Source organism: Blastococcus sp. SYSU DS0510, from assembly GCF_054050835.1.
Window position 1 is genome coordinate 1 of the sequence record NZ_JBJHAC010000004.1, and the last position, 57671, is coordinate 57671.

Genomic DNA, 57671 nt, shown 5'->3' on the forward strand with positions numbered 1-57671 from the left:
CAGCAACGATGAGCGCGCTGCCGCCCTTGCCCCGTGGATCGAGGACTACAACACTCGACGCCGTCACAGCGCACTCGGCGGCAAGCCCCCGATCAGCCGTCTGGCACCAACCTGATGGCCGGGTACATTCTAGGACGTCATCGCGGGTCAGCCGTGGCTCGTCGCCCATCAGCGGGCCGGGACGGTGCTGCCGCCAGGACGTCAGCGGGCGGGCCAGGACGAACCACGGGCCCTGCACACCGACCGCGAGCTGCGCCGGCTCGCCGCTGACGAACCACCGCACGCCATCCTGGCCGTCGACCGCGCTCTCGCGCCGCCACCCGGTACCCAGTGCCCGGACCAGGTCGGCATGCCCGACGTCCAGCAGCCCGGCCAGCTCGGCCTCATCGGCGGTGGGGTCGGACTCGCTCCCCCACGCCAGGTCGCAGCTGCGGCAGAGGAACGCCTCCATCTCCCCCGGCACGATGCAGCCGCCGAGCGCGACCTGCCCACGTTCCGCCTGCTCGAAGAGGTCACCTCCCGGCAGTCCGTAGACCACCGGGACCGAGTCCTCCCACCCACATCCAGGGCACACCCGCCCCGCCTGCACACCGACCGATCCGCCCATGCCGCTCCCTGGTCCGCGCCGTCCCCGCGACGGCAGGGCCGGACCATGACAGGCGGCACCGACAGCAACCGGCCCCCCGGCAGGCATCCGCCGCAGCGCCACCCGTTCGGGCGACGGCCGGGCGGCCTACGGCTGGGCGCCCCGCAGCGCGTCCCGCCACTCGATGCCGCGCGACTCGGCGGCGACGGCGTGCATCACGTCCATCACCGGCTCGACGGTGAAGGAGAAGGACGCGAAGGCGGTGGTCAGGTACTGCAGGTCGGCGGGTTGGTCGGTCTCGAGAACCGCATAGCCGCCGAACTCACCGACGCGGACGACGAACTGGTGGAACGTCAGGCTCGCCGGCATCTCCCACACGGAGAAGACCTCGAGGACCCGCTTCTGCGCTGCCTCGTACTCCGCGGCCGAGCCGGTCGGCCGCTCCCGCCAGGTGACCACGTACTTCGTCCGGACCTCCCCTCCGGCCCCGTGCGGAGAGCAGGGTGACGGCGGTGCACAGGCGGGACAAGGAGGACGACGACGCCGAGGGCACGGCGGGCGACTTCTCGACGGGTCGACACAGCGCGTCGCTGTTCCGGAACTCCTGGGCGGTGCAGACGAGACGGTTTTCAGCCCGTCACGGTGACCGCCTTGGCCTTCGGCCAGACTGCCGGTCATGGAGTTCGAGGCCTTCTACCTGCCGCTGGACGACAACCGCTTCGCGCCCACCCGGGCCACCGAGAGCCCGTGGGACTCCAGCGCCCAGCACGGCGGACCGCCGTCCGCTCTCCTGGCCCACCTGGCCACCGACGCCGCCCGGACGACTGGCATTGAGTCCCGCCCGGCGAGGATCAGCGTGGACTTCTTCGGCGCCATCCCCCGCCGCGAGCTGACCGTGGAGGTGTCCCCCGTCCGCCCGGGACGGCGGATCGACCTGACCGAGGCGGTGATGACCGTCGACGGCCGCACCGTCGCCGTCGCCCGCGTGTGGTCGCTCGCGGTCGGACCTACGCCGCCGGTGGTCACCGAGCTCAGCCCGCCTCCGGCCGTCCCCGACTCCTCGCCGCAGGAACTGTTCGGCCTGCCCGACTGGGGCTTCGGGCAGGCCATCGACTGGCGCTATACCGCCGGGTCACCGGAGGAGCCCGGGCCGGCCGACGTCTGGACCCGGGTGCGCGTCCCCCTGGTCGCCGGCCAGCCGCTCACCGGTTTCGACCGTGCGCTCATCGCCGCCGACGCCGCCAACGGCATTTCCGTGGAGCTACCCATCGACAGCTGGTGGTCCATCCCGCCCGGCATGACCACGCACCTGACCCGCGAACCGGATGGCGAGTGGGTGCACCTGGCCTGCCGCACGCGGATCGCCGCGGACGGCATCGGGCTGTGCCACGGCGAGCTGTCGGACGAGCGCGGCTCGATCGGCGAGGTCGCCCAGCCGCTGCTCGTCCAGGCCCGCTGACGAAGCACGGGCGTTGAGCCCGCGGCTCCGTGTCCGCCAGGCGCAGCGATCAGCGAGCGCCGGCGGCGCGCGCCAGTGCCCGCTCGAGCGCCTCCATCGCTGCCCGCCGCGCGACCGGATCGGCCAGGGCGGACGTCGGCATGTGCACGTGGTGCGTGGCCGCCGAGGTTTGCTCGAGCCGGCAGACCCGAAAGGCTGCGGCCACTTCGACCGCGTCGTCAGGGTCGAGGCCGATGGTCAGGGTCTGCGGTCTGGCGTAGGCAGCGACCCGTTCCTCCCCGAGCGGACGGACGGCCACGTAGTGCGGCATGACAGAGAGGCTGAGCGGCACCCGCCCGGCCACCTCGTCCACCAGCCTCTGGATGGGGGTGTCCACCTTGTGGCCGGTCAACGACCGAAAGGACCGCGCAGGCCCGGCGGCGTCCTCGCTCCGACCGGCCCGGTTGCGGTCCTTCCGCACCGGCCGGACGCCGAGCACCTCGGTCAGGTCGCCCCTGTCGGCGGAGCGTCGGTACAACTCCGCCGGCTTGCCCATGACCCCCGACCCCGGCTCCTTGCGAGCCGACTGCCCGGTCGGCTGGATGAGTCCTCTACCGACCATGTAGCGCCGGAAGGTGTCGATGGACGGCCGCGCCTCTCCCGGCCCGGGCTGCGGCGCCACGGCATCGTGCAGCGCCTGCAGGGCCCTGAGGGTGAACTGCTCCCCGAGCAGACCAGCCGGGTCCGGCTGCAACGCGTAGTCCTGGCGCACCCGGTCGACGGCGAGTCGCACGATCTCGTCGTGCCCGAAGGGCTGGCCCGCAGCGTCGTCCACCGGGACGACCCGGACGTCCGGGCGGCTCCTCAGCACCGGGTGGACGTCCTCCGAGAGCACGAGGACGACGTGTGCGACGGAGAGGACCCAGCCCCGGTCGTCACGATCCGGGTCGTCGAAGACGTGCAGTTGCTGCGGACGGGTTCCGCGGAGGCCGACCTTCTCCGCGAGCGAGCGGAGCACCGCGTCGGCCAGGGTCTCCCCCTCGTGCAGGAAGGTGCCCGGGAGCGCCCACTCCCCACCGTGCGCGCCGCCGTCGGAGCGCCGGTGCTGCAGGGCCCGGAGGGCGGACTCCGACACGTCGACCACCAGGACGGCGGTGTCGACCGCCACCGACGGTCGGGGGTAGTCCGTCAGCGTGCGACCTGAACTGTCCCGATGACGACGCTGCCTGTCCTGTTCGCTCACCCGGTTGACAGTAGCGGCATGTTTGCGGTTTAGTCACCTCGACCGCAAAAATGCCGCTATGTTGGAGGTGACGACATGCCCCATCCCGACACCCGGCTGCACGTCGGCCAGGGCACCACTCGCGGTCCGCTGACCGTCTTCCCGGTCTGGACGGATGCCCCGACGGCTCCCCGCCGGTACGTCACCGGAGCGGCCACGGCCGTCGACGTCGCCGAGCGCGCGGGGACCCCGGTGGTCGAAGAGCTGGTCGTCACCAACCGGAGCGATCGGCCGGTCCTGCTGCTCGCCGGTGAGCTGCTCGAGGGGGGCTGGCAGACCCGCGCCCTGGCCGCCACCACCCTGCTGGCGCCGGGGCAGCCGACCGTCCAGCCGGTGGTCTGCGTCGAGCAGGGCCGGTGGAGCGGCGGGACGACGCACGTGCGGCGAGCCCGACGGGCGCCGCTCGGTGTGCTGCGCGGCATGAGCTCCCAGCAGCAGGTGTGGAAGCGGGCGCGCGGCTACGCCGACGTGGCCGGCGAGTCGCCGACCGAGTCCCTCGCCGACCGGCTCGACTCCACCGCACCGAGGGTCCGGTCGTTGACCCGTGGCCTGCGCCCCCTGGCCGGCCAGCGCGGCCTCCTGATCGGCCTCGCGGGGCAGCCGGTGTGGCTGGAGGTGTTCGACAGCAGCCGCTCGCTGGCGGCACACTGGCCCGCCTTGCTGCACGCCGCGACCCTGGACTGCCTCGGCCGCCCGGAGGTCCGGACACCGGCCGCACGCGCGCGGTCCTTCGCCCAGCAGGCCGAGATCGCCCGGCTCTCACCGGCCGGGCCGGCGGGCCTCGGCACCCGGCTCCGCGGCGGCCGCTCCACGCACGTGGACGCTGTCCGCTGGAACGACCGCATCATCCACCTCTCCGCCATCGCCCAGGAGGCCTGAGTGACCCAGCGCATGCACCGCTCCCACCGCGTGGCCGGCGCGCTCGTCGGCTCCGCCGTCGGCGACGCCCTCGGCGCCCCGTTCGAGTTCGGACCGCCCGGGCAGTTCTCCACCCGCTTCCCGGTGCCGGCGCGCGGATCGAAGACGGAGATGTGCGGCGGGGGCTCGATCGGCTGGGCGCCGGGAGAGTTCACCGACGACACCCAGATGGCGCTGCTGGTGGGAGCCTCGCTGGTGGAGCGGGGCGGGCTCGACGAGGGGGACGCCTTCGACCGCTTCCGGGCCTGGGCGGCGGCCGGGCCCCCGGACATCGGCAACCAGACGCGCGCCGTCCTCGGCTCCGGCCGGGCCTGGGACGTCGCCGCAGCCGAGCACTTCGCCCGCTCCGGGCACGCGGCCGGCAACGGCTCGCTGATGCGGACGACGCCCGCCGCGATCCGGTTCTCCCGCGAGGGGCGCGAGGCGACTATGGACGCCGCCCGGCGGATCTCGGCGCTCACCCACGGCGACCCGTCGGCCGGCGAGGGTTGCGCGATCTTCCACGAGCTGATGCGCGTGGCGCTGGACGGGAGCGACCCGCTCGCGGCGATCCCCTCTGCGCTGGAGGCGGTGTTGCCCGAGCACCGTGAGCGGTGGACGACGGTGCTGGCGCCGGACTGGACGCCCGACCAGACCACCGAGTCGAACGGCGCGGTGTGGCCGACGCTCGGGCAGGCGGTGTGGGCGCTGCGGCACGGGCGGGACTTCGCCGAGGTGCTGCGGCTGGTCATCGACCTGGGTGGCGACACCGACACGGTGGCCTGCGTCGCCGGCGGGCTGGCCGGGGCGGTGTTCGGGATGGGCGCGATCCCGAGCCGGTGGGCGTCGGCGGTGCACGGCCGGGTGCCGGGCCACGGCGACAAGGTCTGGCGGCTTGCCGACCTGCAGCAGCTGGCGGCAGCCCTCGACGGCGGGGTGCAGCAGAACTACGACCCGGGCGTGATCCCGCGGTTCGGCCCGACCGAGGTGCTGCCCGGCATCTGGGCCGGCAACCTCGACGGCGCCCGGTACAGCGACGAGGACTTCGCCGTCATCTCGCTGTGCCGCCTCGGGGAGCCGTTCCCGCACCCGGTGCACCGGACGGCCTACATCGCCGACAACGAGCACAACGCCGACCTCGACGTCATGCTCGCCGACGTCCTCGACGACATGGCCGCGCTGCAGGAGGAGGGGCACCGGCTGCTGGTTCACTGCCACGGCGGCGCCTCCCGCACCGGGCTGGTGTTGCGTGGCTACCTGATCCGGGAGCAGGGCATGTCGGTCGAGGAGGCGACGGCGCACATCGCCGAGCGCTGGCCGTACCTCGGTCTCTGGAACGACAGCTTCACGACCGCGCTCGAGCGCCTCGCCGCGAAGACGAACTGAGGAGATTCCATGGCTCTGCCCACGTGCCCCGTCTGCGACAGCGGCGACCTCGACGGCGTCGAGAAGTTGCGCGACGGGCGACTCGTCGTCCGGTGCCTCGACTGTGACCACGAGTGGGTCCGCGGCGAGAAGCCGCTCAAGCCGACGCCTCCCGTCGCCGCTACCTACGAGAGCCTGAAGGCCAAGTTCCCCACCAAGGACGACGTCCCTGGAGAGGCGCAGCAGCGGGTGGATGCACTCGTCGCGCGGTTCCTTGCGGTGACCCCGAGTCCGGAATCGCACAATGCGCCGTACCGGGAGAAGTACCAGCAGATCTTCAGCGAGCAGGGCTTGAAGGAGGCCGCCCCGGAGGACCTCAAGGCCTTCGCGAACAACACCATCCTCGCGCACCCGGGCAACATGTCGGTCTTCAACGCCGCCTGGAACGAGATGGGCACGGCGAAGGCGGCCGACCGCGTGCGCGCGACGATCGAACACCTGCTCCGCGGCCCGGATGGAACCCGACTGGAAGACCGGTTCACCGACCTCGTCGAAGAGCGCAGAGGAGTCGGGATGACCGGCTTCAAGGAGTCGCTACTGACGCGCGTGCTGTGCATCGTCCACCCGGATCGATTTCTGCCGATCCTCAAGTACTCGACTCCCTCGGGTGGCAAGAAGGAGATCGCCGCTTCCGTCTTCGGCCTCGACCTGCCGGCGCGCGAGAAGGTGTCCTGGACCATCGGCCGGCTGATGACATGGAGCAACGACCTGCTGGTCAGCGTGCTCCCGCCCGGCCTCGTCGATCTCAGTCACGCCGCGGACTTCCTCTGGTGGGCGAAGGACCAGCCGGAGGTGGCAGCCCGATGACCGCCCTGGACATGGACGAGGTACGCCGCCAGGTCGCCGCCCGCGTCGCCGGATGGGAGAATGAGGACGTCGCCGTCCTCGTGGAGCAGACCGCCCGGCACCGCTGCACGCGATGATCAGCAGCGCGCACCCCTCGACCTACTACAACCAGTGGGTGAACCTGGACGACGACGGCACCGTTTACTTGCCGGCGCCGGACGACGGCTTCACCTCGGTGGGCGCGAAGGGCACCACGGCGGGTCAGGCGACCACGACCGAGGAGGCCGTGACGCTCGTCGTCCGCGAGGTGTCGGACGCGGTCCGCGTGCTCACGGAGCGCCAGGCTCAGCACCTGCAGTGGGCACGCCCCGCCGTCCAGCCGCCGGTGCCGGACGACGACCTGGCCGAGGCGTGCACGCTCTGGCAGGGCGGCCGGGACGTCGGCTCGTCCCCGGTACGCGCGGCGGCACGGGTGCTCAGCGGGGTCGACCACTACTTCCGCGCGGACTTCATCAGCGACTACAACCGCCAGGCCCGGACGACGCCGGAGGCGCTGGCCGCCGGCGTCGCGCTGCTGCGGGCGGTCAACGCGGCCCCGCACCGGGACGCCAACGGCTGGTCCGACGCCGTCGGGCTGCCCGCGGGTGGGTTCGCCGGTCGCGGCATCACGTCCAAGCCCGACGAGGACCCGCAGATCGAGTGGCGCCTGTCGACCGGCCGGATCGAGATGCCGCTGTGGGGCGTCTCCCTCTCCCCCGACGTCGCCGCCGGCTTCGGCACGCGGTTCCTGTTCGAGCTGGTGGGCGACTTCCCCGCCGTTCCGGCGTGGGTGCACTCGGGGGATCAAGGCTCACGAGCAGGAGCTGGTGACCGGCGGGCAGTTCCGGGTGCTGTCGCAGGAGGAGCGCGACGGGACCCCCACGTGCGACTGCAGTGGTTCGGCGCCAGTGGCGACCGGGTCGGCTCGGATCCGCTGCTGCTCGCCGTGCTGGGCGCCGTGCCCGGCGTGGTGCACCAGCGCCCTGACGCGAGCCGCCGACGCCGAGGAGCTCGAGCTGCGCCTGGGCCGCGATGCCTGGGCCACGGTCACCCGGGAACCGGGTTCGGACAGTGTGAAGGTCGTCCGCTACTGGGAGCTCGATCCCGGCTGGGACGACCGGGGCGACGACGAGTACAGCCGATGGGCCGCCATGCACGCGGCCTCACGGACGACGACGGTACCGGCGGAGATCGACGCGATCGTCGCCGCCGTCTTGAGAGGCAAGGAGAACGCATGACGACGCTGGAGGCTCGCGCTGAGATGGGTGCCGGGCCGCTGAGCGAGCGGTTCGACGAGGCGCTGATGTTCGCCGCGAGGCACCACCGGGAGCAGCTGCGGAAGGGCTCGCGGGTGCCGTACATGTCGCACCTGATGAGCGTCAGCGCGCTGGTGCTCGAGCACGGCGGCACCGAGGACCAGGCGATCGCGGCGCTGCTGCACGACGCGGTGGAGGACGCGCCGGCCGGTCAGGGCGGCGCGGTGCTCGCCGACATCCGGTCGCGCTTCGGCGGCGCCGTCGCCGACATGGTGGCCGCGTGCTCGGACGGGCTGGACGACTTGGGCGAGCGGCACGGGACCTGGCAGGAGCGCAAGCAGGCGTACGTCGACGGGCTGCCGCACAAGTCGCTCGATGCGCTGCTGGTGACGGCTGCGGACAAGACGCACAACGGCCTCTGCATCGCCGCCGACGTCCGCCGCTACGGGCAGCGGTTCTGGCCGACGTTCAACGCAAGCCCCGAGGAGCTGGTCTGGTACTACACGAGCGTCCGCGACGTGGTCGCGGAGCGACTGCCCGACACTTCCATCGCCCCCGCGCTCGACCGGGCGGTCGCCGAACTCGTAGCGGCCGCCGGAACCTAGAGACCGGCGTAACGGGCAACTCGTGGTCGTCAAGCTCTCGGCACCACAAGCCGTTCGACAGCGGCTTCGACTTGGACGCATTTGTTCCCGAGACGATGAGCGATGGCATTGCCGGGGCTTCGGTGAATTAAGCTCGAGTCGACTGCGGGCTGTATCGGTTTCGCACGCACCGACCTACCTCGGCCAGCGCGGTTCCATTTCGACGACTCACCAGTCGTCAGTCGAGCCGCCGGAAGGCGACCCGTTGTTGGCGAAAGCCGACCACCTCAACACGCCAGCCTGCGGCCTTCCACGCTTGCGCTTGGGCACTACTAGTTCCACTCCACCACTGCTTCTTCGTCAGGGCTGCCGGCGGCAACCCATCGACCAGGGCGTCGACCTCGGCGATAGGAAGGGCGATCATCTGCTCTCCTCCTGCAGCAGCGTCTCGCAGGTGCTCGAACAACCGCTGGTACTTGTCCTGTACTGCCACGTCGTCACTCCTGCCGTCTGCGCAACCAGTACATCCTCGCCCACGTCGACGGAAGCGCGTCATTTGCCAGGGCAACCTCGAAGGCGAACTACCTAGTGCCGCGGCTGCAACCATGGCCCCGCATCGGTGACTCAGCCGCGGTGGTTTGCGCCTGCGTGCCTGGATGGGACGGTTGGTCACGTCTGATTCTGCCTTCCCCGCAGGGGAGGCGAGATGTGTTCACGCCAGGCCCGAGTCATCGACAACGACGAGGGCAACGAACTGCCTAAGCACGTCCGCCGCTGCCACCCGCATACCCCTCGCCGGGGTGATTCGACGAGGCGCTGATCTTCGCGTCGCGGCACCACCGGAAGCAGTTGCGCAAGGGTTCGCGCGTGCCGTACATGTCGCACCTGATGGGCGTCAGCACGCTGGTGATGGAGCACGGCGGCACCGAAGACCAGGTGATCGCCGAGCCCGCTCCGGCCGGCCAGGGCGGGGCCGTGCTGGCGCAGATCCGGACCAAGTTCGGTGACGCGGTCGCCGACATCGGCGGGCGTGCTCGGATGGCCTGGACGCCGACGACAACCGGAGCGGCACGTGGGCCGAGCGGAAGCGCCCGTACGTGGCGGGTCTCGCCACCAAGCCTCTCGACGCGCTGATCGTGACGGCAGCGGACAAGACGCGCAACGGGCTCTGCATCGCCGCTGACGTCCGCCGGTCCGGGCAGGACTTCTGGTCAACGTTCAACGCGAGCCGCGACGAGTTGCTCTGGTACTACACAAGCGTCGAGCGGGGCCGTGGCGTCGCGGCTGCCGGGCAGCTCGACCGCCGACGCGCTACACCGAGCCGTCGACGAACTGGTCGCCGGGGCAGGCGTCCAACGAGAAGACATCCCTCTCGCGATGCCGATCTGATCGGAACGCACCAACCCGCTGGGTCGTGGCCCCCCTTCACGAGTCCGCCGAAGCCGAAGGAACTCCGAGGCGCGCCAGAGCATCCCGGGCCTCACGCCAGCCGCCGCTGCCCTCGCTCGAGAGCCTCTCCAGCTCCTCGGCAAGCGCGACGAAGCGCTCGGCTAGTTCCCTCTCGCGGGGCGTCGGCAACAGTTCGCGGTAGCGCGGGTCGAGAAGGTGCGTGGTCCGCGGCGTTGACAGCATGACCAGCCGGTCGAGGAAGATCTCGAGCCGGCGAGCCGCGTCGATCATGCGTCCGTCCTCGTCGCCGAGGTCGACGTAGCTGAATTCGGGGTCCCACAGCGCGGTTCGCAGTCCGTCCCCACCGAGGCTCAGGACAGTGCCGAGGTTCCGCGCCGGTCCGTCCCCTGCGGCGAGTTCGGAGACCTCGTGGATGAGTCGTATGACGTTGTCGTCGGTCATCGAGGCACCGACAACGAGCAGGTGACGCGTGAGCAGCGTCGTCTGGAGGACGCCACCCAGCGGTCGGCGCCAGGCGTCGTAACGGACGAAGGACCGCCGGTCGAGGACGATGGAATCCGGTTTCTCGACGTCCCCGTGCATCTTGAGCAGCCAGGACCTCCTCCCGCGCTGAGCGACGACCTCGGATGGATCCGTATCTGGGAGGACGACCAGCGGTTGCGACCCACGGATCTCGAGGACGGCGCGCTCGAAGAGCCGGTCGAAGTTGGTGGTGATGACCTGGTCCGCGTCCAGCGCAGCCAGAAGTGCGTGACTGAGCGCATAGCGCTCGTGGCCGGCGATCGCCTCGGCTACATACCGCCCGAGCACGTTTCCGCTGTCCGAGCCGTCTCCCCCTCGCTGCGCTCGCCTCCTGAGCAACTCTCCAGCGTCCAGAGGACCGAGATCCTTCAAGAGGGTCGGGTCCGGAAGCCCGACCCTCACGGCCAACCGCGCGAGGAGACCATCCCAGGACGGCAGGCCAGCGGCTATCCCGGTCCCTGCCCCCATGAAAACCGCCAGTTGCCCGTGGCGGGCCAACCGAGCGAGGCGCTGGACGTGCGCCTCTTGCGCCTCGTCGAATTCCCGGCCATGGCGCTCGGCCCGGAGCGCCTGGCATGCGGAGTAGTCCGACGGCCGCGCAGCGACCAGTACGACATCGATGCCCGATTCATCCGCCGCGCGTTGCGCCTCGTCGAGGAGCCCATGGATGACCTGGCCCCGCATACCGTCGAAACCGCCGCGCCCGACGCCCATGACCGGCATCGCCACCCGACGGGGTCGGCCGTCCACGACCGTGCCTCTGCCGTCATTAGCCACGGTGTCGAGAGCCTCGCGCACCCCGTCTAGCAGCCAGGACACCGGCACGCCGGAGTGGGCTCCCACGGCAACGACCCAGCGCCGCAGGCCGCCCGTCCCCGGTTGGTCCTGGGCGAGGAACACCCGGCGTCCGGGCGGGTAGTAGCCGACGTTGGAGTGCCGGACCCGCCCCTCCTCCTCGGTCCAGCCGAAGACCGGCCAGAAGTGCCGGCCGATGCCGGCGCCGCCATCGCTTGAGACGAGGATGTCGTCCGCGAGCAGCGCCTGGAGCGTTCCCGGGACGACGAAGACATGACCGGGCACGTCCGGCATCCTGGATCGCCACGACGCCCGGCGCCAACACGGCGTCACGTGTCTGCTCCGTCCACATCCGGCCAAGGCTCTACGGGCATCCCGCGAGCGCACGTCAGGGACGCTGCGCCTGCACGTACTCCAAGCAGCCGTCGACGCCTTCGGCGGGACCGTCAGCCACCAGGTCCTTCCACGACGTGCGCCACTCCCATGGCGGAGGGGGCAATAGAGACCACCAGGAGATGTCTGGGTCGAAGCGACGCCAGCGGCCCGTCCCCTCACCGCCGTGATAGGCGATTACCCCTCGGCCACTGAGGCGCCCCAACGTTCCAGCGATGTAACTGGACGCGGTGTACCGCGCGGGACCCAGGGCCGTGTGTCCCCACCGGCGAACCATGACGGCGAAGTCGTCCGGGCGACGCAGCGCGTACTCGCGCTCTACAAGTCCATACTCGAACCAGCCCTCACCGAGTTCCTTGAGTGCGAGGGGCAGTTCCGCGGCCAAATTCAACTCGTCCGCCAGCCCACCCAGTTCAGGCAGCCCCGGAGGCTCCGCCTGTTCGAGCCACTCCCACGGACCGTCCCCCGGATGCCCGCGTGACCGATCACAGCGGTAGGTGGTCGACCCGTTGGCCTGCCGGCTTCCGTGCACCCACTCGTCGGCGTGGAAGGGACAGATCTTCCCCATCGATCCTCCAGATTCGGCGGTGCCCGCGTCGGTCCCTTGCCGTCGTTTGTCGAGCAGCAGCGGAGCGGCGCGGCTGAGCTCATCGACGCGCCTGCTCCGCGTCGTGCCTCGCCCGCGGAGGGGCGCCCGACCCCAGCCCGGTCGCGCCCCCGCGTCAGAGCTCCCAGACGTGATCCGGGTCGTCGAGCGCCTTGCGCACCTGCGACAGATCACCGATGTCTGCAAGGGGCGAGGACTTCGCCAGGTCGACGATGCCCTGGAGGGCGGCCGTCGCCGCAGTTCCGTCGCCCTGCGTCATGGCCTCGTCGAGGTGTGCGAAGAGGCCGTCGATAGTCCGCGCACGCTCGGCGAAAACCTGGTCGAAGTACTGCTTGAGGAACGCGCCCGCTTCCTTGATGCGAGCAACCTCGACGGTGGCATACGCATCGATCCCGGCCCGCTTGGTGCGCTCCTCCTCCCGAGCACGCAAGACTTCGCGCGTTCCATCGACGAGCTTGTTGAAGGCCCCCAGCGCGTCCACGGCGCTCAGCGAGGACTTCGCTGCCCGCGGCAGGACCTCACCCTCCAATGCCTTCTTGTCTGCGGTCACTTCATCTCCTTGTACTTGAGGACCAGCCGGGTCGTGTCGGAATTAATCTGCCCGTGCTCGCCGATCAGCGGAACCGTGCACAGATCGCGCACCGCGAAGGTCAGTGCGAGTGCGCGCTGGAACTCGGTGGCGTGCTGTTCGGGGTTGAACTCGAGGCTCTCGAGAACGGTGAGCGCCTCCTGGGCTCGAGAGACGAGCCCGCCGAGCACTCCGCTCACCTCGTCGGTCCTCGTGTGGAGGACGTCCAGGGTGGCGCGGAAGGTCTTCTGCGCCTCCATCGCCACGGCGACCTGCGCCTCGCGCTTCTTGGCCCTGGTCATCGCCTTGTCGCCCTGCACGTTCAGGGTCAGGCCGCCGAGGAGCATGGTCGGACCGATCGTCACGACACCGAGCGCGGTGGTTCCCAGGGCGACGCCCCCGCCGCCTGCGGCCAGCGGTCCACCGCCCAGCCAGGCCATGGTGGCGCTCTGTGCCGCAGCGCCGGAGAGCGAACTGATCGCCGTTCCTGTCCCGGCCACCCCCATGACGCTCACGGCGGCGGGGATACCGGCGGATGCGCCCACGCCTGCCGCGGCGGCCATGCCGGCACCCTTGATCCAGCCGATGTCGGCGGTCAGGGCGCCGGCGAAGGCCTCGATGTCCTTCTGTTCCGCGCTGACACCGTCGAGCAACTGGGCAGCGCTCTCCTTGACCTGCCTGCGGTGGCGCTCGATGAAGGAGCCCATCCGCTTGACGACCAACTGACGCGCCTGCTCCTGCTCGCGCCCGTACGCCTGGATGCGCTCGTTCACCCTGTCAACGTGCTTCTGCGTCCTCGACGTCGACGCGTCGTAGCGCTTCTGAGATGCGGCCGCAAGGGACTGCGCTTCCTTGAGCTTCATGCCGCCCATCACGCCGGTGACCAAGCCACCGACACCGGTGGAGGTGCCGAGGCCGACAAGGACGAGGGGTATGAGGGGTAGAACCACCGCTGGGAACCTCCGAAATCAGGCTGATCGTCGCAGGACCGTAGCCGCGAGAAACTCATTCCTTGCGGTCCACCACGCCTCTCCGTGACAGATCGGGCGCAAGCGGTTGAAGCGAGATGCGTGCTTCTCGGCGGCGAGCATCGCCCCTGTTTCGTGCACCCGACTGTTGCGGTCCGACGCGGTCCACACCACGGGGGCGTCATGGCTCCGTACCAACGTGCTCACCGGTGTGGCGGTTCTGCTCGTGTCGTCGATAGCGGGCCGACATCGTCCCGTTACCGTCCGGGTCGTGGCGGACAGGCGTAGCGGTGTTTACGAGCACCTCCTCACGACCGAACTCGACGGCGACATCGCAGACCTGCCGCGCGAGCGGCTGCAGCTCGGCTCGCTGGAGCCGGCGGACGCGCAGGAAGCGCTCACTCGGCATCTCAGCCAGCTCGTCGGTCGGGCGCTGCGCCAAGTCGGCGGCAGCGATGCGGCGGGTATCGAGCGTCAGGTCCTGCTCGCGAACAAGTTGATCTCAACTCTGGGTGAGCTGGTGCCGGAGAGCATCGACCCGCGCACCGCCGTCGTCGCACCCGCTCAGCAACTCCTCGCCGTGGCAGAGCCGTCCGGCGTGCCGGACGCCGAGAGGTTCCCTGAGCGCCCAGCGGTTCCGCTCTCCACGAGCGCGCTGCTCGTCAACGGGCGCGGTCAGCCGCGCATCGGCTTCGAGGTCGTCCGTGAGCTCGCCTCGGCAGACCGCGCTGACCTGCTCTGCGCCTTCATCAAGTGGCACGGGCTGCGCGTGCTCGAGGACGCAATCACCCGCCTGCGAGAGCGCGGCGGGCGGCTGCGGGTCATCACCACCACCTACATGGGTGCGACGGACCAGCGGGCACTCGACCGCCTCGTCGAGCTCGGCGCTGACGTCAAGGTCTCTTACGAGACGCGGACGACGCGACTGCATGCGAAGGCATGGTTGTTCCACCGCGAGACCGGTCTGTCGACCGCGTACGTCGGGAGCTCCAACCTGTCCAAGTCTGCGCTCATCGATGGCCTGGAGTGGAACGTCCGGCTGTCCAACGTCGAGCAGTCCCACCTGCTGGAGACGTTCGCCGAGACCTTCGACAGCTACTGGGCTGACCCGTCCTTTGAGACCTACGAGCCCGACAGAGACGGCGACCGGCTCCGCCAGGCGCTGAACGCCGAGCGCGGCGGACCCAGCGACCTGCCCCTCGAGATCGCCGCGCTGGACGTCCGCCCCTTCCCGTACCAAATGGAGATCTTGGAGCGGCTCGACGCCGAGCGGACCGTGCACGACCGCTGGCGCAACCTCGTGGTCATGGCGACCGGTACCGGCAAGACTGTCGTGTCCGCGGTGGACTACCGGCGCCTGCAGTCAGCAGGCACCGTCGAGCGACTGCTGTTCGTGGCACACCGGGAGGAGTTGCTCAGCCAGAGCCTGTCGACTTTCCGTCAGGTGCTCCGCCATGGCGACTTCGGCGAGCTCTTCGTCGGGGGCCAGCGACCGCGGGAGTGGAAGCACGTCTTCGGCTCCGTGCAGTCGCTGAGCCAACTCGACCTGTCCGAGCTGGACCGGGACCACTTCGACATGGTCGTCGTCGACGAGTTTCACCACGCCGAGGCCGCCACCTACCGGCGCCTGCTCGAGCACCTCAAGCCCAAGGTGCTGCTTGGCCTCACCGCCACGCCGGAACGAACGGACGGCGCCGACGTCCGCTCCTGGTTCGACGGTCGCACGGCAGCTGAGCTCCGTCTTTGGGAAGCGCTCGAGCACGGGCTGCTCGCACCGTTCCAGTACTTCGGGATCCACGACGACGTGGCTCTCAGCCAGCTCCGCTGGCGCCGTGGTCGGGGTTACGACACCGCAGAGCTGACCAGCGTCTATACCGGCGACGACAAGCGCGTGCGGCTGATCTTGCAAGCAGTCACGGACAAGATCGCTGACCCAGGACGCATGCGCGCGCTGGGCTTTTGCGTGAGCGTTCAGCACGCCAAGTTCATGGCGGACAGGTTCGCGGCAGCAGGTATCCCAAGCCGGGCGGTGACGTCTACGTCCACCCGCGAGGAGCGCAAGGCTGCGCTTGACGCTCTCCGTGACCGGACGGTGAACGTGCTCTTTACCGTCGACCTGTTCAACGAGGGCCTGGATATCCCCACGGTGGACACAGTCCTGTTCCTCCGGCCCACGGAGAGCGCCACGGTGTTCCTCCAGCAATTGGGACGCGGTCTCCGACTGGCCGAGGACAAGCCTTGCCTGACGGTGCTCGACTTCATCGGCGGACAGCACCAAGACTTCCGTTTCGATCTGCGCTTCCGGGCCCTGACCGGAAGCTCCCGTCGCGGTGTGCAGCGCGATGTCGAGGCAGGTTTTCCCACTCTGCCGGCCGGGTGCCACATCGAACTGGACCGGGTGGCCCAGGAGATCGTGTTGACAAACATCAAGCAGTCCCTCGCCGTGTCGTGGAAAGGACTCGTCGCCGAGGCCACGCGAGAGCGGGCGCCGACTCTCCGCGAGTTCCTGGAGGACACTGGCGTCGAACTGGAGGACCTCTACCGCACGAGCGGTCGGAGCTGGCGAGACCTGCAGCGAGCAGCCGGTCACGTACAGGACACTCCCGGGTCCGACGACCGCCGACTCGCCGGTGCCTTCGCTCGCATGCTGCACATCGACGACCCCGAGCGCCTCCGCTTCATCCGCGACGTCGCCAAGTCTGGCGCCGGCGACGTGGCCGATGACGTCCGCACCCGTCGCCTCGCGGCAATGCTGCACTTCTCGCTGTTCGGTCAGCAGGAGCGGTTCGGCTCGATGGAGGCAAGCCTCGAGCGGTTTCTCGCCAATCCCGGCCGAGCCGACGAGTTGACTCAGCTGAGCGACGTGTTGGTGGACCGACTGCAGCGCGTGACCCCGAGCCTCGCTGAGGCCACCTCACGGCCCCTCCACCTTCACGCCCGCTACACCCAGGTGGAGGCGCTCGCGGCATTCGGCAGGGAGTCCCTCGCCAATGCCTTTGGCGCCGGCGTCTGGTGGATCCCCGAGGAGAACGCCGACCTCTTCTTCGTGACGCTCCAGAAGACGGAGTCCCACTATTCGCCGACAACGATGTACGCCGACCACGCCATCTCGCCGACGCTCTTCCAGTGGGAGTCGCAGAACACCACCCGACCCGGGACCGGCGTTGGCGGGCGCTACATCAACCACCGAGAACTTGGAAGTTCGGTTCACCTATTCCTGCGCGAGACGAAGGCCGCAGACGGCAACCTGGGTGCACCGCCGTACCTTTACGCCGGGCCGATGACTTATTTGTCGCACACCGGTGAGAGGCCAATGCGGATCCATTGGCGACTCGACCACGCCCTGCCGGCGGATGTCTTCCACGCGGCCAAGGTGGCGTGACCGACCAACGGTTCGATCTTCGGTGGTCGCACCGACAGGGTCGTGAGGACACCGTTACTCGCCCCTCCCGCCCTCTCAGATGACCGTCAGACAGTCGCGAACTGCTCGGGCGCCCGTGCACGGATTGTGCGCCCGACTCCCTCCATCACGAGAAGCACAGCCACGGTCAGGTAGACGGCCTTAACGAGAAACTGGCCACCGACGCTCGCCAACGTGACGGGAAAGCCCGCCAGCGGCAGGAAGACACAGGTGTCGACGAGCGCGCCCACTGCGTTGGAAGCGAAAAGAGCTCGACGCCAACCCGCCTTACGCAGGCGTCGCCAGACCAGCAGGTCCGCCAACTCCCCGAGGCCGAAGGCCACAGCAGAAGCAACGGCCAGGGCCGGCGAGGCGAGCACCGCCGAGAGCACGATGCCAGCGGCGATTGCGCCCAGGACCCAGCGGAGACCTCCGACGCGGTCCAAGGCGTCGCGCAGGCCGAGCGCGAGTCCAGCCGCGTAGGTGCCGGCGGGCACCAGGAGCCCGAAGCCTGCAGTGACTAGCCCGAACCTCGCCACCAACCAGTTGGCTACGACGACCGTGCTCAGGAGGGCGAAGGCCAAGGCGAAGGCCAGGAGGCGGCGGTTCATGTGGACCCCTTCCGAGGTGGCAGCTGGCGCAATGCACAGTGACAGGCGAGTACGACAGCTCGCCGTGACAGTCGGCGAGAGGTAGGTCAAACAGCCCCGCGGTAGATCACGCCGGAGTTCGGCGTCTCACTGACGCTCACGCTGTACAACTCGGGCAGCGTCGGGAGGAGTCGCTGCCACAACCACTGAGCGAGCAACTCACTGGTCGGGTTGTCGAGTCCAGGAACGTCGTTGAGAACCTTGTGATCGAGTTGCTGCTCGATCGGCCGAAAGGCTTCCTTGACGTCCCCGAAGTCTCGGACCCAGCCAGTCACTGGATCGACTTCACTGCGGAGGCGGACCTCAACGCTGTAGGTGTGCCCGTGCATGCCGCCGCACTTGTGCCCGGCTGGCACCTTCGGAAGATAGTGCGCAGCGTCGAAGGAGAACGTCCGCCAAATCTCGGTCATGGGATCCTCAGATATTTGTGAGTCTGCAAGCTGAGTGACCACTGCGGGTGCTCAAGGCAGTACTGAACGGCCCGCGCGGTGTTCTCTTCGCTCCGAGCGTCGTCCAGGGGTTGGATGCGGAAGGAAGCGAAGTCCAGGCCGGCGAAGGACTCGGGTGGCGCACCTGCCTGCGGGAAGACCAACTTGAGCTCGTCACCGCTGGTCAAGACCAGCGGTGCGCCAGCTTTCGGACTCACGCAGATCCAGTCCAGCCCCGCCGGGGCGGGCTGGGTTCCGTTGGTCTCGACGGCCACCTCGAACCCTCGACCGTGCAATGCATCGATCGCCGGTTCGTCGAGTTGAAGCAGTGGTTCTCCGCCCGTGCAGACCACGTACGGGCGGCCGCCCCCAGGCCAACGGGCCGCGACCGCGTCGGCAAGAGCGTCGGCCCCCCGGTACTTGCCACCACCCACGCCATCTACGCCGACGAAGTCCGTGTCGCAGAACTGACAGACGGCGCGCTGGCGATCCTTCTCCAGCCCGGTCCAGAGGTTGCACCGCGAGAAACGGCAGAAGACTGCGGGCCTGCCGGCGTGGGCACCCTCACCCTGGAGCGTGTAGAAGAGCTCCTTGACGAAGTACGTCCTCATCGGGAGCGATAAGGGGCGGGATCCGTCAGGCCCGCCTCGGCGAAGCCCTTGAGACGCAGCGAGCAAGAGTCGCACTCCCCGCAGGACCCGTGCTCATCGGCGCGATAGCAGCTGACCGTCGTGGAGTAGTCCACCGCCAGTCGTGTCCCCTCACGAACGATGTCCGCCTTCGTCATCTGCATGAGCGGCGCATGCACGGTGACGGTCTGACGTCCCTCGACGGCTGCGGCGGTCGCCAGGTTCGCCAGGCGCTCGAACGCCTCGATGAACTCGGGCCGACAGTCGGGGTAGCCGCTGTAGTCGAGCGCGTTGACGCCGATGAAGATGTCCTCGGCACCGATCACCTCGGCGAACGCCAGGGCGCAGGCCAGGAACACGGTGTTTCGGGCCGGGACGTAGGTCGAGGGGATGCCCTCGCCGATGTCGTCGTGGCTCCGTCCGACCGGCACGTCCATCGCGTCGTCGGTCAGCGAACTTCCGCCGAAGGCGTCCAGGCCAACATGAAGCACCTCGTGCCGCTTGACACCCATCGCAGTCGCAACCGCCCGGGCCGACGCTAGCTCGACTTCGTGCCGCTGCCCGTAGTCGAAGCTCAGCGCCGAAGGCTCGAAGCCCTGGTCCTTCGCCATCGCGAGAACTGTCGTCGAGTCGAGTCCTCCGCTGAGCAGGACCACCGCTGGCTTGCCCATGCACACCTCCTTGGTCGATCAGACCCTAGGCCGACAGCATGCCAAGACGTGCAGTTGACACGCCAGCTGAGGACGGATCGTCCACGATAACTGCAACTCCGGTAGGTTGACCTCCGTGCGACAACTGCAGCCTCATCGCGGCGGGAAGCGGCTGGCAGTTGTGGTCTCGTGCACGGCAACGAAGCGGCGACCGGCCACCAAGGACGCCATGGTGCGCCATCTGTCGCCTGGCCCCCTCAGAGTGCAGGAGTGGGCGAGCAAGCTCAACCGCCTGCCGGAAGAGCAGCGCCTCCCCTTGCGGACGTTGTACGGGGGGCCCATGTGGCAGTCCGCCCTGGAACTGGAGTCGCGAGCCGGCAGTCTCGGCTACACCGTCGATCTCTGGGTCGCCTCGGCGGGCCTTGGTTTGACACCGGCCGACCACCGAGCCCCTGCCTACGAGGCCAGCTTCTCGGCCGGTCCCGACCAGGTGGCCGAGGATCGGCTCGGACGACGGTCGTGGTGGAACGACTTGCGCGCGACCGACTTCCTCGGTCGCCCGACTGTCGATCTACGCGCCATCCGAGAGGAGGCCGACCAGGTCCTGCTGGCCCTGTCCCCCAACTACCTGGATCCGCTGCACGAGCAACTCGTGAGCCTGGCCGACGACGAGGGGGTCGAGGTCGTGTCGAGCCATCGGCCGACGAAGACGTCGCCCGTATCCAGCCAGGGTCTACGTCAACGTCTAGGTGGCACGCAGGTGACCTTGAATGCGCGCGCCGCCGCCAAGTACCTGGCGTTGGCCGGCGGCGCTCCCATCGGGAGCGCCTGCGCTCACGAGCGGTGGACGAACTGGGCGGAAGGCAACCGACTGCCCGAACCCGCTGCCCGGCCGGCGCTGACCGACGACGAGGTGCGGTCCTTCATCCGTCAGAGCCTGGCGATCCGCAAGGCATCCCGGACACCTTTGCTGACCGAACTGAGGCGGTCCGGATCGGCGTGTGAACAGTCCCGCTTCGCACGCCTCTATCGAGAAGTCGAGGAGGAGCAGTGACGGCTCCCGAGAATGTGCTCCAGCGCCGTGCCCTCTCTGTGCAACAGCCGTCCGGGACGCCCGTGTACCTGTTCACGGTGACCGCGGCGGAGTTACTCGAGGTTGCGGACATCAGTCGCATCTCGCGCGATGAGGAAGGTCAGTTGATCGGCTACCAGCGACCCGAGGTCCGTCGCCACGTCAACCAGATCGTTGACTACCTCGACGGCGATTCGGTGCTCTTCCCGCATGCTGTAATCCTCGCGCTCCCCTCGACCGTCAAGTTTCGGCAGAGCCGCGGGCCGGGGACGCACGACGGTCTGGCAGCTGCCGGGACTCTCGAGATCCCTCTGCCGAAGCGCGGCGAACCACGCCCTGGCTGGCTCGTCGATGGGCAGCAGCGGGCGCTCGCACTTGCTCGAACCAAGCGGCAGGACCTCCCGGTTCCGGTCACCGCGTTCATCGCCGACGACATCGAGGTGCAGCGAGACCAGTTCCTGCGCGTCAACAACGTGCAGCCACTCCCCCGCGGTCTCGTCACCGAACTACTGCCGGAGGTGTGGACGTCGCTGTCGCCCAAGATGAGCGCCAAGCGAATCCCCAGCGCCCTGGTAGACCTGCTCAACCGTCAGCCGGCTTCCCCGTTCCACGGGCTGATCAAGCGCGCGTCCACCCCGGAGAACGAGCGTCCGCAGGCCGTCGTCACGGACACCGTGCTCGTCAGCGCAATCGAGGAGAGCCTCAACTCCTCGGCCGGCGCGCTCTACCCCTACCGCAACATGGCAACGGCCGAGACCGACGTCGACGGCATCTACCGCCTCTTGCTCTGCTACTGGCGAGCTGTTCGCTCGGTGTTCCCAGAGGCCTGGGGCCTGCCACCGACCGAGTCACGGTTGATGCACGGCGCCGGCCTTCGGGCGATGGCGCGCCTCATGGATCGAGTCATGCTCACGGTCGACCCCGACCAGAAGGACGCCGAGGATCGCGTCCGGCGCGAACTCGCCAAGATCGCCCCGTTCTGTCGGTGGACCGCAGGAGAGTGGGATGAACTGGGCGTCGCGTGGGACGCCCTGCAGAACGTTCAGAAGGACATCCGCATGCTGAGCAACTATCTGGTGCGCCTCTACATCCAGCAGTCCCAGCGGACGGCATCAGCGTGAGGTTCTACTTCCCCGACAGCCAGGACCAGGTCAGCCCCTCCTACGACTTCGTGACCGAGGAGTACTCGCCGTACCGAGTTAGGCAGCGCGACGATCGGTATGCCCATGAAGTGCTGGACCCAGCACCGTACGACGGCATCCTGGTTAGCAAGGCCATGGTGGACGGAAGCACTCGCGGCGCGGGCAAGTATTCGGAACCGCAGCGCTCGCGCCTCTACCGCTACGGGGCAGACAACTTCTTCCGCCTACCGAAAGGGTCACACACCCTCGGTGATTGCGGCGCGTTCAACTACGTCAACGAACCGGTGCCGCCGTACAGCGTCGCCGAAGTCGCCGACTTCTACCAGGGGGTTGGCTTCGAGGCGGGAGTTTCCGTAGACCACGTGGTGCTGGCCTACGACAAGCGCCTGGATCTCAACAACGGACACGAAGACTGGCGCGAGCGCCGCCTCATCTCACTGCGCTACGCCGAGGACTTTCTGGACGAGTGCCTCCAGCGCGGAAAACCGTTCGAACCGGTCGGCGCCGCGCAAGGTTGGGACCCGACAAGCTATGCCGACAGCGTCGATCAGTTGCAGTCGATGGGCTATACCCGCATCGCCCTCGGCGGCATGGTCCCCCTCAAGACACCCGACATCCTGGCGTCCCTGGAAGCCGTCGCCGAGATTCGCAAGCCCAACGTCGAACTGCATCTGCTCGGCATCAGCCGCCTGGACGCGATGCCTGGTTTTTCGGATTACGGAGTCACGAGCTTCGACAGCACCGCGCCCTTCCGCCAAGCGTTCATGGATGACCGCGACAACTACCAGGTCCCGAACGGCGAACACTACGTCGCCATCAGGGTCCCCCAGGTCGACGCCAACCCATCCGTCAAGCGGCGAGTGTTGGCCGGCCAACTGGACCAGCGTGAGTGCCTCAAGGCCGAACGAGACTGCCTCGAAAGCCTTCGCGCTGCCGGTGAAGACCCTCGACACAACGACGAGGCCCTCGCAGCGCTCGCGGTGTACGAAGGCCTACTCGCGGTCAAGCGCAGCTATCTCGGCGAGTACCGGCGCACGCTGCTGGACCGCCCCTGGGAGAACTGCGAGTGCAGCCTCTGCCGGAAGCACGGCATCCAGATCGCGATCTTCCGCGGCACCGAACGAAACAAGAGCCGCGGCTTCCACAACCTCGCCGTCCTGGGCGACCGGGTCCGCGCGCTCTCCGAGACAACAAAGGAAACTGACTGATGGCCGATCGTTATGAGCTGCGCCTCCCTTGCCTCCGCGTCATGCAGGGCGAACGCGAGCTCTACTCCTTCGCCGTCGATGGCAAGCAGTTGGGCCGCTTCGCCGCGGTCGCGCGCGTAGGACGAGACGAGGACGCCAGCCTCCAGGGGTACCAGCGGCCCGAGGTCCTAAAGCATATCCGCGGAATCCAGAGGTACCTGGAGAAGCCGGGCGCTCTGCTCCCCAACGCCATCGTCGTGGCCTTCGACGATCGGGTGCGCTTCGAGCCCATAACCTGCGATGCGCCCGAGGTCGGCTACTCCGCCGCAGGCACGCTCGTGGTGCCTATCGACGAGGCGCAGGCAGACGGCGACAAGCCGGGTTGGATCGTGGACGGGCAGCAGCGCACCGCGGCAATCCGGGAGGCCAAGGTCGACGAGTTCCCGGTGTGCGTCGTGTCGTTCATCGCCAGCGAGGAGGAGCAACGGGCGCAGTTCATCCTCGTCAATAACAGCCGTCCGCTGCCCAAGGGCCTCATTCACGAACTCCTCCCGGCCACCCAGGACGAACTCCCCCTGCCCCTGATGCGTCGACGACTCGCGGCGCAGGTCATGTATCGACTCAATGTCGACCCCGACTCGCCCTTCGCCGGACTCATCGCCACTCCGACGCAACCGGACGGCGTTATCAAGGACAACGCAGTGCTGCGGATGGTCGAAAACAGCATCTATAACGGGGCGCTGTACGCGTACCGGCATGCCGATACGGGGGACGGCGACGTCGCCAAGATGCTCACGCACCTGATCACTTACTGGGCGACGGTCAAGGCGACCTTCCCGACGGCTTGGGGGCTTCCGCCGCGACGATCACGCCTCTCGCACGGCGCGGGCATTGCTGCGCTTGGCTATCTCATGGACCACCTGACGGAAGGTGTCCCCCTGAGAGATGTTGGCCAGGCATGCGCCCCCATCAACCGACTCAGCGATGCGCCGTGGTCCACTGGGGAGTGGGAGTTCCCTACGGGTCCCCGTCGGTGGAATCAGATCCAGAACACGCCGAATGACATCCGCCTGTTGACGAATCACCTCATCAACCTGGTCGGTTCGCCTGCTCAAGGCAGCTAGACAATCGTCATCACGGGACTGAGCCAACGAAGGAGTAAATGAGGTACTGAGCCATCGAACGGGTACACTCAGCGGCGACTTTTGCCTCAGCGCAGGACACAGGCAACCCTCGCATGCGCGAACATGGAAGCCTCGGAATGAGGCGATGGTTAGGGAGGCAGAGCGATGCCGGTGAGCAACAGGCCCCACCGTAAGATGCAGGAGATTCGCGCTACTTAGGGCCCGTTTACAGACCGCCCCATCTGATCGAAAGCCTCTTCGCGTAGCCCAACTCCTTCAGGGCCTCCAGGTCTTCAGCGTCGAGATCGGACAGTCTCAACTCCTGGCGACCGAGGACGCGAAGGAGATCGACCACGCGAGGGGGCAGGTCCGACACGTTGCTCTCCGTGACCAACTCGGCGAGCGCAACCAGGTCGTAGCGGAACGAGGAAACATCGACTGGCGTTTTCGGGACCTCGGACGCCGCGCGTCGCAGACTCTCGGCGATACGCCGCGCCCGATCTTGATCTCCAGGTTCCAGGAGGTCGATGGCCTCGATGCCCGCATCCTGGACCTGTGCCGGCGCCCATTCCGCCCACCATTCTTCCGCGGCGGCGCGGAGGGAGTCGCGAACAGCGTTGAGGGAGCCGGTAAGCGTCAAGGCGGCACGATCAATGTCGCCGCCACCCTGCTGCACCGAACGAAAGGCCTCCTTTGCTGCACCGAGGCGGCCCAGATCCGGGACGCGCAGCTCGCCCTTCCGATCGGCTTCGCGACAAGCTAGGAACAGCGCCTCTGCCCGCTCGAACTCTGCAGCAGTTGCACGAAGGCTAGCAAGACGTTGACGGACGCGAGCAGCATCCTGGCGTGCGGCCGTTGCCACGCGGACCGCCGCAACCCTCTCGAGCAGGACGGCCGCCTTTGCCTGCAACACCGGAGCCGTCACGACGCACCGCCAGCGAGACGCTGGATGTGCTCATCGAGTTCCTCGAGCAGGACTACCAAAGCCAGGCCCTCCTCCGGGACGTCGTCCCTCAGGCGTACCTCCGCGCGATCAAGGCTCCCGTCCAGCCAGATATCTGATCGGATAGCGAGATCGCGCATCGCGGCGTAGCTGCGCCCTCGGTCCACGGCCGCCTCCCGCAGCCTTCGCAGTTTGTCGTCCCCACACGCCTCCAACGCGGTCACGATGTCGTCAACTGTGGACCAGGCGTACTTGCGGGCAGCGGTGAGAAGATCCAGCATTTCGCTGGCGGGACCTGCGCGTCCACCCGCATAGAGCCCAGCTTGACTGGACTCCTCGAGGGCCCGATTGAGCCCTGCCAGTACGTCCGGCACATCCGAGGGGCCGCCGAATGCGGGTTGAACTACCCCGAGCCACTCCTCAAGCTGTTGCCACTGCGCATCGACAGCTCCCTCCAGTTTCTCGCCGAGTGGCTTCAGGGCCGCAACGAGCCAACCCGGAGCCTCTTGCGGCGCTTCGAGTACCGGCTCGATCGCGGCGGCCTTCACGTGCGGAAGCAGGCGGTCGGGGTCGATCAGCTGCATCTGGCCGTCCCCCTGGGCGGCGCCACCGACTGCTCGGAGCCCAGCTACCAATGCGGGCCGGACTGCGACGACCGCCGCCGCCATGTCGCGCCACTGACGGGCCCTCAACTCCGTGTCCGCCGGGCTGCCAATGCCTTCGCCCTCGTCAAACACAGCCCGAAGGAGGTCGGCGTGCTCGCGACTGCGTGCTCCGTCGACACCTAGGACGAGGGCACTCACAAGAGAGGCAGACACGGCGGCCCCTGCGACCTCCTCGTTATCGGCACCGCGAAGCTCTCGGACACCCGCGACGAGTTTTGAGGCCCATGCGTCGACAAGGCTGGAGAAGTGACGCGCCTGGTCCGGGCCACCGGGGAAGTTCCAGTGGCCCGCGTTGGACCGCATGAGGAGCGCCCGAAGCATTGCCGCATTGACATCGTTCCTAGCAATGCGGACGGTCGCGGGGCCTGGCTCTTGCTGGCCCGCTTCACCTGCTGCGTCTTCGATGCGTACACCGAACGCGTTCCTGTCCCGAAGCACCTGCTTCAATTCGTCCTTTGTGGCAGCCGCCATGAGTTCGTCGTTCCACGAGACTCGGCCCTGGACAGCCTGGGAGATGGCTTCCCGTAGCCGCCGCGCAACGTCCTGCGGCAGCACCTCGCCTCGGCCGTACCAGTTTTCCAAGGCGGTCATCCCGCGCTTGAGCCAAACTGGCGACTCGCGGTCGTTGCGTTCCTGATCAGGATCCTCGTCGCCGGAGCCATGGGCATCTGGTAAGGCGGTTTGGAAGGACGAAACCATCGGCAACTTGAATGCCTCGTGGATGCCCTCCTTCAGGTTTACGGCCGTGCCTGGGGCGCCGCCCCAGTACTCCAGTAGAACTGTTCGCCGCTCGACGTCGACTGGGTCGCTCCGCCGGAGAGTGGTCACCACCTCAGGGAGCAGTGGCCGGTCTCGCACGTTCAGGGGGAAGTCTCGCGAGAACGACTCCGGGGGGAACTTGCCTTCCGCGAGCTCCTCGTAGTGGTTCTCCAGCACAGGACGAAGCACACGCCCCAGGACGGCTCGGGGATTGAAGACCTCGGACGACGATCGGGACCGGACCGTCCGGCCGAGGACTGATGCGTTGAACGGGTACAGGCCGTGCCCGTCTGTGGACACGCCGAACGCGTCGTGGCACTTATCCTTGAAGGGGCAGTCCTCGCAAGCGTTCGGCACCCACGCCTCGGGGTCACGGCCTTTCGCGCTGCGGGCCTGTTCCAGAGCCTCGCGTCCCAGTCGCGCCGCGTTCAGGTAGCGGGCGGCGAAGTCGGCCAAGTGCGACGCCGTCACCTCGGACTTGCCCTCGCCGAAGGTGATGTCCAAGTCGTACAGGTATGGCACACCCGCCGCCACCCGCGTGGTGACGGTGTCTGCGAGCGTCTCGTAATAGCCCCGAGTGACGGCCATGAGCGTCCTGATGGGCGCGAGTTCATCCCGGCCCTCCCGAACGCTGACTTCGGTGATCGCGTCGAGCAGATCCCGTTGGACACCCTGGATCACGGCGAAGTCCTCGACGAGCAGGACGATCTCTTGCTTGCCGTGGAGTTCCCGACGGATGTCCAGCATCGCCTGCTGAAGTTGTCCGCCCGTAAGATTCGCCAAGCGCAGAACCGCCTGGTCGAGGTTCTCGTTGAGGAGTTGGACGGCCGTGGCAAGCAAGTCCTCGCTTGCGGCCAGTTGTCGCATGAGACCTTGGGCCGCGGCGCCGGCACTGGCGATGTCGTGCAGATCCGTCGGGAAATCGCTGACTTCGAAGCCGAACCGTCGGTCGGGATCGTCGGCGGAACGTCCCTGCTGGATCTCCTTCGCAAGGCGCGAGATGACCCCATCGGGCGCAAGCAAACGGGTGTAGACAATGTCGTCCCGCAGCAGGGCGCTCAAGCGTCCCGGGCCAACGAGTCCGCGGCGATACCGGACATCAGGCTTCGTCTCATCGACCGTGGCGAATTCGATGCTCAAGGCCAACTGCGTCAGAAGTTCGCCAGGCAACCGCCGAGCGTCATAGTCCGTGACGACCCTGTCGACTTCCTGCCTGATGACATCGAACTGCTCGCCTTCAAGGCCGGACAGGAGCGCTCTGACCACTCCACTGAGGTTCGTATTTGTCTTCTCGATGTAGACGACTCGGCGGTCCGCTCGCTCTTCCAGGTGCTCGCGGATCCATCGGACGAGGTGGGATTTACCGGTGCCACTCTGCCCGACCACCGGCATGATGAGGACGCCATTAACCGGCCTGCGCTGCACGAAGTCTTTGAGCACAGTCGCTTCATCAACGACGCGCACGGCGCTGCGGTCCTGCAGGTCCGTCGTCTGTACCGGTGTGCGCGCGATCTGAAGTGGTCGGTGCGTCGCGAGGAATACGGCAGGGCTCGACGTCACAGCCTCCGTGCTGATGGTCTCGTCGACCCAGTCCGGACGCCAGCAACGGTACCCGGCATAGATCCGGGCATCGGCGCTCACGCTGCCACTCCCGCTTTAACTTCGACGTGGCTGCAAGGCACGCCCACCGCGCCATCGCTCAGCAGAAGCTGGTCGGCGTCCGACGGGGCGGACAAGGTGATGACTCCGTCTTCATGACAGCGCAGCAGTGCGTGCGTCAGGTATGTGTCGACCGCCCTTCCGTCGACTTTGAGAGATGCATCATCATGTAGAAATTGTCGCTCCCCGCGAGAAAATCGTCCTCCGTCGATTACGGGCAGTCGGTCTCGCAGATCGGCAAGGAACGTCTCGATTGGCACGGAACCTCGGGGTCCTAGCGATGTGCTGACAGTCCGCACTGCGCGCGTTCCATCAGGCACGATCTTGTCAGAACTCCATTCGGCGAAGCCGAGAGCAACCGCCCACCTCGCAAAAGAGTTATACGGGTTGCTGTTAGTCACGGGCCGCCTCGCCGGATCCTGGTACTGACGGACCATCTGCCTCTCTGCAGTGGTCCAGTCGAAAGGCCTACCGTACGGATCCTGCGCGGCCCACCAAGTCAGGACCCTCAGCAGATCCTGCGATGGCCCTTCTGGGTCTAGGGCCGTTGCCATGACCGCCCTCAGGAGATCGACATAGAAGAGTGCTGGCGAGGTGGTCGTCACTCCCTCGGTCAACGTGACCTCGTCGTCCGACCGTTCGACCATTCGGAGGTCGACGAGAGCCCGGAGTGCGGCGTCATAAGAGTTAGTACCGCTCTGGCGCAACTTGAGCGAACTAGGCTGGAGTAACGCCCGCAGTCGTCGACGGTCGAATGGGCCTCGCGGCGCCAGAGCCTTGCAAATGAGGAACATCGCGTTCGGGAGGATGTTCGGCGGGTCCAACAGTGACACTCAGTTCTCCCCTAGGAGTCGCCGCACTGCAATGGACGGCGGGTTCATTTCGGTGTAGGTCGTATGCGGCCGCTCACGGTCCGCCATCTCCTCTGGGTGCAGAACCGCAACGGGAACGCCATCGTCGTTCCAAGCCGAAAGGTCCGGAGCGACCACTGCCGTCGGCGACAGCAGCAGCACGCGCGGACAGGGCGGTGCCAAGAGAGGCAGTTCTAACCCTGTGTCCCACAGAAGCGGTCGCGGTACGAACTGGCCCTGCAATCGGTCGATCACTCGTTGACGGACGACTGCACCCTGATCGAAGACATGCTGAAAGCCTGCCCGGAGCAACCGTAGTAACACGGCGTGCAGCACCGACTCGTCGTACCTTCCAAGAACGACGCTGAGGGGGACCGAGAAGCGACTGGGTGTGTCCGGGAGCCAGTCTTGGAGTTCGGCTTCATTCCAAGGTTGGACCGGCGGCAGCGGGGCCAGTGAACTGTAGGGCGGCGTCCCGTGGCGACGGCACCACGGGCACCCGCGGCAGGCGGCAGGAACGCGAGAGCGCCCCACGTCGCTGTTCCAACTGTAGTGCTCCGACAGCAGACGACCCGCGCACTCGTCGCCGGCAAGCAGTCGGCGCATTGCCCGCAGTGACCTCTGGCCCGAAGAGCTCGTGGCCTGACGGACCGGCTCCACGACGGTGCGCCAGTACTGCTCGTCGAGGTGCTCATCAACAAGTAGTCGCACCATGAGTTCAGCCTTCTCTTGGTCTGCGGGCTGGCTCAGGCCGTCCTGTTTGCACTCCGTCGCGTAGAGGACCACGAGACCCGCGCGCTGCATCAGCGTGAGGGTTCGGAGGTTCCAACGCCGATTCTCGTCACCCTGGTGGACAACGTTCGCCGGCCTGACATCGAGATCCACGACGAGGTGTGTCGCGTCCATACGGGTTGCTGTGGCGGCCATCCGCGCCCACCTGTCGAGTCCCTTCTCGACCGTGATGACTCGATCGCGATTCAGCCCTTCGGCGACATCGCGATCTTTCGGCGCACTTGCGAGGAACGCCAGCGACGGCCGTCCGTCGCGCCCACCGCGTCCCACCTCCTGGTAGTACCGGTCCACAGTCTCAGGCAGACAGGCGTGGATGACGGCCCGCACGTCGGGGATGTCGACGCCCAGGCCAAAGGCAGACGTGGCCAGGACGAGGTCGCAGGTACTGGGCACCGGCTGTCCTGCGGTGTCCCTTCCCCGCCAACCCGCCACCACCCGCGCACGGTCGGCAGCCCCGACCTTGCCGTGAACCGTGGCGACCCGTCGGTAGCCCCAGTCGGCCAGCAGAGCGCTCCACTCGACGATCTGCTCCAGTGTTGACACGTAGAGCACCGCCGGCCGTGGCAGCACAGCGAGGGCATCTTTGACGGCGGACCGGCGGGTACCTTCGCTCGGCAGGTCGCCGAGCAGGTACTCCGGCTCGAACCGCAGGACGGTGCTGGCCACGAAGTGCGTCGGACCCGGCCCGGACAGCAGCGTTGCCAGTGTTCGCGCCGCACCGGCGCTCACCGTCGCACTCATCAGCAGGGTGACGCATGCGCGTCCCTCGGGGGCGAGATCGACCAGTAGGCGCCGCAACGCCCCGATGGTCTGGAACTCCGGTCGGAACTCGGTCCCCCATTGGTCGACGATGTGCGCTTCATCGACGACGAAGTACGCCAGGTAGCCGGACCTGGCGGACTCCTGCAGAGCCGGCGACAGCCCCGTTACTAGAGCCTCGGGGCTGGTGAACAGAACGCGCTGGCGCCCCGACCGCACATCCTCGCGGATCTGCGCCTTGACATCGCCCGCCATCTCGGAGATGTAGGCGTAGCGGCCCGAGGTGGAGCCCGACTGCCTTGTCTCGGCCAGAAGTTCTCGAACTCGGCGTTCCTGGTCGAGCGCGAGGACCGTCGTCGGAACGACGACGACTGTGACCGCTGCACCTTCGCTGGCGAGCAATGCCGGCGCAACAGCGACGCTCGTCTTGCCGGCTCCCGTGGGGAGCGTGGCGATGACCGTGCCGCCGGGCGGGCACAGCAGGAGGCTGCGAGCTATCTGCTTCTGGCCGTGTGATTGGTAGGTGCCGTAACCCACGGCGCGACGCCAGAAGGGATCGCTGGGAACCTCGTCAGGAAGGCGGACCAGATCCTCCTCGTACACCTTGCGCAACGCCTCGGCCGGCACCGGGCCGGCGGCGGTCAACTCAGGCAGCGAGATCTCCCACCGGCCACCCTGCAACGGCAGAGCCTCGAGCCCCGACCGAGCAAGCGTCTCGGGGACAACCAGCGACTCCGGGATCAGCACTGGCAACTGGTTACCCCGCGCGGCTTCCCAGCCGAGGACGTGGCGGATGAGCACTGCGAGATCGGCATGACCCGCTGAGTCGCCCCCCGAGACGGCGTCTACGAGTCGACGGTGCGGCCCTGGAAGGTGTAGGCGCACGCTGTCCGGGATGGGCGTGCCGTCCAGCCCCTGACGAAGGACAAGAAGTGGATCCTGCTCGACGCCTTCACTCGTCACCGGGCGTCCATCCGTGAGAGGCAAGGACGACCAGAGCGACGGACGTCAATCCCACGCTGGGCCGGGCGATGCCCCTCACCAGCGCGTCCCTCAACTGAGGCGTCATTGCACCCCGCTCACCGTCGGACAGCAACAGCGGGGAATTGCGGCGGGCCGCCAGGTGGCCCAGCTCGCGATCGAGCGAAGCGCGAGCGGCGTCGGCCGCTGCGTGTGCGCGCTCCTCCAGATCTGCCCGCCGCACTGCGGCGGCCAGTCCGGCCGTTCGCGCAACTTCGCACGACTCCACGAAGCCCTGCGGGCCGTTCAGGAGCGCGAACAGAGGCGCACGCCTCTGGAACGAGAGGTTTGTGTCACCGCCTCTGCCCGGGCTGTACCGAGCCTCCAGGGAACTGAGGACCCACGGGTCTTGTACCGGTGAGGATCCGAAGGCGGGCAGCCACAGCCGCATGAGGAACGGAGGAAGAAGCTGGTCCGCCCGGCGCCGCAGCGCTCGCATCGCGTCAGGCGATTCCTCGGCGACGCGCCCCGCTTCGGCGATGTCGGCCTCGACCAAGTAATCGAGGCCGAAGAAGACGCCCGGCTCCCCCTTCCACTCCTTCCGAAAGCGCCAGACAGCTGCCGCCTGCCCGCGGTCGTCGAATTGAACGAGTTGCTGCAAGGCGTCGACCAGGACGCTGCCGGATCGCGCGACACGCACTCCTGTCCGGCGCAGGGCAGCCGTGCGGTTGTACATGACTGGCGCCATAAAAGACCCGTTGCGGGTTGTTCGAGCCAGGAGATCTACTGGCACGAGCGTCTCTCTGCCCGGCGAGTAGGCCACGGAGCCGGGCTTCTCCGCCGGTGTGTGCTTGGCGAACTGGAGGCTGCCGGGCGTGCTGGCGAGCAGCGTGTCGGTGGCGCGTTCGACGACGCGCCAGTTCGCCTCTAACTCGTCAAGTCGCTGGAACCCCTGACCGCCCTGCTCTCCCGACACGAAAGACGCTTCGAGCATGTCTTCTGCCGCGATATCGCGGCGTCGCAACTCCAGCGTGGAGTTCAGTTCTGCACGCCACGACTCGAGCCCCCCCGCTCCCTCCTCAAGAAGAACGCGGCCCTGGGCCTGCTGCAGATCCGCCAGGGCGTACTGAAGCGTGCTCAGCGAACGATCGAAGACGCTGTAGCCGTCGACGGCCGTCCGCGCCCACGTGGCGGCGTAGGACTCGGGGTCGTCCGGCAGCACCAGGAATTGCCGCGCCGGGTCAGGCGCGCCGTGCCTGTCGACGCGACCCAGTCGCTGTTCGAGCCGATTGACCGACAGCGGCAGGCTGAGGTGGACGACCGCGTCCGCTGACTGCAGGTTCCTACCCTCCTCAGCCGTGGCGTCGGCCACGAGGACGCGCGCGTCGCCGTTCAACCACTTCTGGATGTCCTCTTCGTTGTCCCCGGCGTCCCGCCCGTGGTGATGGGTGGCGACGTGGATCCTCCGTTCGCGCAAAGCAGTGGCGAGTCGCGCGGCTCCGACCGGTCCCGCTGCGAAGACGACGGTCCGGCCGTGGTGCTTCAGGATCGGCAGAAGCCGTTGCGCCACAAGTCCGGCCGGCACGACCATGTCCGTGTCGACCGAGCGCAGTACGCGTGCCTCGTGCGGGCCGACGTGGAGCGCTGCAGGAGATTCGACTCCTTCCCCGGACTGTTCGCCACTGAGACGCGACCGCAGGACGTCGCCGAACGGCGAAAGGGGGTCGTTGCCCGCATCCAACAGATCGCTGAAGACCCGGCCGAGTGTGCGAAGGGCCTCGGGGTCGTTGCCTCCATCTTCGATGTCCTGCAGCACGGCGTTGCGCCAGGTCTCCAGGAACTTGTCGCGCTCCGCCCAAGCGTCGTGCTCCAACAGGAGGGGCGAGGGGCGTTGCCGGCCGGTCACCTCGAACGGGGGGCTGTCGGGTCCGCAGGAGTCGCGACCAACGACCGCTTCACGCCGTTGCCGGATGATCCTCCTGTGCAACCGGTAGGCCTCGTTGACGTGCGCCCGAAGGTGCTCAATCCCGCGACGTAGCTCCTCCTGAGCGTCGGCGTCAGCCGCCGCGTCGACCCGATCGCATAGATTCGCCAACAACGGGTCCCCGGGGAAGGCTCGTCTGATCGTGGCGATGTGATCGGGCACCGTGAAGGAGAGTTCGGGATCCAGGGCGAAGAACGCCATCGCGACCTCATGCCGACTACGCACCCGCGCCGTAAACCCCTCAACGTCGTCGAGGTCGTACATCTGCGGGTCGAGGAGGTGGAGCAGGCGAAGCATCTGCTGTTCGCGGTGCAGGACGGGCGTGGCGGAGAGCAGCAGCAGTCGCTCTGACCTGAGGCAGAGGGTCCTCAGCGCGGCGTACACCTCATCCGAGTCGACGAGACGATGCGCCTCGTCGACCACGACCAACCCCACGGCGCCTTGACGGTCCCATGCCGACGGCGACTCGTGACTGCTGATGCGGATCGACGCGTTCGGGAAGTCGTCGATGAAGAACTTGTCGCGGAGCTCCTGCTGCCACTGGCGGCGCAACTCCTCCGGCGGAATGACCAGTACGGAACCATCGGGGGTATCCAGTAGGTACTGGCGGAGCACGAAGCCCGCTTCGATGGTCTTCCCGAGGCCGACCTCGTCGGCCAGGAGGTAACGCTGAACGGGGTCAGCGAGCACCTGCCTCGCGGCGCGCAGCTGGTGCGGATACAACTCGACTGCGCTCGACAGCAGCGAGGGAAGGCCGCCAGAAGCGGCCCGTTGCGCGACGAGGTTGGCGAAGAACGGGATGCGGGTGTCTCGGAAGTACGGGGACTCGGCGCCACCGGCGATGAGAACATCCATGGGGTCGGCTACGGGCCTGTTCCAGCGGACGAACAACTCCCGCTCCGGCACGGGGATGTCGACTTCGCTGTTCGGCAAGCGAAGGGCATAGCGCGTGCCGTCACCCCAGACGACCCGACCGACGAACCACCGGTCCGCCCGCCGCCAGTACGCCCGCGTCTGCGTCACCAACTTTTTGCGGCTGCAGTCCCCAAGTGGCACCACCTCCACGTGGGTCACTGGCTGGGCGACGGACTCGAACCACTCGACCCGCGCCATCCCGGAGCTGACCGAGGCGATTCGCCCTGTTCCGAGGTGCTCGAAACCACGCACTACTACCAGGGTTCCCACAAGGTCGTCCACGTCACCGCCTCTCCGTTGGCCGGCCGGGAGCGTAAGCCAGCGGACGGACGAAATCCGGTACGTCGCGAGTCGCGCGTCCCCATCGAGTGACCCCGTTCCAACTCCAATACGGAGCGAGACCACGCTGCATACCGACTCCCGGCAGTCGGTGCTCATGACTCAAGGATCGGTCAGGGCAGACACGGCCGAAGCCAACATGCTCGCGGAACCGGCACCTGGCGCGTAGACCAGCACGCTGTCTGAGGCACGCCAGCGCTCGATCGCTCCCGTGGCGGCGTGGGTGGCCCGACGGGTTGCCAACACCAGGACATCGCTCGCCTGGACCTGAGTTCGCAAGCGACTGCTTCCGTCGTGCTCGTCGCTCACATGCACGGTCAGATTGGCCCAGAGCGCCTCCAGGGCCTTCTTCACGCGGGCGAGGACGGCCGACTGCAGCGAGTAGAGGAGCACAGTTCGTCGTAGGTCGACTCGTTCATCCACCCCCCCGCCGTCCTCTACCCCCACCAGCCAGTTCAACTGAAGGCCGAGGTCCTCAGAGAGAAGTTGGCCGAGATGGCGCTGAGGAGGAACGAGGCGTCGCCTCAATCCATGCAGCCTGGTCAGGACCGTGCTGCAGAAGGCGGCGCGCGCGTCCTCTTGCGGAGCCGGCGCGGACAGTAGTTGGTCCACAGCATCGAAAAACCAGTCGGCCGTCGGCACTCCCAGGGTCCGCGGCAGCACAGACCTGACGACATCGAGGATATCGGCGTACTGAGCGGGCCCCGACGCAACGGCAAGGCGAAGTGCTTCGAGCATGGCTCGGACCACCGCCGGCGTCTGTTCCTCGCTCAAGGCCAGCACCGTGACGCAGGTTGACGCGGTTCGCGGCGCGGGACTCTCGTCGGACACCGCTTCCAGAAGACGAGGCACGATGAGTGTCAAGTCGCTGAAAGCGCTCGAAGACGGATCGAATTGCAGGAGCAATTCATCGAGAACCCTGTCCTGCGTGCCCGGTGCCGGCCAGCCAGTCGCGTGGTCCTCCACCACGTCAACGGGGTCCTCGATCTCCCCCGCGAGGAGCGCTGAGAGCATCTCGCCCCAACTCCGAGGCTCGCATGGCTCGACTACATCATCATGGGGCCCTCGAGACGCGACCTGGGTCAGATGGTCCGCCCATGTCTGAGCGAACCAGGGGGGACTGAGCACGGCCTTGCGGGCTTCTTCGCTCACGGCCGCGAGCTGCGAGTGCACCTCACGACTGATGTGCGCGTCCTGCAAGGTCAACGCACACTGGACTGCCAACTGCAGGCGTGCCGTCGGCTCCCCGACTCGGTCAAGGTCCAGCCATGCCTCGCCTGGTCGTCCTGCCATCAGTGCGGCCTGAACGCGGGCGGCCGCATCCCGCTCGTCAACCTCCGGCCGGGGCACGATCCGCCCGAGCAGTGCCTGCTGCCATGGAGTGGCGCGTTCCCGGAGATCCTGGTGCAGTCGCCGGCCCAGCGCCGAGTCGGCTTCGACGGCCACCAGCGCCAGCAGAGCATCGACCGCCGGCTCAGAAGGGGGAAGCCGGACATCGTCCAGGAGCCGCCGAAGGTGACCGAGGTGGTCACGAGCCGCGACGACCGCCGCGTCGGCATCACAGGATGCCTTGAATTGCTCGAGGTGCACCGCTTGGGCCGCCGCCAGCAGCGTGTCGCGGACGGCAAGCGGCAGGCGCAGGTCCGAGACCTCAGGGAGTTCAGGTAGGCGCAGGACGCCTTCCAGGTCACCCAGGACCCGCAGTCGCCGGATCTTGAGGAAGGCCACGTTGACGGGCTGGAGTCGCCGGCTCTGGTCGATCTTCTCCAGCACGTCCGCGCTGAGTTGCTCGTCGTGGGCGGCCAGAGCCATGTCGAAGTCGCGCAGCAGGCGCCCCAGGGGAAGCTGCTGCTCCACCAGGCGCACAGGTGTCATGGCCCATACCTCGCGCAGCAGGTTGGCTGCGCGCCAGACGTCGCTGAACCGCTCTCGATCGACACGGAGCCGGAAGAAGACGCCCTCTCCCAGATCCTGCAGCGCACGCTCCACCGGATCGCCCGGTCGTGGCTTCACCACGATGCCGGTGAAATCGGACCATGTCGGCCCGATGAAGGACCGCAGTGCCTCCGCAAGCCGACGGCCCTGCGCTGGGCTCCAAGCCCAGGCGTACAGCAGCGAATTCCCGGCGACCTCACGCGGCAGCAGCAGAGGGCGCCCGGGGCCGGCCTCCAAGTCCTCGACGAACGGCAGGAAGGTCGAACGGAACACCGGGACCTGGCGCCAGTCCTCACGCAACTTGAGGTCGTTCCCGGGGCCGAAGAACTCGTGCAGGAAAGCCTCGACGTCCACCTGCGTCACGACGCCCACCTTGCCCGAAATGCGAGCCGCGCTTGAGCTACGGCGTCTGGTTCCGTGTCCAGGCGCACGGCCTCGTCGAGCAAGAAGAGGCCGTTGACCGTGAAGTTCATGCTCCCGCTGATGACATAGCCGTCCCCCAGCAGGCCCTTCTCGTGCAGCACTGGGGAGTAGCGCAGATGGAAGCCTTCGTCGCCGAGGGTGTCCTGGAGCCGACTCACGAAGCGCTTGTTGTGGTCGTCCGGGCGCGTCTCGATCCACAACTCAGTGCCTGCGGTCGCTATCGCCGCCAAGACCGGTAGCAGGCCAATGCCCTGCGCCGGCCAGTTCGGGTCCAGGCCGTTGAAAGCACCGTCGCTGTTGTCGATGACTGCAACGTCCGAGATCCACGGCGATATCAGCCAGAATTCCTGGCTCGGCGCGAGCAGTTCGGCGACCAGGACGCCCTGCACGAGATCGCGCAACTCCTGGCCCGCGCGCAAGGACGTTCTGCGGACGGTCCTGCCTCGTACGGTCACTGCTCGGCTTCCTGAAGTTCCAGGGAGACCCGGACCTGGTCGGAGTCGCTCCCGACGACTCCTCGAAGGACGGGGTGCAGCAGCAGGTAGCCGACCTCGAGTGGGCTGCTCAGGAAGGCGAGCACGCCACGCCGCAACGCCTGCTGCGCCGAAGGTCCGGCGAGCAGGTCCACGCTGCCGTCCTCCTGCAGAGCAGCGGCCGCCTCGGCGGCCCAGTCCTCTCCGGGCGTCACCTGGATCGTTCTGCGGGTCTGTGGCAGCAGGTCCAGCAGCAACCGACGGTCGACCGGGGGTCGCTCTCCGTACAGCGCAGGCAGCGCGAGGTGACGGTTGTGAGCTCGACTACTGCTCGGCCAGAGCACGGCGTAGACCTGGCGCGCCGTCATGGCGTCCTCGGGAACACGGAGATCGTCGCGCTTGGCGAACAGATAGCTCCAGGTCCGCTCGTCCACCTCGACGGAGAATCGCCGCTCGAGTCGGCGGCGGGCGGAATAGATGCGGTGCACCTGCTCGTCCGTCGCACGCGTCCACCCAGGCCGAAGGGGCCGCGCAGCAAGAGAGGACGTCACCGCGTGGGTGACGCGGCCACCGTGGCCCCGAAGAGCTACCACCATCTCGTCGAAGGCCCGCCGCAGAGACGCGTTGTCGCCTGCGTGGCGCGCCCGATCGACTGCTTGGGCGAGCGTCCCCATGGGCTCGTCGACGACCCGGTCGAGGAACCGCGTCAACTCGACGTCGACGAGTTCGAGGTCGGCGGGAGCAAGGCTGTTGAGCACGAGGCGCCAGAAACGTCGAGGGTCGTCCTGATAGCTGCGCTGCACTCGTTCGAGCGCGCCGGCGCCACCCATGGTGGTTTCGGTGATCCAGATCCTCACCGCGCGGTCGGTGTGCACCACATCGACGGCCAGGTCCTCCTCCTCGACGTCACGCAGCAGACGCAGGACAGCTGCGTAGACGGCCGAAGCGCACGTCTCCCCCAGGACCTGACGCACCAGGAGCAGTTCCTCGTCACTCAGCTCGCTCGCGGCCAGTCCCCGGCTGAGCAGCAGCAGTGCGCCAAGGAGCGTCGGGTCGTCGAGCAGGGCCAGGAGCCTGGCAACGTGGGCAGCGGGTTCGTCCTCAGCCTCGTCCCCGTCGCGGCCCTCCCCCACCCCCTCGTTCACCGAGTCCGCCAGGTCCAGAACCCACGGCTTCACCATCTCACCGAGGCCGGTGGGGCTGAGGCCCGCGAGCACTTCCGCGAGGCCGACTTCCTTGTTCATGGCTGCGTCCATGACCGCCGCCAACACGGCCTGGTGCAGCCACTGGAGTTGGAACACGTTCGCGCGAGCCCGCAGCACGGGTGAGGTGAGCAAAGCGTGTTCGAAGGCCAAGGCACGCCAACCCGGCTCCCTCAGCCGCGGCAGACCCCGGAGTTCTTCGTCCGCCGGCAGCGCGAGTCGGATCTCCAGACCATCAACGTCCAGGGCAAACCCGAGCGCGGCGGGTGTGCCGTGCCGATCCACGAAGGACACCTCGGCGCGACCAGTACCCCGGCCCTCCCTCAGCTCCGCGGTGGCGCCCGTCATGTACCGGCGCACTTCGATCGCGGACCGTTGCGCGTGGGTGTACGCGGCCACGTCCGTGAGCACGCCGGACCACGGCGTCCTGACGGGCACGTCGAGTGGCTGTCCCTCCGTCCTGACGACAACCTCGGAGGCCCACACGGGAGTGCTCTGGGAGGTGTCCCGAACCGCAGGCGGCGGTTGCTCCACCGCAATCTGGTGCGGCCGGACGACCACGAATTCCTCGGACGTGTCGGGCCACTTGCCCAGAACCTCGCCCGTTCGGACGAAGTCGGCGAGCCGCAGCACCGACGACCCGTCCGCGGCGAACGGGGGAACCCACGTCCGCTGCCCCCCGTAGTCGACGGCGAAGCGCTTGCTCACCCGGCCGGGCGAGACCTCCCGGAGCGCCTGAGCGACTCCCATCCTGCTGTCGACGTCGTCGCGCTCCTCGGGCAGCACGAGTTCCACCTCGGGTACCGCCAACGGCTCGAACAGTGCCCTCGGCACGAAGTCCGGCGCGAACGTCCGCGGCACGTTGCCAGGGTCGGGGTGGATGCTGCGCCAACCCGACCGGATCCGACGCAGCAGTGTGGGCACGACACTCGAGATCAGCGCCCGGGGCGGCTCCCACAGCACCGCTTGGGCCTCGTCCGGGACGATGCGCAGGGCCCGTTGCAGGAAGTCCTGGAGCGACCGCTGCGACTCGGGATCGATCAGAAGCGTCTCGAGACGGTCGACGAGGAGTGGGATCTTGTCGCTCCCGGCTCCCTCGGGCTGAAGAAGCTGCCGTAGGTCGTCCACCTGAGGGAAGGACCTCATGAGCCAGTCCGTCAGCGCGAAGGTCGCCTGCATCCGGAGGACGTACCGGTTCCCCACGGGGAGGCTCCGCGGCGTGACCTCGGGGTCGAACAGGCTTTCATACGCCTGGTACGCCAGGCGGTCGCGCCCGTAGTCGCTCAGCGTGACGACGGTCAGGGGGCGCATCTGACGGACTCGACCGGCCCGGCCGCGGCGTTGCAGGAACTGCGCACCGTTCCGCGGTGCCTTGTGCTGCATCACCAGGCCCACGCGCGGGTCGTTGTAGCCCACGTCCAGGGACGCCGTGGCGACGATCACGTCGGCTTTGTCTGCTACTCCTGGATCCTGGCTGTTCGTGCGGCCGATCTCCAGGGAGCGCGCGGGCGCATTGCCAGGGAGTCGATGCCCGATCGCCTCGACGAGGTCCCACGACTGGCCGGCCTGCGCTCGCTTCGGCCGATCCGTGAGATGAGGCGACCGCAGATTCGCCAGCACTTTGTCATTCGCGGGGCGGCGGCGGCTCATCCAGCCCCGCCCCTCGGCGTCGCGCAGGTCGTGGAACAGGCGGTTGACGACGTCGAGATTGTCGGTGAACACGAAGGCCTTGCTTCCGTACAACCCGCTACCGGTGCCGAGCGGGTCCAACGAGCGCGCGAGCAGCATGACCGTCTGGATGGAGGTGCTGAGGAGGCTCGCACCCGAGAGCGGATCACCGCGGAGCACCAACTGGTACTGCCGGCCCTCGAAGACCAGGTCCTCAGGCTTAGGCTCGACGTGCTGGACGTCTGACAGGTTGATCCCTGCGAGATCGCTCAGGAACTCCGGCGCCCGTCCCAGGGTGGCGCTCAATCCGACCACTGTGACGGGACGCCCCACTGCGTGCCTCCAGCGACGCAGCAGCAGGCCGACCTGAGCACCGTGCACGCCCTCGTAAGTGTGCACCTCGTCGAGCAGAAGCAACCGGGGCCTCCACGGCACGGTCGGGTTCCACCCGAAGAGCTTGCCTGTCTTCCTGTTGGAGGAGCTGCGGTTCAACATCTCCGTGGTCGTGAACAGGATGTCTGGCGGTTGGGACTGCATGCTCTCGCGCGTGAGGGCCAGGCGATCTCCCCCGACGGTCCAGGAGCACTTGGTGCACCTGAGCTCCTCCGCCCCCTTGGCGATCGACGCATCGGGCCAGATGACCTCGCTGCCACACCCGTCTGCTGGGCATGAGAGGTACGGACAGACACGGCCTCCCGCTCTGGCGGGCCAACTTTTCTGAAAGCTCTTGTACTTGAGCCACGAGGCAGTTTGGGGCGTGTCGCCGTAGAACGCACCCAGTCGCAAGTCTCGCCCGCTGCGGGCTCGTATGGCCTGCGAAGCTTGTGATGCGGCTTGCAACGCCTCGGCCAACTGGTCCTTGAGCAGTTCCTTCCGGGGATAGAGCGCGAGTGCCTGGGTCCTGTAGTCACCCTTGGCGACGCGCTCGCTAAGCCAGAGCATCGCGGGCAGGTAGAACGCCAGCGTCTTCCCGCTGCCTGTGCCCGAGGACACGATGACGCCACTCGTCTTTTCTCGCGCGAGGGATGCCAGGATCTCGCGAGTCGCATCCACCTGGAACCTGCTGAGCTCAGCCGCGCTCGCAGTCAGGGCTGCGAGCACAGGCTTCTGCTCGGCCGCTATCGGGATACCGGCAGATGCCAGGTTCGCGGCCAATTCCGTGCGCGTAAGGTCCCGCCGCGGATAGGACCTGGGCCGCACATCGAGTCGGAAGTCGGAGACGAGGCGTGCTCCTCCGGACCACCACGCTCCTGCGCCACGGCCGAACAGTTGCCTGTTCAGGGCGGCAAGCCGGACGGTCTCCGCAACCCGCGTGCGGTAGCCCGGCCGATCAGGGACGTCGATGATGAGAGCAAGGTCGAGAAGTTCGTCGATGACGTCCTCGACGTCGTCGGTGTGCTCGTCCGCCCCTAGGCGACGCGCTACTACATCGCGAACTTCGGCGTGTGAGAGAACGCCGTCGACGACGCCCCAGTTCAGAAGCGGAAGCTCACGGTCCTCGAGGTCCGACAGCACCTGCGCCAAGTCCCGACCCAAGAGAACTCCTGTTCGCAGCCCGCCATGCCCACAGTCGTCTGTTTCAGGCGAAGATCAGTCCTCACGCCGTGTCGTACGACAGGCGACGCGAGGCAGCGCTGATTCCACACACTTTGCGTGAACCTCACGCTACAGAATGTGCGAGAGATTACCGTACCGGACCGCCCTCGTGACGTCGTCAGTCGGACGAGGTCGTATCGAATGAGCAGGCCCGCAGCCCACTGGCGGACAGCCCTCCAGCATGCGGTTGAGTTCGCCACACCCAAGCACTGGAGGGTTTCCGGGCGTCTCGACACCGGTCCGACCGCGAGGATCGCTAATCTGTCGTTCGAGCGTGCAGCTCGGGCGAGCATCTACGGCCGTCCCCGAGGCGACGACAGTGGGGCGCTGTGCTGGACGAACGGGTGCGGACGGCGATGTTCGCCCACCTAGAGAGGCTCACCGCTCTGCACCCCGAGGGCGTGACGTCCGCCGAGATCAACCAGTTCAGCGTCGCCGGCCAACCAATGAAGCTCGTTGTCCAGCCGGGTATCTGGAAGCCCGCCGCCCTGGACGCGGCTCTGACCATCCGCACGACCTACACCGCGGCCAACCAGCTCCCCCCGTATGAGGACGCCATCGCACCGGGCGGCTTGGTGCAGTACGCCTACCGCGGCACGGACCCAAACCACTCGGACAACCGGGCTCTCCGCACCGCGATGCAGCAGCAGCGGCCGCTTGCGTACTTCATCGGCGTGGCGAAGAGCGTGTACCAGGCGCAGTTTCCGGTCTACGTCGTGGCCGAGCGTCCCGATGAACACTCGTTCCACATCGCCGTCGACCAAGCGCAGCGCTTCGTAGACCCGAACTCGTACGACTCCTTGCCGGCGGATGGGCGGTCCTACTTCGAGCGTCTTGTCCGCGCCCGACTTCACCAGCCGGTGTTCCGCGCCCGGGTGCTGCAGGCCTACGAGAGGCAGTGCGCGATTTGCCGTTTGCAGCACACGGACCTGCTGGATGCTGCACACATCGTCCGAGACTCGGACGAAGGCGGGCTGCCGGTGGTTCCGAACGGGTTGAGCCTTTGCAAAATCCACCACGCGGCGTATGACCGGAACATCATCGGCGTCCGGCCAGATCTCATCGTCCAGGTGCGTCGTGATGTCTTGATCGAGGTCGACGGACCGATGCTGAAGCACGGCATTCAGGCGATGCACGGCGTCCAGCTCAGCGTTCCGCAGCACCGAGCAGCGCGCCCCGACCCAGATCGCCTCAAGCAGAGGTTCGAAGAATTCCGTTCGCGCCGGCTGACGTCTGGGCAGGCTGAGTCGTCGCGACATCAGCAACGAAGGCCGGCCCCACGCCCGGGTGGGACGACACTCGAATCGACCTGCGCGTACGATGGACTAGCCGTGGCGTCGGATGCGCGACGCACAGTGCGCGCCGTGTCAAGTCGCACCGGTCGTTCTCCACGTCTGGCGGAGAGATGGACGCCGCCGACGAAGCCATCGGCTATCACTCAGGCCGCGCTCCCTATCCGGACCGGAAAGGTGCAGCATCGAACACCACGTCACGGACCACTCCAGGCACGGACTAGCTTCTCCTTACACCACCTCGACGAGAATATCTTCGGCCGACCAGTCGTCGAGTGAGCCGAGATAGATCCAGGTTCCGTTCACCTGGGTGACAGCCTGGCCGACACGAGTCAGATAGACGTTGCCACCATGCGGGAGGAACTCGCGCCACCGTTCAGCCCCCTTGACTGCAACCGCGCCGTACTCGTTTGACAGAAGATCTGTCGTGGCCGGGTCGTAAAGGTCGCGGACGTGGCCGAGCAAGCGAAGGATGCGTGTTGGCGGCGCTGCGGGCCAGACGTCACCTGCCGCAAGGTCGAGATAATCGTCGGTGAAGCTGCGCCGTTGGGCATTGCGCTGTGCTTCTAGCGCCGCTTCGAGGCCGACGATCGTTTCTGCCATGACAGCCAGCTCGTTCGCGGCTGCTTCGGCGTCAGCCTTCGCTGCCTCTCCCATCGCGCGGGCCTTGGCAACCTCCGCCGCCTGGGCCCTGTGCTTGGCCTGATACTCGTCAAGCTCCTTCGCCAGTTGGGACATCATCTCGTCGGGCGGGCCGCCGAAGACCGCGCCACCCTTGAGGTCATCGACCCGCGCGATGAGCTGGGCGGCCTCCTCTGCAACGGGAAGTCCTAAAAACGATGCGACGCCACGAATTAACTCCGCGTCCGCGCGCAGCGTTTCGAGCGCGGGCACCTCGTCGAAGTGTTGCTCGCGGTTGCGGAACTTCGTGGGGATGCTCTTGAACTTGCTCCAGACGTCGAGAGGCATCGGGCCAAGACATTGCTTCAGCGGCGAGTCCATATTTTTCGCGGGCTCGTGCACACAAAAGTTCGGGTCCCAGAGGTTCGGGGCTCTCTTGTACAGCGGTACGTCGGGGAACCGCTGCTTGCGCGCCTCGACGAGCTGCTTGAGCCAGTCATCGCCAAACTGTGGACGCATCTTGTCGTCGTAAAGCTGGCCGAGGTCCCACCCGAAGGCGCGGAGCAGCGTCTGGGTGCCCTTGATGACCTCGCCGAACGAGCCGTCGACCGGGAGTGCCGTTCCTACGCGCGGGATCATGACGCGAGCCTTGCCTTCACGATCGGAAGCACGCGAGTCAGCACGTAGACCGCGAGCGGTCCGAGCGCCTCGTAGCCCGGGAACACGACAGCGAGCCTGTTCTTGTGGCCATTGCTCTTGTCACCAAGCACTTCGGCCCTCGTCCCGAAGTCCAGGGCCCCCGCCTCGAAGAACAGTGTCTCGGCGGACCGACCGAGCGTCGAGTCGAGCTCTTCCGGTGTTGCCTTCTTCGTGTTGCCCCAGCCGTTCAGCCCCTTGCTCGGGTTCCAGTGGAGCAGGTCAGCCTCGACATGCTCAGCACCGTCTTCGCGCGCCATTACCGACAGCCGCGCACCATGCAGCAGACGGTCGAATGCCGGAGCGCTGTCGCCCCGGCTGAGCGCCACAACGGCACCACCGCCGTCCCACCGCTGATACGCGATCTCCATGAGAGGGCCGCCCGGAGCAGCGACGACCGCAGGCATCTCCCAGGCATCACGGGTCTCGCCGCCGCGGATGCCTGGCACGGCACGTTCACGTCCCCCGTGGTCCGGGACAAGAAGTGTGGCCGCGCCCACCTGGATCTTGCTCATCGCCGACGCACCTCGCTCAGCACCAACTGTAGGTCCACTCGCTGCATCGCCCCGTGCCTCCCCGATCACCGTCGCCGGCCGCCTTCCTGACGACCTGCCGCTGCGGAGACACAGCGGACGCCTATGACTCGAATCGGCGGGTGCAAGCACTGGCATAAGAACCCGTCACCCGGACGGGCGACGTCCGCCTGAGCGCAGAAGCCCTTCCTCAGGTCCCCGTGCGCGCAACCGCGACACCCGGCCAGCCGGGTCCGGGCCGGGTGACCTGGCGACGAGCCGACGCCGAGCGGGAGTTCGGGACGACCCGCAGCGCCGGCCCCTGTGGCAGCGCCTCCCGACGAGGGAGGTTGTCCCGGCACCAGCGTTCGCAGTCGGCCATCAGGTTGCCGGTGGTCATCGGGCGGGAGATCCCACTGGACGGCATGCCGGACAACGCTGCACAGCTCCTCGGGTCAGGACGACGGTTTCGGCGTCCCCACCGCAGGGTGCTGCCGGGCACGGTCATCACCGGCCGAGAACGATCGCAGGACCTGCCGGAGCGCGCCGGAAGACGGGGAAGGACGCGGACCAACCGTAGGTGACGCCCGTGTCCCAGCCCGGCATCCCGAGGACCGGCGCGCCCCAGCTGAGCCGGCCGCGCGGCGCATCCACGACCGGGCCGTCAAGGCATTGCGGCAGGAACCGATCACAGCCAGGGTAACCGCCAGTGGCGATGCCACCGGGGCGCCGCCACGAGCGGGAGGTGCGGCGGCATGCACGCTCGATCCACCACCATCAAGGCCGACCCCGACAACCTCGACGCCGGCATCGCCTTCACGCGCAACGAGGTGATGCCGGCGACCCAGCAGATCGACGGCTGCATCGGCCTGTCGATGCTCACCGACCGCGAGAGCGGCCGCTGCATCGTCACGACGTCCTGGGCCGACGCCGACGTCATACGCGCGGCCAAGAAGACGTCCACCCCATCCGGCTCATGCACGCCCTCGGCGCCCAAGGGCTCGACATCCAAGCGTGGCAGATCGCCGTCCTGCACCGGGATCGCCCGGCCGGGGACGGCGCCGGCGCCCAGGTCACCTGGGCCCGCATCGCACCCAACCGCCTGAACGAGCTGCTCGACGCCTACCGGCACAACCTCATGCCCCGGCTGCAGGACCTGATGGGCTTCGACAGCCTGAGCATGCTGGTCGACCGGCGGACCGGCCGCACGGTCAGCGTCACCGCCCTCGAGACCCGCGACGTCCTCGCGTTGGTCCGCAGGCACGCCAGGCACCTGCGCGAGCAGTTCGCCCAGGCCATGGGCGCCCGCATCACCGACATCGCCGAGATGGACCTCGCCGTCGCGCACCTGCGGGTCCCGGAAACGGTCTGACGGACGTCGCTGCCCGAGGACGAGCGCCAGTAGCGTCGACCCATGGCGATCGACCCCCCCCGGGGCAGATCTCAGGCGCTACCTGCAGGAGGACCCCGGCGGTCCGGTCGTGATGCTCAACCTGCTCCGCTTCGCCGAGGGCGGCCGCGAGTCCTACGACCAGTACGCCAAGGCCCTGTCGGAGACCTTCCTCCCCCGCTACGGCGGCGAAGTCCTCTACGCCGGAGACGGCGGCACACCGCTGGTCGCCGAGCAGGGCCAGGACTGGGACGCCGTCCTGCTGGTCCGCTTCCCTCCCGCGAGGCGTTCAGCCGCATGGTCGCCGACCCCGAGTACCAGGAGGTCACGCACCTGCGCACCCAGGCGCTCACCGAGGCCGTGCTCCAGCCGACGACCCCCTGGTAGCCGTGACCGAGTCGAGCGAGGGGACGCCGGCGCGAGGCCGCCTCGCCCGGACGGCCCGTCTCGCCGCACTGCCGGCCGCCTACGCCGGCCGCACCGCCCTCGGCCTCGGCAAGCGCCTCGGCGGCCGCCCGGCGGAACTGGTCGCCGAGCAGGTCCAGCAGCGCACCGCCGAGCAGCTGTTCGCCACCCTCGGCCATCTCAAGGGCGGCGCCATGAAGATGGGCCAGGCGCTCTCCGCCATGGAGGCCGCACTGCCCAAGCAGCTGGCCGGCCCCTACCGCGAGACGCTCGTCCGACTGCAGGAGGCGGCGCCGCCCATGCCGGCCGCGCGTGTGCACGAGCAACTCGAGGCGTCGTTCGGTCCGCAGTGGCGGGAACGCTTCCGCGACTTCGACGACCGGCCCGCCGCGGCCGCCAGCATCGGGCAGGTCCACCGCGCCACCTGGTCCGACGGCACGCCGGTGGCCGTCAAGGTGCAGTACCCGGGCGCCGCCGAGGCGCTGGTCGCCGACCTCGGCCTGCTGCAGGGGCTCTCACCGATCATGAAGGCCGCGGTCCCCCACCTCGACGTCCGCGAGCTCTTCACCGAGCTGCGCGCGCGGTTCGTCGAGGAGGTCGACTACGCCCGCGAGGCAGAGACCCAGACCGCGTTCGCCGAGGCCTACCGCGGCGACCCCGACGTGCTCGTGCCCGAGGTGCTGGCCGTGGAGGGCGAGGTGCTCGTCACCCGGTGGATCGACGGCACTCCCCTGTCCCGCGTCATCGCCTCCGGCAGCCAGGCCGACCGCTACCGCTGCGGCCAGGTCCTGGTGCACCTGTTCACCTCCGGCCCCGCACGGGCCCAGCGTCTGCACGGCGACCCGCACCCCGGCAACTTCCAGCTCATGGACGACGGCCGGCTCGGCGTCCTCGACTTCGGGTCGAACCAGCTCATGCCGCACGGCTGGCCGGCCCGGCTCGGTCCCCTGCTCGCCGCCGGACGGGACGGCGACGCCGCGCGACTGCACCGCATCACCGCCTCGGCCCACCTGCTGCGACCGGACGACGTGACGCCCGCCGCCCTGCTCACGCTCCTGGCCCCCTACCTGCAGCCGCTGCGCAGTCCCGAGTACCAGTTCGCCCGCAGCTGGCTGCAGGAGCAGACCCGGCGCGCCTCCGACCCGCTCGGCGCCGCCCAGCGCACTCAGCGGAAGCTGGCGATCCCCCCGCGCCACCTGCTCCTGCAGCGGGTGGCCGAAGGGCTGGTCGGCGTCCTCTGCTCGCTGAACGCCACCGTCGCGGTGGACGCCGAGCTGCGTCGGTGGCTCCCGGGCTACTGACCGGCACAGGGCGCGACCGGCCAGCACCTGGCCACGGCGTCCCGAGGCCTGTTCCTCGGGCGCGGACGCGAGCACCATCGGAAGGGCGGCGACGCCGCCGGGGCGTCGCCCGCCATCCCGAGAGGAGGGCGGCATGTACGCCCGATCCACCACCGTCCACGCCGACCCGCAGCGGATCGACGAGGGCATCACCTACGTGCGCGACGAGATCATGCCCGCCGTCCACAGCATGCCCGGGTGCATGGGCCTGTCCATGCTCTGCGACCGCGACCCCGGCCGGTGCATCGTCACCACCAGCTGGGACTCCGAGGAGTCGATGAGCGCCAGCAGGGACGCGGTCATGCCCATGCGCGAGCGGGCCACCCAGGTGATGGGAGGCAGCTTCGAGGTCCAGGAGTGGGAGATCTCCCTCCTGCACCGCGCGCACCAGGCACCCGAGGGCGCCTGCTGCCGCGTCACCTGGACCCGCGGCGACCCCGCCCGCATGGACGAGGCGACCGAGACCTTCCGTACCGGCCTCGTCCCGCGCCTCGACGACATCCCGGGGTTCTGCAGCGTCAGCATGATGGGCGACCGGCAGACCGGCATGGGCGTCCTGACCGCAACCTACGACGACCGTGCGGCTCTGGAGAACTCCGCCCAGACCGTGCGCGGGATGCGCGAGCAGTTCACCCAGCAGCTGGGTGCGGAGGTCATGGAGGTGGCCGAGTTCGAGCTGGCGATCCACCACCTGCGCGCCCCCGAGATGGCCTGAGGGACGACGGCCGGCGCGGCACCGACCGCGCCGGCCTCGGGCCGGGCGCCCGCCGCCGCCGTGCTGCGCGGAGGTCAGCTCCCGGTGCGCGTGACGGGCACACCCGGCCAGCCCGGGCCCGGCCGGAAGACCTGACGGCGGGACGGCGCCGGCTCGGCCAGCGGCGGCACGACCCGCAGCGTCGGCTCCCGGCGCTGCTCCACCCGCCGCGGCAGGTTCTCGCGGCACCACCGCTCGCAGTCGGCCAGCAGGTTGCCGGTGGACATCGCGCGCAGCATCCCGCTGGACGGCAGACCGGACAACGCTGTGCAGCTCCCTACGCGAGGACGACGAACTTCGACGTCCTCACCGGGCCGGCGGCGTCGTCACCCGGGCACGGCAGGACCGCGGTCGCCGAGGACCGGGTACTGCCGGAAGTGCGCCGGGAGACGGGGAAGGACGCACGATCGACCGTAGGTGCCGACGGCGCGGGAACCCGGGAGCCGGACGACGGCGCGCCCTCGCTCAGCTCGCCGAACGCCTCATCGACCACATCTGCGCCGGGCGCTCCGACTGCATCGCGACGTCCGACGGGTCGCGCCGTCGGCGTCGTCGGACGGTCAGGATCCTGCGTGTGATCAGCACCGTGCTCGCCGAGCACCGATGGCTCGAGCCGACGGCGTTCCTCGTCCTCCTCATCGCCGCACCGGTGGCCGCCCGGTGGCTGGCCGACCGCCCGCAAACGGCGCGGTGGCTGGCGGCAGCTGCCGTCGCGGTGGCGGCCGGCCTCACCCTCTGGCCCGACGACCGGAGGGCGTTCTCCTTCTGCGAGGTGGCCTGGAGCGTTCCGACCTTGTTCCGCGGCGACGTCGCCAACGTCATCCTGTTCCTGGCCCCGGTCGTGCTCCTCGCCACCGCGACCCGACGACCCGTCCTGGTCGCCGCGGTGGCAATTGCCGTGTCGGCCGGCGTGGAGCTGCTGCAGGCCCTCGCACCAGGCCTGGGCCGGTCGTGCTCGACCAACGACTGGCTCGCCAACAGCATCGGCGCCGTCCTCGGGGCTGCCATGGCCTGGGCCGGAGTTCGTCTCGCCAGAAAGACTTCCGCACCAACGGCCCGGTGATCGCGCCGGCCGGATGCCTGCTTTCCTTCCACCCCGAGCAAGCGGCGTGCGCCGTGACGGTGCAGGTGCGCCGGACGACGACCGGCAACGCGAGAAACACCACCTCGTCTCGCTGCCGGACTCAACCGTCGACGACGGCCTTCCGAGCACTCACCGCTCGCGCGAAGCGGCTGGCCAGCTTCAGGTGCTCCGGCTGCGACACCGGCGGGAACACCGCGTCGGGGTGAGCCACGACGATCGCCATCAGCCGCGCCCGCGACAGCGCCACGTTGATCCGGTTGATCTCGTAGAGGAACGGCACGTCACCCGGCTTCTCCGCTGGCCGCCCCTGCGCGAACACCACCACGTGCCCCTCGCGCCCCTGGAACTTGTCCACCGTCCCCACCCGGTCGCTGCCGCCCAGCGCCGCCCGGATCCGGTTCACGTGGGCGTTGTGCGGCGCCACCACGAGCACGTCGTCGGGCGTCAGCCGCTGCGCCCGGCCGTCGACCGTCACCGACGCCCGCCGCACCACCTCTTCCACCAGCGATGCGACCAGCCCCGCCTGCGCCTCCTCCGTCGCCCCGGTCGGCAGCCACACGACCCCCGGCCGGAGCGGGATCCGGTGACCGCCGATGACGACGTCCGGCCCCGAGATGTCCCGCGCCGCCGCGGTCTCGTGCGCCTGCAGCGCGCCGTCGTACGCCAGCGCGCCCACGACCTCGCACACGGCCGGGTGCATCCGGCGGGAGACGTCCAGGAACACGCCGGCCTCGGCCGGCAGCACCGCGCTCCCCCGCGCCAGGTGCTCGAGCAGCGACACCCGCACCGCCTCGCTGTGGCTGGCCTGGATCGGCGACGCCAGCTGCTGCGGGTCCCCCAGTGCCACCACCCGCGGCGACGCCTGCGCCACCGCCACCGCATCGGCCAGCGACAGCTGGCCGGCCTCGTCCACCACCAGCAGGTGCAGCGCCCCGGCCAGATCGGGCCGGGCCCACCCGAACTTGGTCGCCCCCACCACCGCCGGCCGCCCGGCCGAGCGGTGGCCGTCCAGCCACGGCCGCAGCTCCCGGCTCCCGCCGGAGATCGGCGCGACGCCGGCACCGGTCACCTGGTCCCCCGACCCGACGTGCCCGACCGTCAGGTCCAGCCCGCGCTCAGCCGCCAGCGCCGCGACGCTCTCCAGCAGGTGGTCGATCACCTTGTGCGAGTTGGCCACCACGCCGATCGCGGCCGAGCCACCGGTCGCCGCCACCCGCGCCACCTCGTCGAGCACCAGCCGCGCCGCGAGCCACGTCTTCCCCGTGCCCGGCGGGCCCTGCACCGGCAGCACCCCGGCGGTCATCTCCTTCAGCAGCCGGCGCGCCCGGTCCGCTGCCTCCTCCCCCGCCCGCAGCGCCATCCGCGCAGCCGCCAGCGGAGCGGCGCGGTCGAGCAGCCGCAGACCGGTGACCGCCTCCCCCGGTGGGTCGGTCAGCAGAGCCGCCTTCCCGAGCCGCATCAGCGACTCCCAGACGGCGTCCGGGTCGTAGAACGGCGCCGCAACCAGCGGCCCCAGCTCGGCCGGCACCTGCCCCTTCTTGAAGGAGAACCAGCCGGTCTTCGGGTCGTGGTCGAGCAGCCGCACCGCGAGCGGCTTGCGGTCCTGCCCCGCCGGCACGACCTCCACCACGTCGGCGCCGGCCCGCAGCTTCCACGCTCCCGGAGTGGCCCGGTACTCGCGCAGCAGCGCCTCGTTCTTCCGTCCGGTCACCGGCGGGTGCACCCTCTCCAGCACCACGTCGACCAGGCACGACTCGTGCTCGGTGCCGCGCCGGATCCGCGTCTCCTCGACCGGGGCGCCGTTGAGCTCGGCGAAGTCCCGCGACACCTCGGCCGCCGGCTCGGAGGTGGCGCCGTCGTGGTCGGCCGCCCAGTCCTGCAGCCGCAGGAAGTCCTGGTAGGCGACGACGAACTCCCGCCGGTGCCACTCGAGCATCTCGGCCAGCATCCCCGCGCCGGCCGCCGACAACCCCGACGGCAGGTCCCCCACCGCAGCCGCGGAAAGCAGCCGCTGCTGCAGCTCCTCGGTGCGGGCCGCGCGCTGCAGCACCGAGTCCGGCGGCGTGTAGTCGTCCTCCGGCTCGGCCAGCAGGTCGTCCTCGGAGAGATCGGCAGCCAGTGCGTGCAGCCACAGGTGCACCGCGCGGGTCGCCTTCACGTCGTGCTCGTTGTAGGCGCGGATGCCCTCGAGCAGCGCCGCCCGGGCGTCGCCGTCCTCCACCGCCAGGTAGGCCTCGTAGGCCTTGATGCTGTCGTCGGCCTTGCCGACGGCGGCCGCCGCGGCGCTGCGGTCGTAGCCGGCCAGCTTCTCCACGATCTTCAGCGAGGTGCTGCCGTCCTGGGTGCGCAAGCCGGCCTCGACGCGGCGGTAGAGGTCGTCGAACCGGGTGGCGACGAAGTGCTCGACCTCGGCCACCAGGCGCTCGCGCTCGGCCACATCCGGCCAGGCGGCGGCGATCCGCTCCAGCGCGGTGACCTCGTAGGAGTTGTAGTGGTAGACCCGCCAGTCCCCGCCCAGCGCCTCCCGGCGGCGCAGCTCGTCGAGGAACCAGCCGAACGCCGCCCGCTCCCCCTCCACGTCGTGCGCCCAGCGGTGGAAGTAGGCGCCCTCGACGTCGCAGTAGGCCCAGAGGTAGTCCAGCGTCGGGATCGCGGCGTAGGGGTCGCCCTCGAGGTCGAAGTAGACGTCGAGCGGGTGCGGCTCCGGCGTTCCGGCGATCCCGGTGACCCGCGGCTGGGGCCGCACGAGCACGACGTCGTCCCTCCCGGCCTGTGCCGCAGCCTGGGCGCGCAGCCGCTCGAAGGTCACCAGGCCGATGTCCTGCGGCCGGTCGTCGTCCGACGCCGCCGCCAGCCCCTGCACCGTCGAGATACCGCGCTCCCTCAGCAGCGCGCGCTGCCGGCGGGAGAGCCGGTGCACGTGCCGCAGGTCGTCGGGGCCCCACTCGTCCTCGCAGCGCTCGGCCCACCGGCACAGACCGCAGGCGTCGACCGGGTCGGCCAGCGTCTCGACCGGATCGCGGTGGAAGGCGAGGAACCGCTCCCGCAGCTCCTCCAGGTACGGGACGGCGTCGTCGTACGCCCAGGTGAACTCCTCGCCGGTGCCCAGCCAGACGACCAGCCGCGGCGGAGGGCAGCCCTGCAGGCTCTCCAGCATCGAGCCGTAGTGGGCCATCTGCACCAGCGCGTTGGCCGAGGGCTTGCGCGCGAGCTTGGTGTCGCGCACTTCGTAGGCGTGGTCGCCGAACCGGCTGGGCACGCCGTCGACCCGCACCAGGAAGTCGGCGTAGCCGAACCACGGCTCGTCGAACAGCGCGGCCTGGTAGACGACGTCCACGCCGTCGCGCAGCGCCTGCTCGGTCGCGCGCGCGGCCTCGAGCAGCCCGTTCACCCCGGATGGCCGCGGAATCTCCACGACCTCCAGCCCGGAGGCCACCAGCCGGTTCCGCATCGCGCGCTCGTGCTCGTCACCACGGACGTTCGCCGGCTCAGGGAGGTCCGCACCGGAGGCGATCGCCGCCGCACGCGCCTGCGATCGCGCGGCGAGCCACGTGGCGAGTGCGGCATCGCTGAGCGCCAACGCGTCCAGTCGGGAGGCGTGCGCGCAGCCGTGCCAGGTGAGCAGGTCCGTCGCCGAGTAGCGCATCCCGCCGTCGACCTGCTTCATCGATCCTCCGTCGTCCCTGCGCCGTGGAGCGTCCGCGGCCTCGGTGCAGATCAGACCGGACGGTAGTGACACGTTCTCGATCCGTATCACCCGGTCGGGCGACGGCGACGAGCCCGCCCCCTGGTCACCGCGATGACCCGATCACCTCACTTCGGTGCGGACCGGCTCGAGGAGGAACAGCTCCTGGGTGCTGTTGTGGTCGCCGACGCGGGCGACGATGTGGGAGGTTGTTGCCGACGCCGATGGTGTCCGGGACGTTCGAGCCGGAGAGATGCAGGCGACCAGGCTTACCCATCCGCCGGCGCGGCTGGTTCTGACCGCGGCACCGTGCCGCCCACCCGGTGGCAACTCGTCGGGACGGCCCTACGGTGGGGCATGACCTCGCCGGGGCCCCTGCCGGCCGACCTGGTGCTCGAGGGCGGCGGCGTCAAGGGCATCGCGCTCACGGGCGCCGCCGTCGAGCTGCTGGGCCGATACCGGTTCGAGCGGGTGGCCGGCTCCTCGGCGGGCGCCGTCCTGGCCGCCTTCCTCGCCGCGGGCCTCTCCGCCGACGGGATCCGGGCCGCGGCGGACCGGCTGGAGTACGACCGCATCCCGGACTCCTGGGCGCCGGTGCCCCTGCTGGCGCCGGCCGCAGGGCTGCTGCTCCGGTCGGGCCTGCACCCGGGCCGCTACATCACGGAGTGGGTGCGCCGGGAGCTGGCCGACCTCGGCATCGTGACCTTCGGCGACCTGCGCCGCGAGGACCCCGGCGACGACCCCGCGCTGGAGCCGTGGCAGCGCTACCGGCTGGTGGTGACGGCGACCGACGTCACCCGGGGCCGGCTGCTGCGACTGCCCTGGGACTACCGCGAATTCGGACTGGACCCCGACCGCCAGCCGGTGGCCGAGGCCGTCCGTGCGTCGCTGGCGATCCCCTACTTCTTCGCCCCCCGGAGCCTGCGGGACCCGCGCACCGGGCGGGGATCGACCCTGGTGGACGGCGGGGTGCTGTCCAACTTCCCGATCGAGATCTTCGACCGCACCGACGCCGCCACCCCGCGCTGGCCGACCTTCGGCGTGGGCGTGGGCGACACGCTCGCCGACGAGGACGTCTCGGTGTTCGGTGGCCGGCACCTGCTGCCGCCGCTGCGGCTGCTGGACTCCCTGGTCGCCACCACGGTCACCGGGCGGGACCGCACCTACCTGGCCACCCCCTGCGTTCGCCGCCGGGCCTTCTCGATCGGCACGGTCGGCACCGGCCTCACCGAGTTCGACATCGACGCGGCCGAGCGGGCCCGCCTGATCGCGGCCGGCGAACGGGCCGCGCGCCAGTTCCTGGCCCGCTGGGACTGGGACGCCTACCTGCGCGACTGCCGCGGCATCGATCTCCCCCCGGCGCCGCCGGCGTAGCAGTCCCGCGAGAGCAGGCCACGGGCGCGACCACGGCGCCGAGGGCGGCGGGCCGGGTCACCGAAAGACCCGAGCTGACGCCAGACCGTCAGACGATCCGGATCCGCAGCCGCCGGAAGCCCCGGCCCTTGTTCTCCATCTTGGTCACCTCGACCCGACCCACCATCGACGTGGAAGCGACGTGCGTGCCACCGTCCGCCTGGGTGTCCAGACCCACGATGTCGACGATCCGCACCGTCTCGATGTCGGGCGGCAGCAGGTTGGTCGCCGTCCGGATGATGTCCGGGATGGCGAACGCCTCCTCGCGCGGCAGCACCGACACCTGGATCGGTCGGTCCCTCTCGATCTCCGCGTTCACCGCGGCAGCCACCCGGTCCTTGAAGTCGGCGGGGACCTCGGCCAGGTCGAAGTCCATCCGTGCCGACAGCGGCTCCATGTTGCCGCCGGTCACCAGTGCCCCGAAGTCGCGGAAAACCACGCCGCACAGCACGTGCAGCCCCGAGTGCGTGCGCATCAGCGCCGTCCGCCGCTCGTCGTCCAGCGCCCCGCGGACCGCGGTCCCCACCGGGGGCAGCGGATCCTCAGGAGCGGGGATCAGGTAGAGCTCGTCGCCCTTGCGGGTCCCGACGATCCGCGTGCGCACCCCGCCCCACAGCAGCACGCCCTCGTCCGGCGGCTGCCCGCCGCCGCCCGGGTAGAACGCGGACCGGTCCAGCACGATGCCCTGCTCGGGGTCGCTCGCCAGGACGGCCGCGTCCCAGGAGCGCACCGACGCATCGTCCAGGTCGAGTCGGTGGCTGTGCAGCATGCCGCTCATCGTGCCCGCCCCGGACGGACCCTCGCCGCGCACCATCCGAAGGATCGGGCGCCGTCCGCGCTCGGTGAGCTCCGACGACCCCCGGCAGTGCGCGGCTCGAGCGCTACGGCTGCTGCGCCGGGGAGTCGGAGTTCCAGATGTCGAGGCCCATGCGCCACCCACCGTCAGGCTGCCGGCGATGGACGACGACGTAGCTGCCGTTGTCGACGACGTCGGCACCCACACGCATCTCGTACTGCCCCTCCTCGACCGCGAGGTCGTCCCTCTCGTCGAGCGACACGGTCTTCAGCACGGCGCCGGTGATCCCCATCCCCAGGACGCCTGCCCAGAACTGCTCGATCCCTTCGCCGGTGACCACCGGAGACCCCGGCGGCATGACCTTGGCGTCCGGCGCGTAGACCGACGCGATCAGCGCGGCGTCCCCGGTCTCCACCCCCTTCATGAACGTGGCGTTCCCGGCGTCGATGTCACTCCGGCTCATGGCCTCCCCCTCGCATCCGAGGACAGCAGCGTCGCGACGACGGGGCGGCCCGGTCAACGCATGCGGAGGTCGTGACACGCCGGCATGGGGGCTGCGAGCGCTGCGCGCCTCCGCGGTGACCGGGCGTCCGGACGGCGTGCGTACCCGGCCGGTGACCCGCCCCTCAGCCTGCAGACGCGCCTCGGCCAGGATCAGGCCGCGTCGAGCCGGTAGAGCGCGGTGTGGTGCACCTGCAGCACCGGCTCGTCGCCGGCCAGCACCAGCGCGTCGTAGCGAACCTCGTCGTGGCGTCCACGCCGGCCCACGTCGGTGACCCGCCCGTGCGCGGTAAGCTCCACCGGCAGCCGGGCGGCGCCGAGGAAGCGGCAGTCGCTGGACGTGTGGATCCACGGCCCCAGGGCGACGTTCTGCATGAGCAGCTCGTTGACCAGCCGCAGCAGCAGCCCGGGATGGACCAAGCCCTCCTGCCGGTACAGCTCCAGGGGCTCGCCGATCGCATCCAGGTACCAGTCGTTGCGCTCCGCGGTGCCGGCCTCGGAGACGCTGCCCATCGGACCGACGACCGGGTCGGTCAGGAGCTCGCGCGGCGCGGGCACCGGGGCGTACCCGGCGAGATCAGGGCGGTCCGCGCCGAGCCCGGCCGAGCCGACGCACCGCACCTCCCCGGACGGGCCGCTCACCGTCAGCCGGCCGTCCGCCGGGTCGACCAGCAGCTCGTCGCCGTCGTAGGTGGGCCGCCGGAAGCGCAGGTCGATCCGGCCCCGGGAGAGCCACTCGGCTCCCCAGGCCGCCACCAGCGGCGTCGTCGTGCGGGCGAACAGCTCCACGCCGGGGACCAGCGCCCCGTCGAAGCCGTACCGCCGCGCGACGTCGTCCTCGTGGATCTTGTTGGTCGACTCCTCGACGACGTGGGCCACGAAGCTGTGCGGTTCGGGAGCGGTCACGCCGCCGGATGCTGCCCTGCCAGTTCCCCGGTGTCGACACGGAGGCCGGCGACCGGGCGTGCCCGTCGCCTGGATCCGACGGCCTCGGTCCGCGGCCGGTACGGACACTACCCGCGCGCGCTCCAGTTGACAGCGGTCGGCGCTTGGGCACTATGACCTGGGGCGACGCCGTCGGGGCGCCGCGCGCCTGTCCCCGGAAGGGAGGGCGTCATGCACGCCCGATCCACCACGATCACCGCCGACCCGAACCGCATCGACGCCGGCATCGCCGACGTCCGCGACAACGTCATGTCCGCCGTCAGCGGCATGGAGGGCTACGTCGGGCTGTCGATGCTGTGCGACCGGAGCTCCGGCCGCTGCATCGTCACCACCGCCTGGGAGAACGAGCAGGCGATGGCTGCGACCCGCGACGCGGTCCTCCGGTTGCGTGAGCAGGCGACGGAGCAGTTCGGCGCGGAAGCGCCCGAGGTGCGCGAGTGGGAGATCGCGGCGATGCACCGGCTGCACCCCGCGGG

At 68.9% G+C, this 57671-nt stretch carries 45 protein-coding genes (1 of these 45 running past the window's edge); 19 read left to right on the forward strand and 26 right to left on the reverse strand.

The annotated features are described in order from the left end of the window. A partial coding sequence (locus ACI79P_RS04450) for an integrase core domain-containing protein (protein WP_456579568.1) occupies positions 1-115 on the forward strand: 115 nt, incomplete at its 5' end. 618 nt (positions 116-733) lie between these two features. On the opposite strand, the gene ACI79P_RS04455 is transcribed toward ACI79P_RS04450, so the two are convergent. After that, the gene (locus tag ACI79P_RS04455; protein ID WP_456579819.1) at positions 734-1045 is read right to left on the reverse strand and encodes a DUF3303 domain-containing protein; all 312 of its coding nucleotides are present in this window, start codon (positions 1043-1045) and stop codon (positions 734-736) included. A gap of 217 nt (positions 1046-1262) precedes the next feature. Between ACI79P_RS04455 and ACI79P_RS04460 the strand changes: the two genes are divergently transcribed. Beyond that, on the forward strand, positions 1263-2045 hold the full coding sequence (locus tag ACI79P_RS04460) for a thioesterase family protein (RefSeq protein ID WP_456579820.1): 783 nt from the start codon (positions 1263-1265) through the stop codon (positions 2043-2045). A gap of 49 nt (positions 2046-2094) precedes the next feature. On the opposite strand, the gene ACI79P_RS04465 is transcribed toward ACI79P_RS04460, so the two are convergent. After that, positions 2095-3192 carry an NUDIX hydrolase gene (locus ACI79P_RS04465; protein ID WP_456579821.1) on the reverse strand — a complete coding sequence of 366 codons (1098 nt, stop codon included), beginning with the start codon at positions 3190-3192 and terminating at the stop codon, positions 2095-2097. A gap of 150 nt (positions 3193-3342) precedes the next feature. Here ACI79P_RS04465 and ACI79P_RS04470 point away from each other — a divergent pair, with 150 nt between their 5' ends. The 4 genes from ACI79P_RS04470 (at position 3343) to ACI79P_RS04485 (ending at position 8314) form a co-directional block, all read left to right on the forward strand. Next, positions 3343-4185: an ARPP-1 family domain-containing protein gene (locus ACI79P_RS04470; RefSeq protein WP_456579822.1), complete on the forward strand. Its 843-nt coding sequence runs from the start codon at positions 3343-3345 to the stop codon at positions 4183-4185. Next, positions 4186-5589: an ADP-ribosylglycohydrolase family protein gene (locus ACI79P_RS04475; RefSeq protein ID WP_456579823.1), complete on the forward strand. Its 1404-nt coding sequence runs from the start codon at positions 4186-4188 to the stop codon at positions 5587-5589. It begins immediately after the preceding gene. A 9-nt stretch (positions 5590-5598) separates the two neighbouring features. Continuing rightward, positions 5599-6435, forward strand: coding sequence for a hypothetical protein (locus ACI79P_RS04480; protein ID WP_456579824.1), 837 nt, complete (start codon positions 5599-5601; stop codon positions 6433-6435). Positions 6436-6547: 112 nt separating this feature from the next. Further along, positions 6548-8314 carry an HD domain-containing protein gene (locus ACI79P_RS04485; RefSeq protein ID WP_456579825.1) on the forward strand — a complete coding sequence of 589 codons (1767 nt, stop codon included), beginning with the start codon at positions 6548-6550 and terminating at the stop codon, positions 8312-8314. A 217-nt stretch (positions 8315-8531) separates the two neighbouring features. Here the strand turns inward: ACI79P_RS04485 and ACI79P_RS04490 are convergent, their stop codons facing one another. Next, positions 8532-8786: a DUF7662 domain-containing protein gene (locus ACI79P_RS04490; RefSeq protein ID WP_456579826.1), complete on the reverse strand. Its 255-nt coding sequence runs from the start codon at positions 8784-8786 to the stop codon at positions 8532-8534. Between the two features lie 326 nt (positions 8787-9112). Here ACI79P_RS04490 and ACI79P_RS04495 point away from each other — a divergent pair, with 326 nt between their 5' ends. Further along, positions 9113-9427: an HD domain-containing protein gene (locus ACI79P_RS04495; RefSeq protein WP_456580046.1), complete on the forward strand. Its 315-nt coding sequence runs from the start codon at positions 9113-9115 to the stop codon at positions 9425-9427. Positions 9428-9718: 291 nt separating this feature from the next. Here ACI79P_RS04495 and ACI79P_RS04500 read toward each other — a convergent pair whose 3' ends face one another. The 3 genes from ACI79P_RS04500 to ACI79P_RS04510 all read right to left on the reverse strand — a co-directional run bounded on the left by ACI79P_RS04500 (position 9719) and on the right by ACI79P_RS04510 (position 13538). Further along, positions 9719-11314, reverse strand: coding sequence for an SIR2 family protein (locus ACI79P_RS04500; protein WP_456579827.1), 1596 nt, complete (start codon positions 11312-11314; stop codon positions 9719-9721). Between the two features lie 821 nt (positions 11315-12135). After that, positions 12136-12570 (reverse strand): hypothetical protein, encoded by a 435-nt coding sequence (locus tag ACI79P_RS04505; protein ID WP_456579828.1) that lies wholly within the window; start codon positions 12568-12570, stop codon positions 12136-12138. Further along, a complete protein-coding gene (locus tag ACI79P_RS04510; protein ID WP_456579829.1) occupies positions 12567-13538 on the reverse strand; it encodes a hypothetical protein in 972 nt (323 codons plus the stop codon). The genes ACI79P_RS04505 and ACI79P_RS04510 overlap by 4 nt, the downstream gene beginning before the upstream one ends. Before the next feature lie 289 nt (positions 13539-13827). Between ACI79P_RS04510 and ACI79P_RS04515 the strand changes: the two genes are divergently transcribed. Continuing rightward, on the forward strand, positions 13828-16938 hold the full coding sequence (locus ACI79P_RS04515) for a DUF3427 domain-containing protein (protein ID WP_456579830.1): 3111 nt from the start codon (positions 13828-13830) through the stop codon (positions 16936-16938). 86 nt (positions 16939-17024) lie between these two features. On the opposite strand, the gene ACI79P_RS04520 is transcribed toward ACI79P_RS04515, so the two are convergent. The 4 genes from ACI79P_RS04520 to queC form a co-directional block, all read right to left on the reverse strand. After that, a complete protein-coding gene (locus tag ACI79P_RS04520) occupies positions 17025-17567 on the reverse strand; it encodes a VUT family protein (RefSeq protein WP_456579831.1) in 543 nt (180 codons plus the stop codon). A gap of 86 nt (positions 17568-17653) precedes the next feature. Then, entirely contained in the window at positions 17654-18016 is a 363-nt protein-coding gene (gene queD, locus ACI79P_RS04525) for a 6-carboxytetrahydropterin synthase QueD (protein ID WP_456579832.1), read from the reverse strand. After that, the gene (gene queE, locus ACI79P_RS04530; RefSeq protein ID WP_456579833.1) at positions 18013-18645 is read right to left on the reverse strand and encodes a 7-carboxy-7-deazaguanine synthase; all 633 of its coding nucleotides are present in this window, start codon (positions 18643-18645) and stop codon (positions 18013-18015) included. The genes queD and queE overlap by 4 nt, the downstream gene beginning before the upstream one ends. Further along, positions 18642-19334 carry a 7-cyano-7-deazaguanine synthase QueC gene (gene queC / locus ACI79P_RS04535; protein WP_456579834.1) on the reverse strand — a complete coding sequence of 231 codons (693 nt, stop codon included), beginning with the start codon at positions 19332-19334 and terminating at the stop codon, positions 18642-18644. Before queC ends, queE begins: the two co-directional genes overlap by 4 nt. A 115-nt stretch (positions 19335-19449) precedes the next feature. On the opposite strand from queC, the gene ACI79P_RS04540 reads away from it, so the two are divergent. From ACI79P_RS04540 to dbpB (ACI79P_RS04555), 4 genes are read left to right on the forward strand one after another with little or no spacing between them, the layout of a single operon-like run. Then, entirely contained in the window at positions 19450-20367 is a 918-nt protein-coding gene (locus ACI79P_RS04540) for a hypothetical protein (RefSeq protein ID WP_456579835.1), read from the forward strand. Beyond that, on the forward strand, positions 20364-21506 hold the full coding sequence (dbpB, locus tag ACI79P_RS04545) for a DGQHR domain-containing protein DpdB (RefSeq protein WP_456579836.1): 1143 nt from the start codon (positions 20364-20366) through the stop codon (positions 21504-21506). Before ACI79P_RS04540 ends, dbpB (ACI79P_RS04545) begins: the two co-directional genes overlap by 4 nt. Beyond that, positions 21503-22735, forward strand: coding sequence for a tRNA-guanine transglycosylase DpdA (gene dpdA, locus ACI79P_RS04550; protein WP_456579837.1), 1233 nt, complete (start codon positions 21503-21505; stop codon positions 22733-22735). The genes dbpB (ACI79P_RS04545) and dpdA overlap by 4 nt, the downstream gene beginning before the upstream one ends. After that, positions 22735-23838 (forward strand): DGQHR domain-containing protein DpdB, encoded by a 1104-nt coding sequence (dbpB, locus tag ACI79P_RS04555; RefSeq protein WP_456579838.1) that lies wholly within the window; start codon positions 22735-22737, stop codon positions 23836-23838. The genes dpdA and dbpB (ACI79P_RS04555) overlap by 1 nt, the downstream gene beginning before the upstream one ends. Before the next feature lie 226 nt (positions 23839-24064). Here dbpB (ACI79P_RS04555) and ACI79P_RS04560 read toward each other — a convergent pair whose 3' ends face one another. The 8 genes from ACI79P_RS04560 to dpdJ form a co-directional block, all read right to left on the reverse strand. Further along, entirely contained in the window at positions 24065-24763 is a 699-nt protein-coding gene (locus ACI79P_RS04560; RefSeq protein ID WP_456579839.1) for a hypothetical protein, read from the reverse strand. Continuing rightward, positions 24760-27846 carry a protein DpdH gene (dpdH, locus tag ACI79P_RS04565; protein ID WP_456579840.1) on the reverse strand — a complete coding sequence of 1029 codons (3087 nt, stop codon included), beginning with the start codon at positions 27844-27846 and terminating at the stop codon, positions 24760-24762. The genes ACI79P_RS04560 and dpdH overlap by 4 nt, the downstream gene beginning before the upstream one ends. Continuing rightward, positions 27843-28697: a protein DpdG gene (dpdG, locus tag ACI79P_RS04570; protein WP_456579841.1), complete on the reverse strand. Its 855-nt coding sequence runs from the start codon at positions 28695-28697 to the stop codon at positions 27843-27845. Before dpdG ends, dpdH begins: the two co-directional genes overlap by 4 nt. Beyond that, positions 28698-31229: a protein DpdF gene (gene dpdF / locus ACI79P_RS04575; RefSeq protein ID WP_456579842.1), complete on the reverse strand. Its 2532-nt coding sequence runs from the start codon at positions 31227-31229 to the stop codon at positions 28698-28700. After that, positions 31219-34407, reverse strand: a complete 3189-nt coding sequence (gene dpdE, locus ACI79P_RS04580; protein WP_456579843.1) for a protein DpdE — start codon at positions 34405-34407, stop codon at positions 31219-31221. Before dpdE ends, dpdF begins: the two co-directional genes overlap by 11 nt. A gap of 159 nt (positions 34408-34566) precedes the next feature. Then, on the reverse strand, positions 34567-36762 hold the full coding sequence (dpdD, locus tag ACI79P_RS04585; protein WP_456579844.1) for a protein DpdD: 2196 nt from the start codon (positions 36760-36762) through the stop codon (positions 34567-34569). Next, entirely contained in the window at positions 36759-37277 is a 519-nt protein-coding gene (dpdK, locus tag ACI79P_RS04590; protein WP_456579845.1) for a phospholipase D-like domain-containing protein DpdK, read from the reverse strand. Before dpdK ends, dpdD begins: the two co-directional genes overlap by 4 nt. After that, a complete protein-coding gene (gene dpdJ, locus ACI79P_RS04595) occupies positions 37274-41680 on the reverse strand; it encodes a protein DpdJ (RefSeq protein ID WP_456580047.1) in 4407 nt (1468 codons plus the stop codon). The genes dpdK and dpdJ overlap by 4 nt, the downstream gene beginning before the upstream one ends. 410 nt (positions 41681-42090) lie before the next feature. Between dpdJ and ACI79P_RS04600 the strand changes: the two genes are divergently transcribed. Next, positions 42091-43332, forward strand: coding sequence for an HNH endonuclease (locus ACI79P_RS04600; protein ID WP_456579846.1), 1242 nt, complete (start codon positions 42091-42093; stop codon positions 43330-43332). Here the strand turns inward: ACI79P_RS04600 and ACI79P_RS04605 are convergent. The 3 genes from ACI79P_RS04605 to ACI79P_RS04615 all read right to left on the reverse strand — a co-directional run bounded on the left by ACI79P_RS04605 (position 43285) and on the right by ACI79P_RS04615 (position 45846). Then, positions 43285-44313: a hypothetical protein gene (locus tag ACI79P_RS04605; RefSeq protein WP_456579847.1), complete on the reverse strand. Its 1029-nt coding sequence runs from the start codon at positions 44311-44313 to the stop codon at positions 43285-43287. The genes ACI79P_RS04600 and ACI79P_RS04605 overlap by 48 nt on opposite strands. After that, positions 44310-44885: a hypothetical protein gene (locus ACI79P_RS04610; protein WP_456579848.1), complete on the reverse strand. Its 576-nt coding sequence runs from the start codon at positions 44883-44885 to the stop codon at positions 44310-44312. Before ACI79P_RS04610 ends, ACI79P_RS04605 begins: the two co-directional genes overlap by 4 nt. 685 nt (positions 44886-45570) lie before the next feature. Then, positions 45571-45846 (reverse strand): hypothetical protein, encoded by a 276-nt coding sequence (locus tag ACI79P_RS04615; protein WP_456579849.1) that lies wholly within the window; start codon positions 45844-45846, stop codon positions 45571-45573. A 12-nt stretch (positions 45847-45858) separates the two neighbouring features. On the opposite strand from ACI79P_RS04615, the gene ACI79P_RS04620 reads away from it, so the two are divergent. From ACI79P_RS04620 to ACI79P_RS04630, 3 genes are all read left to right on the forward strand, one after another. Beyond that, the gene (locus ACI79P_RS04620; RefSeq protein WP_456579850.1) at positions 45859-46254 is read left to right on the forward strand and encodes a hypothetical protein; all 396 of its coding nucleotides are present in this window, start codon (positions 45859-45861) and stop codon (positions 46252-46254) included. A 407-nt stretch (positions 46255-46661) separates the two neighbouring features. After that, on the forward strand, positions 46662-47978 hold the full coding sequence (locus ACI79P_RS04625; RefSeq protein ID WP_456579851.1) for an ABC1 kinase family protein: 1317 nt from the start codon (positions 46662-46664) through the stop codon (positions 47976-47978). Positions 47979-48111: 133 nt separating this feature from the next. Next, positions 48112-48732, forward strand: coding sequence for an antibiotic biosynthesis monooxygenase (locus tag ACI79P_RS04630; protein WP_456579852.1), 621 nt, complete (start codon positions 48112-48114; stop codon positions 48730-48732). Between the two features lie 74 nt (positions 48733-48806). Here the strand turns inward: ACI79P_RS04630 and ACI79P_RS04635 are convergent, their stop codons facing one another. After that, positions 48807-48998, reverse strand: coding sequence for a hypothetical protein (locus ACI79P_RS04635; protein ID WP_456579853.1), 192 nt, complete (start codon positions 48996-48998; stop codon positions 48807-48809). Positions 48999-49345: 347 nt separating this feature from the next. Between ACI79P_RS04635 and ACI79P_RS04640 the strand changes: the two genes are divergently transcribed. Further along, positions 49346-49834 (forward strand): VanZ family protein, encoded by a 489-nt coding sequence (locus ACI79P_RS04640; protein ID WP_456579854.1) that lies wholly within the window; start codon positions 49346-49348, stop codon positions 49832-49834. A 121-nt stretch (positions 49835-49955) separates the two neighbouring features. Here the strand turns inward: ACI79P_RS04640 and ACI79P_RS04645 are convergent, their stop codons facing one another. Further along, positions 49956-53522 (reverse strand): TM0106 family RecB-like putative nuclease, encoded by a 3567-nt coding sequence (locus ACI79P_RS04645; protein WP_456579855.1) that lies wholly within the window; start codon positions 53520-53522, stop codon positions 49956-49958. Positions 53523-53897: 375 nt separating this feature from the next. On the opposite strand from ACI79P_RS04645, the gene ACI79P_RS04650 reads away from it, so the two are divergent. After that, positions 53898-54914 carry a patatin-like phospholipase family protein gene (locus ACI79P_RS04650; protein ID WP_456579856.1) on the forward strand — a complete coding sequence of 339 codons (1017 nt, stop codon included), beginning with the start codon at positions 53898-53900 and terminating at the stop codon, positions 54912-54914. An 88-nt stretch (positions 54915-55002) separates the two neighbouring features. On the opposite strand, the gene ACI79P_RS04655 is transcribed toward ACI79P_RS04650, so the two are convergent. From ACI79P_RS04655 to ACI79P_RS04665, 3 genes are all read right to left on the reverse strand, one after another. Continuing rightward, positions 55003-55722 carry an alanyl-tRNA editing protein gene (locus ACI79P_RS04655; RefSeq protein WP_456579857.1) on the reverse strand — a complete coding sequence of 240 codons (720 nt, stop codon included), beginning with the start codon at positions 55720-55722 and terminating at the stop codon, positions 55003-55005. Positions 55723-55834: 112 nt separating this feature from the next. Continuing rightward, on the reverse strand, positions 55835-56212 hold the full coding sequence (locus ACI79P_RS04660) for a YybH family protein (protein WP_456579858.1): 378 nt from the start codon (positions 56210-56212) through the stop codon (positions 55835-55837). A gap of 191 nt (positions 56213-56403) precedes the next feature. Then, a complete protein-coding gene (locus ACI79P_RS04665; RefSeq protein ID WP_456579859.1) occupies positions 56404-57156 on the reverse strand; it encodes a hypothetical protein in 753 nt (250 codons plus the stop codon). A gap of 210 nt (positions 57157-57366) precedes the next feature. Here ACI79P_RS04665 and ACI79P_RS04670 point away from each other — a divergent pair, with 210 nt between their 5' ends. Beyond that, a protein-coding gene (locus ACI79P_RS04670; RefSeq protein WP_456579860.1) for a hypothetical protein crosses the window boundary here: on the forward strand, positions 57367-57671 show its 5' end (the start). It continues 319 nt past the right edge of the window; the window shows 305 of its 624 coding nt (coding positions 1-305); its start codon is at positions 57367-57369; its stop codon lies beyond the right edge, outside the window.

Bases quoted from the DNA above. Each gene is read 5' to 3' on its own strand.
- ACI79P_RS04460 (WP_456579820.1), top strand. From the start codon at position 1,263: ATGGAGTTCGAGGCCTTCTACCTGCCGCTGGACGACAACCGCTTCGCG.
- ACI79P_RS04470 (WP_456579822.1), top strand. From the start codon at position 3,343: ATGCCCCATCCCGACACCCGGCTGCACGTCGGCCAGGGCACCACTCGC.
- ACI79P_RS04480 (WP_456579824.1), top strand. From the start codon at position 5,599: ATGGCTCTGCCCACGTGCCCCGTCTGCGACAGCGGCGACCTCGACGGC.
- ACI79P_RS04485 (WP_456579825.1), top strand. From the start codon at position 6,548: ATGATCAGCAGCGCGCACCCCTCGACCTACTACAACCAGTGGGTGAAC.
- ACI79P_RS04500 (WP_456579827.1), bottom strand. From the start codon at position 11,314: ATGCCGGACGTGCCCGGTCATGTCTTCGTCGTCCCGGGAACGCTCCAG.
- ACI79P_RS04520 (WP_456579831.1), bottom strand. From the start codon at position 17,567: ATGAACCGCCGCCTCCTGGCCTTCGCCTTGGCCTTCGCCCTCCTGAGC.
- queD (WP_456579832.1), bottom strand. From the start codon at position 18,016: ATGACCGAGATTTGGCGGACGTTCTCCTTCGACGCTGCGCACTATCTT.
- queE (WP_456579833.1), bottom strand. From the start codon at position 18,645: ATGAGGACGTACTTCGTCAAGGAGCTCTTCTACACGCTCCAGGGTGAG.
- queC (WP_456579834.1), bottom strand. From the start codon at position 19,334: ATGGGCAAGCCAGCGGTGGTCCTGCTCAGCGGAGGACTCGACTCGACG.
- dbpB (WP_456579838.1), top strand. From the start codon at position 22,735: ATGGCCGATCGTTATGAGCTGCGCCTCCCTTGCCTCCGCGTCATGCAG.
- ACI79P_RS04605 (WP_456579847.1), bottom strand. From the start codon at position 44,313: ATGATCCCGCGCGTAGGAACGGCACTCCCGGTCGACGGCTCGTTCGGC.
- ACI79P_RS04610 (WP_456579848.1), bottom strand. From the start codon at position 44,885: ATGAGCAAGATCCAGGTGGGCGCGGCCACACTTCTTGTCCCGGACCAC.
- ACI79P_RS04620 (WP_456579850.1), top strand. From the start codon at position 45,859: ATGCACGCCCTCGGCGCCCAAGGGCTCGACATCCAAGCGTGGCAGATC.
- ACI79P_RS04630 (WP_456579852.1), top strand. From the start codon at position 48,112: ATGTACGCCCGATCCACCACCGTCCACGCCGACCCGCAGCGGATCGAC.
- ACI79P_RS04635 (WP_456579853.1), bottom strand. From the start codon at position 48,998: ATGTCCACCGGCAACCTGCTGGCCGACTGCGAGCGGTGGTGCCGCGAG.
- ACI79P_RS04645 (WP_456579855.1), bottom strand. From the start codon at position 53,522: ATGAAGCAGGTCGACGGCGGGATGCGCTACTCGGCGACGGACCTGCTC.
- ACI79P_RS04650 (WP_456579856.1), top strand. From the start codon at position 53,898: ATGACCTCGCCGGGGCCCCTGCCGGCCGACCTGGTGCTCGAGGGCGGC.
- ACI79P_RS04655 (WP_456579857.1), bottom strand. From the start codon at position 55,722: ATGCTGCACAGCCACCGACTCGACCTGGACGATGCGTCGGTGCGCTCC.
- ACI79P_RS04660 (WP_456579858.1), bottom strand. From the start codon at position 56,212: ATGAGCCGGAGTGACATCGACGCCGGGAACGCCACGTTCATGAAGGGG.